The 53796-nt window shown below is 64.9% G+C and carries 59 protein-coding genes (1 of these 59 only partly in view); 31 read left to right on the forward strand and 28 right to left on the reverse strand.

Translation table 11 applies throughout. The features are described 5' to 3' along the window. Together ACSLE4_RS01970 and ACSLE4_RS01975 are read left to right on the forward strand one after the other, a co-directional pair. On the forward strand, positions 1-1422 hold a 1422-nt coding region (locus tag ACSLE4_RS01970), incomplete at its 5' end, for a hypothetical protein (RefSeq protein ID WP_435902813.1). Further along, positions 1419-3200, forward strand: coding sequence for a trypsin-like peptidase domain-containing protein (locus tag ACSLE4_RS01975; RefSeq protein WP_435902814.1), 1782 nt, complete (start codon positions 1419-1421; stop codon positions 3198-3200). The genes ACSLE4_RS01970 and ACSLE4_RS01975, both read left to right, overlap by 4 nt. On the opposite strand, the gene ACSLE4_RS01980 is transcribed toward ACSLE4_RS01975, so the two are convergent. Further along, positions 3172-5037 (reverse strand): serine/threonine-protein kinase, encoded by a 1866-nt coding sequence (locus ACSLE4_RS01980; protein WP_435902815.1) that lies wholly within the window; start codon positions 5035-5037, stop codon positions 3172-3174. The two genes, ACSLE4_RS01975 and ACSLE4_RS01980, sit on opposite strands and share 29 nt — an antisense overlap. Before the next feature lie 185 nt (positions 5038-5222). Between ACSLE4_RS01980 and ACSLE4_RS01985 the strand changes: the two genes are divergently transcribed. The 4 genes from ACSLE4_RS01985 (at position 5223) to ACSLE4_RS02000 (ending at position 8199) form a co-directional block, all read left to right on the forward strand. Further along, positions 5223-6104 carry a S1 family peptidase gene (locus ACSLE4_RS01985; RefSeq protein WP_435902816.1) on the forward strand — a complete coding sequence of 294 codons (882 nt, stop codon included), beginning with the start codon at positions 5223-5225 and terminating at the stop codon, positions 6102-6104. Between the two features lie 14 nt (positions 6105-6118). Next, positions 6119-7042, forward strand: coding sequence for a serine protease (locus ACSLE4_RS01990; protein WP_435902817.1), 924 nt, complete (start codon positions 6119-6121; stop codon positions 7040-7042). Between the two features lie 11 nt (positions 7043-7053). After that, on the forward strand, positions 7054-7953 hold the full coding sequence (locus ACSLE4_RS01995) for a S1 family peptidase (RefSeq protein WP_435902818.1): 900 nt from the start codon (positions 7054-7056) through the stop codon (positions 7951-7953). A gap of 84 nt (positions 7954-8037) precedes the next feature. Next, positions 8038-8199, forward strand: a complete 162-nt coding sequence (locus ACSLE4_RS02000) for a hypothetical protein (RefSeq protein WP_435902819.1) — start codon at positions 8038-8040, stop codon at positions 8197-8199. On the opposite strand, the gene ACSLE4_RS02005 is transcribed toward ACSLE4_RS02000, so the two are convergent. Together ACSLE4_RS02005 and aat are read right to left on the reverse strand one after the other, a co-directional pair. Next, positions 8196-9578: a lipopolysaccharide biosynthesis protein gene (locus tag ACSLE4_RS02005; protein WP_435902820.1), complete on the reverse strand. Its 1383-nt coding sequence runs from the start codon at positions 9576-9578 to the stop codon at positions 8196-8198. The two genes, ACSLE4_RS02000 and ACSLE4_RS02005, sit on opposite strands and share 4 nt — an antisense overlap. Before the next feature lie 10 nt (positions 9579-9588). Continuing rightward, the gene (aat, locus tag ACSLE4_RS02010; protein ID WP_435902821.1) at positions 9589-10524 is read right to left on the reverse strand and encodes a leucyl/phenylalanyl-tRNA--protein transferase; all 936 of its coding nucleotides are present in this window, start codon (positions 10522-10524) and stop codon (positions 9589-9591) included. Between the two features lie 170 nt (positions 10525-10694). On the opposite strand from aat, the gene ACSLE4_RS02015 reads away from it, so the two are divergent. Both ACSLE4_RS02015 and thpR read left to right on the forward strand, forming a co-directional pair. Further along, entirely contained in the window at positions 10695-11738 is a 1044-nt protein-coding gene (locus ACSLE4_RS02015; protein ID WP_435902822.1) for an NADP(H)-dependent aldo-keto reductase, read from the forward strand. Positions 11739-11767: 29 nt separating this feature from the next. Beyond that, positions 11768-12376 carry an RNA 2',3'-cyclic phosphodiesterase gene (gene thpR, locus ACSLE4_RS02020; protein WP_435902823.1) on the forward strand — a complete coding sequence of 203 codons (609 nt, stop codon included), beginning with the start codon at positions 11768-11770 and terminating at the stop codon, positions 12374-12376. Here the strand turns inward: thpR and ACSLE4_RS02025 are convergent. Next, positions 12373-12861 (reverse strand): low molecular weight protein-tyrosine-phosphatase, encoded by a 489-nt coding sequence (locus ACSLE4_RS02025; protein WP_435902824.1) that lies wholly within the window; start codon positions 12859-12861, stop codon positions 12373-12375. The genes thpR and ACSLE4_RS02025 overlap by 4 nt on opposite strands. 125 nt (positions 12862-12986) lie before the next feature. On the opposite strand from ACSLE4_RS02025, the gene ACSLE4_RS02030 reads away from it, so the two are divergent. Further along, on the forward strand, positions 12987-13388 hold the full coding sequence (locus ACSLE4_RS02030; RefSeq protein WP_435902825.1) for a YkvA family protein: 402 nt from the start codon (positions 12987-12989) through the stop codon (positions 13386-13388). Positions 13389-13399: 11 nt separating this feature from the next. On the opposite strand, the gene ACSLE4_RS02035 is transcribed toward ACSLE4_RS02030, so the two are convergent. Continuing rightward, positions 13400-14380 (reverse strand): NADPH:quinone oxidoreductase family protein, encoded by a 981-nt coding sequence (locus ACSLE4_RS02035; protein WP_435902826.1) that lies wholly within the window; start codon positions 14378-14380, stop codon positions 13400-13402. A gap of 184 nt (positions 14381-14564) precedes the next feature. Here ACSLE4_RS02035 and ACSLE4_RS02040 point away from each other — a divergent pair, with 184 nt between their 5' ends. The 4 genes from ACSLE4_RS02040 to ACSLE4_RS02055 all read left to right on the forward strand — a co-directional run bounded on the left by ACSLE4_RS02040 (position 14565) and on the right by ACSLE4_RS02055 (position 17477). Next, positions 14565-15095 (forward strand): RNA methyltransferase, encoded by a 531-nt coding sequence (locus ACSLE4_RS02040; RefSeq protein ID WP_435902827.1) that lies wholly within the window; start codon positions 14565-14567, stop codon positions 15093-15095. Positions 15096-15167: 72 nt separating this feature from the next. Beyond that, entirely contained in the window at positions 15168-15671 is a 504-nt protein-coding gene (locus ACSLE4_RS02045) for an invasion associated locus B family protein (RefSeq protein WP_435902828.1), read from the forward strand. 76 nt (positions 15672-15747) lie between these two features. Next, the gene (gene rlmN / locus ACSLE4_RS02050) at positions 15748-16920 is read left to right on the forward strand and encodes a 23S rRNA (adenine(2503)-C(2))-methyltransferase RlmN (protein WP_435902829.1); all 1173 of its coding nucleotides are present in this window, start codon (positions 15748-15750) and stop codon (positions 16918-16920) included. Continuing rightward, positions 16917-17477 carry a peroxiredoxin gene (locus ACSLE4_RS02055; protein ID WP_435902830.1) on the forward strand — a complete coding sequence of 187 codons (561 nt, stop codon included), beginning with the start codon at positions 16917-16919 and terminating at the stop codon, positions 17475-17477. The genes rlmN and ACSLE4_RS02055 overlap by 4 nt, the downstream gene beginning before the upstream one ends. A 3-nt stretch (positions 17478-17480) precedes the next feature. Here the strand turns inward: ACSLE4_RS02055 and ACSLE4_RS02060 are convergent, their stop codons facing one another. Further along, positions 17481-18074 (reverse strand): 2-hydroxychromene-2-carboxylate isomerase, encoded by a 594-nt coding sequence (locus ACSLE4_RS02060; protein ID WP_435902831.1) that lies wholly within the window; start codon positions 18072-18074, stop codon positions 17481-17483. 81 nt (positions 18075-18155) lie between these two features. On the opposite strand from ACSLE4_RS02060, the gene ACSLE4_RS02065 reads away from it, so the two are divergent. The 4 genes from ACSLE4_RS02065 (at position 18156) to ACSLE4_RS02080 (ending at position 22185) form a co-directional block, all read left to right on the forward strand. Next, entirely contained in the window at positions 18156-18596 is a 441-nt protein-coding gene (locus ACSLE4_RS02065; protein WP_435902832.1) for a hypothetical protein, read from the forward strand. A gap of 567 nt (positions 18597-19163) precedes the next feature. Continuing rightward, on the forward strand, positions 19164-19784 hold the full coding sequence (locus tag ACSLE4_RS02070; protein WP_435902833.1) for a phosphatase PAP2 family protein: 621 nt from the start codon (positions 19164-19166) through the stop codon (positions 19782-19784). Between the two features lie 117 nt (positions 19785-19901). After that, positions 19902-21110, forward strand: a complete 1209-nt coding sequence (locus ACSLE4_RS02075; RefSeq protein WP_435902834.1) for an argininosuccinate synthase — start codon at positions 19902-19904, stop codon at positions 21108-21110. Positions 21111-21114: 4 nt separating this feature from the next. Next, positions 21115-22185 carry an NAD(P)H-dependent flavin oxidoreductase gene (locus tag ACSLE4_RS02080; RefSeq protein ID WP_435902835.1) on the forward strand — a complete coding sequence of 357 codons (1071 nt, stop codon included), beginning with the start codon at positions 21115-21117 and terminating at the stop codon, positions 22183-22185. 1 nt (position 22186) lies between these two features. Here ACSLE4_RS02080 and asnB read toward each other — a convergent pair whose 3' ends face one another. The 4 genes from asnB to ACSLE4_RS02100 all read right to left on the reverse strand — a co-directional run bounded on the left by asnB (position 22187) and on the right by ACSLE4_RS02100 (position 26746). Next, positions 22187-24205 (reverse strand): asparagine synthase (glutamine-hydrolyzing), encoded by a 2019-nt coding sequence (gene asnB, locus ACSLE4_RS02085; protein WP_435902836.1) that lies wholly within the window; start codon positions 24203-24205, stop codon positions 22187-22189. A 215-nt stretch (positions 24206-24420) separates the two neighbouring features. Next, the gene (locus ACSLE4_RS02090) at positions 24421-25494 is read right to left on the reverse strand and encodes a cupin domain-containing protein (RefSeq protein ID WP_435902837.1); all 1074 of its coding nucleotides are present in this window, start codon (positions 25492-25494) and stop codon (positions 24421-24423) included. Between the two features lie 108 nt (positions 25495-25602). Next, positions 25603-26097 carry a pyridoxamine 5'-phosphate oxidase family protein gene (locus ACSLE4_RS02095; RefSeq protein ID WP_435902838.1) on the reverse strand — a complete coding sequence of 165 codons (495 nt, stop codon included), beginning with the start codon at positions 26095-26097 and terminating at the stop codon, positions 25603-25605. A gap of 151 nt (positions 26098-26248) precedes the next feature. Beyond that, complete coding sequence (locus tag ACSLE4_RS02100; protein WP_435902839.1) at positions 26249-26746, reverse strand: pyridoxamine 5'-phosphate oxidase family protein; 498 nt, start codon at positions 26744-26746, stop codon at positions 26249-26251. Positions 26747-26868: 122 nt separating this feature from the next. On the opposite strand from ACSLE4_RS02100, the gene typA reads away from it, so the two are divergent. The 3 genes from typA to ACSLE4_RS02115 all read left to right on the forward strand — a co-directional run bounded on the left by typA (position 26869) and on the right by ACSLE4_RS02115 (position 31461). After that, positions 26869-28695, forward strand: coding sequence for a translational GTPase TypA (typA, locus tag ACSLE4_RS02105; RefSeq protein WP_435902840.1), 1827 nt, complete (start codon positions 26869-26871; stop codon positions 28693-28695). 68 nt (positions 28696-28763) lie between these two features. Continuing rightward, the gene (locus ACSLE4_RS02110) at positions 28764-29270 is read left to right on the forward strand and encodes an N-acetyltransferase family protein (protein ID WP_435902841.1); all 507 of its coding nucleotides are present in this window, start codon (positions 28764-28766) and stop codon (positions 29268-29270) included. 97 nt (positions 29271-29367) lie between these two features. Continuing rightward, positions 29368-31461: a putative bifunctional diguanylate cyclase/phosphodiesterase gene (locus ACSLE4_RS02115; RefSeq protein WP_435902842.1), complete on the forward strand. Its 2094-nt coding sequence runs from the start codon at positions 29368-29370 to the stop codon at positions 31459-31461. Between the two features lie 12 nt (positions 31462-31473). Here ACSLE4_RS02115 and ACSLE4_RS02120 read toward each other — a convergent pair whose 3' ends face one another. Continuing rightward, a complete protein-coding gene (locus tag ACSLE4_RS02120) occupies positions 31474-32028 on the reverse strand; it encodes a hypothetical protein (protein ID WP_435902843.1) in 555 nt (184 codons plus the stop codon). Between the two features lie 142 nt (positions 32029-32170). Here ACSLE4_RS02120 and dapB point away from each other — a divergent pair, with 142 nt between their 5' ends. Together dapB and ACSLE4_RS02130 are read left to right on the forward strand one after the other, a co-directional pair. Further along, complete coding sequence (dapB, locus tag ACSLE4_RS02125; RefSeq protein ID WP_435902872.1) at positions 32171-32968, forward strand: 4-hydroxy-tetrahydrodipicolinate reductase; 798 nt, start codon at positions 32171-32173, stop codon at positions 32966-32968. A 209-nt stretch (positions 32969-33177) separates the two neighbouring features. Further along, positions 33178-33831 carry a 2,3-bisphosphoglycerate-dependent phosphoglycerate mutase gene (locus ACSLE4_RS02130; protein WP_435902844.1) on the forward strand — a complete coding sequence of 218 codons (654 nt, stop codon included), beginning with the start codon at positions 33178-33180 and terminating at the stop codon, positions 33829-33831. On the opposite strand, the gene ACSLE4_RS02135 is transcribed toward ACSLE4_RS02130, so the two are convergent. Next, a complete protein-coding gene (locus tag ACSLE4_RS02135) occupies positions 33828-34337 on the reverse strand; it encodes a DUF2244 domain-containing protein (protein WP_435902845.1) in 510 nt (169 codons plus the stop codon). The genes ACSLE4_RS02130 and ACSLE4_RS02135 overlap by 4 nt on opposite strands. A 77-nt stretch (positions 34338-34414) precedes the next feature. Here ACSLE4_RS02135 and nth point away from each other — a divergent pair, with 77 nt between their 5' ends. Together nth and ACSLE4_RS02145 are read left to right on the forward strand one after the other, a co-directional pair. Continuing rightward, positions 34415-35137 carry an endonuclease III gene (gene nth, locus ACSLE4_RS02140; RefSeq protein ID WP_435902846.1) on the forward strand — a complete coding sequence of 241 codons (723 nt, stop codon included), beginning with the start codon at positions 34415-34417 and terminating at the stop codon, positions 35135-35137. A 106-nt stretch (positions 35138-35243) separates the two neighbouring features. Beyond that, a complete protein-coding gene (locus ACSLE4_RS02145) occupies positions 35244-35447 on the forward strand; it encodes a YMGG-like glycine zipper-containing protein (protein ID WP_435902847.1) in 204 nt (67 codons plus the stop codon). 19 nt (positions 35448-35466) lie between these two features. Here ACSLE4_RS02145 and ACSLE4_RS02150 read toward each other — a convergent pair whose 3' ends face one another. Beyond that, complete coding sequence (locus ACSLE4_RS02150; RefSeq protein ID WP_435902848.1) at positions 35467-36156, reverse strand: sulfate transporter family protein; 690 nt, start codon at positions 36154-36156, stop codon at positions 35467-35469. 107 nt (positions 36157-36263) lie between these two features. Here ACSLE4_RS02150 and ACSLE4_RS02155 point away from each other — a divergent pair, with 107 nt between their 5' ends. Both ACSLE4_RS02155 and ACSLE4_RS02160 read left to right on the forward strand, forming a co-directional pair. Continuing rightward, positions 36264-37262 (forward strand): adenosine kinase, encoded by a 999-nt coding sequence (locus tag ACSLE4_RS02155; protein ID WP_435902849.1) that lies wholly within the window; start codon positions 36264-36266, stop codon positions 37260-37262. Positions 37263-37406: 144 nt separating this feature from the next. Continuing rightward, a complete protein-coding gene (locus ACSLE4_RS02160; RefSeq protein ID WP_435902850.1) occupies positions 37407-38483 on the forward strand; it encodes a hypothetical protein in 1077 nt (358 codons plus the stop codon). A gap of 6 nt (positions 38484-38489) precedes the next feature. Here ACSLE4_RS02160 and coaA read toward each other — a convergent pair whose 3' ends face one another. From coaA to hisB, 7 genes are all read right to left on the reverse strand, one after another. Beyond that, positions 38490-39443, reverse strand: coding sequence for a type I pantothenate kinase (gene coaA / locus ACSLE4_RS02165; RefSeq protein WP_435902851.1), 954 nt, complete (start codon positions 39441-39443; stop codon positions 38490-38492). Positions 39444-39464: 21 nt separating this feature from the next. After that, positions 39465-39782 (reverse strand): phosphoribosyl-ATP diphosphatase, encoded by a 318-nt coding sequence (gene hisE / locus ACSLE4_RS02170; protein ID WP_435902852.1) that lies wholly within the window; start codon positions 39780-39782, stop codon positions 39465-39467. A 54-nt stretch (positions 39783-39836) separates the two neighbouring features. Continuing rightward, entirely contained in the window at positions 39837-40613 is a 777-nt protein-coding gene (hisF, locus tag ACSLE4_RS02175; RefSeq protein WP_435902853.1) for an imidazole glycerol phosphate synthase subunit HisF, read from the reverse strand. Positions 40614-40617: 4 nt separating this feature from the next. Next, complete coding sequence (gene hisA, locus ACSLE4_RS02180; protein ID WP_435902854.1) at positions 40618-41376, reverse strand: 1-(5-phosphoribosyl)-5-[(5-phosphoribosylamino)methylideneamino]imidazole-4-carboxamide isomerase; 759 nt, start codon at positions 41374-41376, stop codon at positions 40618-40620. 7 nt (positions 41377-41383) lie between these two features. Continuing rightward, on the reverse strand, positions 41384-42034 hold the full coding sequence (gene hisH / locus ACSLE4_RS02185) for an imidazole glycerol phosphate synthase subunit HisH (protein WP_435902855.1): 651 nt from the start codon (positions 42032-42034) through the stop codon (positions 41384-41386). 3 nt (positions 42035-42037) lie between these two features. Further along, a complete protein-coding gene (locus ACSLE4_RS02190) occupies positions 42038-42541 on the reverse strand; it encodes a DUF2628 domain-containing protein (protein WP_435902856.1) in 504 nt (167 codons plus the stop codon). Between the two features lie 130 nt (positions 42542-42671). Then, positions 42672-43286 carry an imidazoleglycerol-phosphate dehydratase HisB gene (gene hisB / locus ACSLE4_RS02195; protein WP_435902857.1) on the reverse strand — a complete coding sequence of 205 codons (615 nt, stop codon included), beginning with the start codon at positions 43284-43286 and terminating at the stop codon, positions 42672-42674. Between the two features lie 108 nt (positions 43287-43394). Between hisB and ACSLE4_RS02200 the strand changes: the two genes are divergently transcribed. The 3 genes from ACSLE4_RS02200 to hslU all read left to right on the forward strand — a co-directional run bounded on the left by ACSLE4_RS02200 (position 43395) and on the right by hslU (position 45899). Next, a complete protein-coding gene (locus tag ACSLE4_RS02200; RefSeq protein WP_435902858.1) occupies positions 43395-43928 on the forward strand; it encodes a DUF2939 domain-containing protein in 534 nt (177 codons plus the stop codon). A gap of 87 nt (positions 43929-44015) precedes the next feature. Beyond that, positions 44016-44576: an ATP-dependent protease subunit HslV gene (gene hslV / locus ACSLE4_RS02205; protein ID WP_435902859.1), complete on the forward strand. Its 561-nt coding sequence runs from the start codon at positions 44016-44018 to the stop codon at positions 44574-44576. A gap of 15 nt (positions 44577-44591) precedes the next feature. Further along, positions 44592-45899: an ATP-dependent protease ATPase subunit HslU gene (hslU, locus tag ACSLE4_RS02210; RefSeq protein ID WP_435902860.1), complete on the forward strand. Its 1308-nt coding sequence runs from the start codon at positions 44592-44594 to the stop codon at positions 45897-45899. Positions 45900-45913: 14 nt separating this feature from the next. Here hslU and ACSLE4_RS02215 read toward each other — a convergent pair whose 3' ends face one another. The 3 genes from ACSLE4_RS02215 to ACSLE4_RS02225 all read right to left on the reverse strand — a co-directional run bounded on the left by ACSLE4_RS02215 (position 45914) and on the right by ACSLE4_RS02225 (position 48517). After that, positions 45914-46492, reverse strand: coding sequence for a Smr/MutS family protein (locus ACSLE4_RS02215; RefSeq protein ID WP_435902861.1), 579 nt, complete (start codon positions 46490-46492; stop codon positions 45914-45916). A gap of 38 nt (positions 46493-46530) precedes the next feature. After that, on the reverse strand, positions 46531-47577 hold the full coding sequence (gene mltA, locus ACSLE4_RS02220; RefSeq protein WP_435902862.1) for a murein transglycosylase A: 1047 nt from the start codon (positions 47575-47577) through the stop codon (positions 46531-46533). A gap of 217 nt (positions 47578-47794) precedes the next feature. Beyond that, a complete protein-coding gene (locus ACSLE4_RS02225; RefSeq protein WP_435902863.1) occupies positions 47795-48517 on the reverse strand; it encodes a Tim44/TimA family putative adaptor protein in 723 nt (240 codons plus the stop codon). A gap of 284 nt (positions 48518-48801) precedes the next feature. Here ACSLE4_RS02225 and secB point away from each other — a divergent pair, with 284 nt between their 5' ends. After that, a complete protein-coding gene (gene secB, locus ACSLE4_RS02230) occupies positions 48802-49362 on the forward strand; it encodes a protein-export chaperone SecB (protein WP_435902864.1) in 561 nt (186 codons plus the stop codon). Between the two features lie 3 nt (positions 49363-49365). On the opposite strand, the gene dnaQ is transcribed toward secB, so the two are convergent. From dnaQ to ACSLE4_RS02255, 5 genes are all read right to left on the reverse strand, one after another. Next, positions 49366-50055, reverse strand: coding sequence for a DNA polymerase III subunit epsilon (gene dnaQ / locus ACSLE4_RS02235; RefSeq protein ID WP_435902865.1), 690 nt, complete (start codon positions 50053-50055; stop codon positions 49366-49368). 125 nt (positions 50056-50180) lie between these two features. Then, positions 50181-50807, reverse strand: coding sequence for a dephospho-CoA kinase (gene coaE / locus ACSLE4_RS02240; protein WP_435902873.1), 627 nt, complete (start codon positions 50805-50807; stop codon positions 50181-50183). Then, on the reverse strand, positions 50807-51643 hold the full coding sequence (locus ACSLE4_RS02245; RefSeq protein ID WP_435902866.1) for a shikimate dehydrogenase: 837 nt from the start codon (positions 51641-51643) through the stop codon (positions 50807-50809). The genes coaE and ACSLE4_RS02245 overlap by 1 nt, the downstream gene beginning before the upstream one ends. Positions 51644-51645: 2 nt before the next feature. Beyond that, complete coding sequence (locus ACSLE4_RS02250) at positions 51646-52269, reverse strand: Maf family nucleotide pyrophosphatase (RefSeq protein WP_435902867.1); 624 nt, start codon at positions 52267-52269, stop codon at positions 51646-51648. After that, on the reverse strand, positions 52266-53102 hold the full coding sequence (locus tag ACSLE4_RS02255) for a pyruvate, water dikinase regulatory protein (RefSeq protein WP_435902868.1): 837 nt from the start codon (positions 53100-53102) through the stop codon (positions 52266-52268). The genes ACSLE4_RS02250 and ACSLE4_RS02255 overlap by 4 nt, the downstream gene beginning before the upstream one ends. Before the next feature lie 427 nt (positions 53103-53529). Here ACSLE4_RS02255 and hemE point away from each other — a divergent pair, with 427 nt between their 5' ends. Continuing rightward, positions 53530-53796, forward strand: partial view of a uroporphyrinogen decarboxylase gene (gene hemE, locus ACSLE4_RS02260; protein WP_435902869.1) — the beginning only. It continues 774 nt past the right edge of the window; only the first 267 of its 1041 coding nucleotides appear in the window; it begins with the start codon at positions 53530-53532; its stop codon lies beyond the right edge, outside the window.

Here is a 53796-nt window from a genome sequence, read left to right on the forward strand (position 1 = left end):
GGCATCAACGCCGCCACCATGGCGCTCTGCGCAGGCGACACCAAGACCGCCCGGAAGATCGCGGCACTCCTCACCGCTACCGTGCCGCAAGACGCTGAAGACTACTGGCCCCTCGCCACGCTTGCCGAGGCGCTTCTGATCGTCGGCCGGGGCGGAGAAGCCAAGGACGTGCTCCTCAAAGCGCGTGATGCCCGCGGCGCCGACGCCGGCGCCCAAGCCTCCACCGTGCTTCAGTTCCGCCGCATCGGCACCATGATCGACAGCAATCTCGACGTGCTTATCGACGCGCTCCGCCCCCGCAATGTGGCGGCGATCTCCGGCCACCTGTTCCGCGGCGCGGAGCTCGATGCGCAAGCTCAAGACGCCACCGAAGCCGTCATCCGCGAGCGCGCCGAGGCGCTGTTCGCCGCGCATAATGTGGGCTTCGTCTACGGCGCATTGGCTTGCGGCTCCGACATCATTTTGGCCGAGACCGCGCTCAAGATGGGCGCGGAGTTCGAGGCGGTGCTGCCGTTCAACACCGAGCGCTTCATCGACATGTCGGTCAGGATCGGCGACCCGCCGGACGCGCCCGGCAAATGGGAGAAGCGCTTCCGCGCCATCCTCGACGGCAAGCACGGGCCGTGCACGCTCACCATCATGGACCCGCAAGACCCGGTCGAGCGCGACCTCGACGGCTACTTTTTCTATGGCTTCCGCTACGCAGCCGGCTGCGCGCTCCAGCGCGCCGCCATGCTGCAGACCGCCTGCGGCCTGATCGTCGTCTCCGACGACACCGAGCCGGACAGCGTCGCCGGCGCGAACCGCGTCTTCGCCGACTGGCGCAAAGCCGGCCGGCCCTTCGACCTTATCCCCTATCCGCACCCCCGGCCCAAGCGGCAGAAGAGCGACCGCGGTGAGACCGCCTTCCGTCCCGTGGTGTTTCTGTGGGACGGCGCACCCGAGGCGAAGTCCACCGCCCTCGACAAGCTGTTCAAGCGGATCGGCAAGGGCCTGGAGACGGTCGAGCGCACCCATCGCGACGGACGGCGCGGCTGCTGCCTCGTGGTCGAGACGACCGCGCAGGCGCTTGCGACGGCGCAGGCCGCCGTCAGCGCGGCGCGGAAAGCGAAGCACCCCCTTCGCGTGATCTGCGACTTCGGCCTCGTGCTCGGCCGAGGTCCGAGCCCCGACAAGAAGCTGATCGCGCGCCTCCAAGCGGCCGACGACCTGCCTGGTCTTCCCTTGGAGAGCGTGCTGGCGACGGAGGCCTACGCCGCGCAAGCCAAGTTCGACCAAGGCGACGCGGTTCGGCTCGTGCCCGTGGGTCGCGCCGAAGCCGCCCCGTCCACCGATGAGGCCGAGCACCACGTTCTCCGCAGCCGCCCGTCTCTCCCGATCTTCACCGTCGAGCCCGTCAAGACCGGAGCCCGCAAACGATGACTATCACCATCCTCCACACAAGCGGTCCGCTCAAGGGCCAGAAGGAACTCTTCGACGACAGCGTGCACGCCATTCTGTTCGGCCGCGACCGCGAGGTCGCGCAAGTGGTCTACCCGCCCGAATTCGACGTGGTCGGCCGCCGCCATTTCGAGCTGCGGCGTACGCGCGCCGGCGACTACACCGTGGAGCTGTTCGGCACCCGCTATGTGGCAATGAACGGCAAGCCCGTGGATAACGGCACGCCGGTGACCTCCGGCAGCACCTTCCGGCTTGGGCGCAAGGACGGCCCCGGTTTCGAGGTCGAGATCGGCGCGCCGTCCGTGCAGGGTCTCCCCGTCACCGCCGACCAGCGCAAGATGACCACCTCGACCAGCCGCCTCGGGCGCAATGTCGGGATCGGCGGCGCCCTGCTCGCCCTCGTGATCGCCGGCGTGATCGGCTACATCTGGACGATCCAAAGAGATCTTATTGACGAGATCGCCCTCGCCCGCGCCGAGGCCGCGGAGCGTGCGGAAAAGGAGTTCAGGCAGGCTGATTTGGATAGACTTGCGGCCGCCGTCTATCTCGTGGCGCGCAATGACGGCGGTGCCGTTGAGGCGGAAGGCACGGCTTGGGCGTTTGCGCCCGGCAAGCTCGCCACCAACGCCCACGTCACCGAGGCCATCAAGGATCGCGAAAACGAGTTCTTTCTGATCGGACCCGCCGGCGAGAAGATCGAGATCGAGAACGTGATCTCCCATCCCGGCTATCTGGCCTTCAAGAGCTACAAGGCCACCCAAGGGACCACCCGCTGGGGCGAGTTCACGCCGCTCGATCTCATCAACGAATACGACGTAGGCATCATTGAGATCGATCCGAGCGTGAAGCTCCCCACGACGCTTAGCTTTGCTTCGCCGGAGGAGCTGGAGGCACTCACGCCGGGCACGCCGGTCGCCTCGGTCGGCTTTCCCGTCGAAGGGCTAGCCGGCAGCGATACCGCACCCAAGGCGCCCGGCCAGCTTCGCTTCGGCTATATCAGCGCGCTGACCGACGTATTCATGGTGCGCGCCGAGCCCGAGCACCGCTTACTCATCCAGCACTCGGTGCCGGTCACCGGCGGCGTGAGCGGAAGCCCCCTCATCGCCCCGAGCGGCAAGGTCATCGGCATCGTCAACGGCGGCAACACCACCGTGTTCAAGGACAAGAGCGAGGCGATGAACGCCAAGATCCGCGTGCCGAGCGCCGCGCTGATCAATTTCGCCCAGCGCGTCGACTTGCTTTCGGAGCTCGAGAACGGCGAGGCGGACGAGAAGCTCGCCGAGGACAAGACATACTGGAAGGCGCAAGGCGCCCAGTTCGACGATTACTTCGATGTCGCCGTGCAGGATTTCGTGAAGCTGGCCAAGTCGCGCTACGAAGTTGACGAGCCAAAGGAAACGCTGATCGCCGGCGGCGGCGACGCCAAGCTCGCCGGCGGGGGCGACAGGCTGAAGCTCGTGTCGAACACATACACCTATGAGGTGGAGCCGGGGAAAATTTACGGCTTCATCGCCGATTCGAAGAGCGGAGTGCCCATCGGCATCAATCTCAAAGATCGATCCACGTCGAAGTTCCTGCGCGACGCTAAGGATCCCCGCCAGACGAGCGAGCTGGAGCTGGCGCCGACCGCCTGGATCACCGCCGACAAGCCGAGGACAGTCGAGATCATCGTCTGGAGTCTCGTCGACCAACCCGCGGACTATGAGCTCTACGCCTATGAATGGCCCGAACCTACGCCCTCTGCTGACACTGGCTCCTGAGCGCCTCGGCCACGTAGCTGAGATCGCCGGTCCGGCGGGAAGGCTCCGGCGCCAGCATGTCGCGCACGATGTCGCCGATCGCCCGCGGCATGCCCTCGCCTTGCGCCCGTTTGTGCCACAGCCGGCCGAGTCCGGCACGTTGCGGCCCCGGCACCGCGCCGCCCCAAATCTCGGCGATCATCTGGCCGAGCGCGTAGACGTCGGCCCGCGCATCCACGGCCGCGCCGGCCACCTGCTCGGGTGCCACGTAAGGCGCCGTGCCGAAATGCTTCAGCGCATCCGCACGCCCCGCCACAAGCGCGATGCCGAGATCGATCAACACCGGCCACTCGCGGCCCTGCTCTCCGCGGGTCACGATAACGTTCTCCGGTTTGAGGTCGCGATGCACGATGCCGCGCGCATGAAGCACGGTGAGCGCATCGGCGACACCGGCGAGAAGCTCGAGCAGCCGCTCCGGTTCGGCATCCGAGGTGTAGAGCTCCCGCAGCGTCGGCCCTTCCACGAAGCGCTGCACGATGTACAGCGCCCCGCCCGGCGCCATGCGCAGATCGAGCACGCGGGCGAAGCGAGGATCTTCGAGCTTCGTCGCCGCGGCATATTCCGTCTTGATGGTGTTTATGGCGGTCTGGCGATCGCTCACCGGCAGGCCCCGGAGATCGACCCGCTTGAGCGCGACGTTCTGGCCGTCGGCCATATCGATGGCGCGCCAGACCTCGCCCACGCCGCCTTTGCCGAGATGCCCCAAACGGATAAAGCGCCGCTCCAGCGCCGTGCCGCCGCCGATCACATCGATGGCTTCGGCCAGTTCTTCCAGATGCTCGGCGCCCGCACTCTTCAGCATGTCGGCGCGGATTTCGTCCGCCACTTCCACCAGATTGTATTGCAGCGCATTGCGCAGACCCTGCGCCAGCGCCTCGCGGGCCTGATCTGCATCGCCGAGCTTGAACAACGCGTTCGCCAAGGCGCGGCGCGCCACGGATTCGCGCACCACGAGCCGCTGCTCCGCGTAGTTCTCGATCAGATGTTCGAGGCTTTTCACCGCAGGCGGGCCGCCCTTCGTCTCCTGCAGCTCGGTCAACGCTTCGATGAACTCGGCGCGCTCGAAGGCGCTGTCCTTCTCCGGCAGCAGCTTCTCGGCCTCGTGCAGCGCCGCTTCCGCCTCCTCGTGGCGGCCGAGCCCGGCGCAAGCCCGCGCCATTTCCAGCCGCGTAAGGAAGCGCAAGCGTTTTTCGCTCTCCGGGACGTCAGCGTGCAACGCCGCGACATGCTGCACCGCCTCTTCGTGACGGCCGAGCCGGTTCAGCGCCTGGCAGAGATTGACGCGCACGCGCTGCGCCTCGCGCGGCGGAAGCTCCAAAGGCGATGCATCCGAGACGAGATGACCGAACAGCATGGCGACGTTGTCGAAACGCTGCGCCTCGAGCTCGATGCGTCCGAACTCGGCGATGATCTTGGCGACCTCCGCCGTGTCGTCCGCGAGCGAGGCGAAGGCCAGCGCCGGCAGAAGCTCGGCGGCCGCGCGGCGATCGTCGCCGCGCCAGGCGTAGACCACCGCCGTCTCCCGGCCGATCTTGGCGAGCTCGCGATAGTTGGGCGGGTCGGCGGATTGGGCCAGCGCCTTTGCTTCCCGCAGCTCCCGCAAGGCGTCGCGGTCGAGCTTCAGCCTGTTGTGCACGACGCCCATCAGCCGGTGCACGCGGGGCCGGTGCGGCGAGTTTCGTTGCAAGCCGAGAAGCAGCGTCGCGAGCTCGGGCAACAGCATGTCGGGATCGGCGCGACGGAGCTCGACGATCTGCTCCATGGCGTCGAGCGCCGCGCTTGCGTCCTGCGGTTCCATGGTCACTCACCAGCCCCGATGAAACATCTTAGCGGCAATGCGCCAGACGCATCTCGCCCCTTATTCAATCTCAACAAAGTTTAATGTACAGCGTTGTTGGCCATAGTTAAAATGTCCGCAAATATAAGCCCACCCACGATTAGTCACACGCGCCCAAACAACAAAAACATCCGTGGAGACCTTGAATGACGCGAGTGCAAGTCCTTTCGAACATTCTACTGGCCGCCGGCCTGGTCTGCGCCCTGAACGCGCCGGCGCTCGGCGAGACCGACACCGAGATGATTGTCGGCGGCGCGCCGGCCGAGGCCGGCAAGTATCCCTGGCAGGTCCGCCTCTACGATAGCATGGATGACGAGATCGGGTTTTGCGGCGGCTCGATCATCGACAAGCAATGGGTTCTGACCGCGGCGCACTGCCTGGTCGACACCGACAGCGTCGTCGTGGGCTTCGGCGACGTGGACCGCACCAAGACCACCAAGATCGAGAGCGAGAAGATCTTCGTCCATCCGGACTATGCGGACGGGAAGAAAGCCGACGTCGCGCTCGTCAAGCTCTCCAAGCCGATACCCGATGCGCCCGCGGTTTCGTATGCCGGCGACGGCGCCACGCAAGCCCTGTTGCAGCCCGGCGCCAGAGCCACCGTCACCGGCTGGGGCGCGATCTGGGACTTCCAGGCCTTCAATAACGCCATGGACGTGATGGCGGGACGCCGGACGGTCTCCGAGCGGCGGCTTCTCAACGACGAGGAACTCCAGGCGCCGCGCCTTCTGCATGAGGTGGATATCGAGGTGATCGATCCGCAAGAGTGCAAGGCTGTCTACGACCAGCTCCAGGTTTCCGCCTTCACCATCGGCGACACCGAGATCTGCGCCACCGGCCCGCGCGGCGGCAAGGATTCCTGCTTCGGCGAGTCCGGCGGCCCCCTCGGCGTGCCCAAGGGCGGCGGCGATGAGCAAGTGGGCATCGTGAGCTGGGGCCCGCAATGCGGGAACCCGCTATTCCCTGGCGTCTACACCCGCGTGTCGTCCTTCTCCGATTGGATCAAGGGCACAATGGGCGGGAACTGAGCGGAGGTTTTTCGATGAGGCGTTTGATTTCGCTCATATTGGTCTTGCTTGTCGGGCTGTCCGCGAACCTGGCGTTCGCCAAGGATCAGCCCGACACCGAGATGATCGTGGGCGGCAAGCCCGCGAAGCCCGGCAAATTTCCCTATCAGGTCCGTCTCTACGCGTCGGCCGACGACGAAAAGGGCTTCTGCGGCGGCTCGATCGTCGACCCGCAATGGATCTTGACCGCGGGCCACTGCGTCGTCGAGGGCTCCGAGGCGCAAGGTCCGCAAGAGCCGGTCGAGACGGTGTTTGTGGGCTATGGCAGCACCGACCGCGTCGAGACCACCAAGATCGAAAGCGAGAAGATCATCGTCCATCCACTTTATCTGGAGAAGGCTCTGTCCGGCGGCAGCGACGTCGCTCTCGTCAAGCTGAAGGAGCCCATCCCCGGCGCCAAGATGGTGGAGATCGCCAACCCCGACACGGAGAAAGCCCTCGTCACGCGCGGCGTCAAGGTGACGGTCACCGGCTGGGGCGCGATTTGGGATCCGGAAGACAAAGAGGTCGTCGAGCTCCTCTCCAAGGTCGCCCCTCAAGCGGACGTCACCGAGAAGCTCAGCTTCCCGCGCAAGCTTCACGAGGCCGACATCCACGTCATGGCCAGGGACGAGTGCCGCGCCATCTATGAGCCGCAGCAGCTCGGCATCGCCGACAGCGAGATCTGCGCCCTGAAGCCGCGCTCGGTGACGAATTCCTGCTATGGCGATTCCGGCGGGCCGCTTGTCGTCCTCGCCGAGGAGCCGAGGCGCTACGTGCAGATCGGCGTGGTGAGCTGGGGCGACCGCTGCGGTCGCGCCGGCAATCCCAACGTGTTCGCGCGGGTTGCCTCCTTCTCCGATTGGATCGAGCAGACCATGACCGAGAACGCTCCCGAGCCCGCACCGGCGTCCCCATAACGAGCCTGCCCATGCGCATCGTCTTTGCTGTTGCTTCCGCTCTCGGCGTGTTCGCCGTGCTTGCGCCTGCGCTTGCCGAGGAAGACGTCGAGATGATCGTCGACGGCACGCCCGCGCCCGAAGGCAAGTATCAGTACCAAGTCCGGCTCTACGATTCCTTCGAGGACGAGAAGGGCAGCTGCGGCGGCTCGCTGATCGATGCCCAATGGGTGCTGACGGCGGCACACTGCCTGTATCGGGGTCACAGCGACGCCAAGCGCGCCATTGAACCGAGCGAAGTGGTTATCGGCTACGGCTCTACCGATCGCGAGGCCACCACCAAGGTCGCGGTGGCGGAGATTCACATCCATCCCAAATACGCCGCCTGCGAGGGCGACACCGCGTGCGCCGACGCCGCCAAGGCCGACATTGCACTCCTCAAGCTAGAGAAGCCCGCGGAGGAACCCAAGACCGTGGCGCTCGCCGGCCCCGCGACCGAAGGGACGCTGCTCGCCCCCGGCGCCAAGGTCGTGGTCACCGGCTGGGGCGCCATGTGGGATCCCTACGATGAGGACGTCGCCAAGTTGCTGGGTTCGTTCGGTTCCGATGCGGAGGAGAAAGTGAGCCATCCGCGCAAGCTCCATCAGGTCGAGGTCGACTGGGTCGACAACGACACCTGCGCCGCGGCCTTCGAGGCCGCCGGCAGTGAGATTGCGGAGACCGAGATCTGCGCCATGCGCCGCGGCACGCGCAAAGATTCTTGCCAAGGCGACTCAGGCGGCCCGCTGGTCGTGGCCGACGAGGATGGAACGAGCTTCACCCAGGTCGGCGTGGTGAGCTGGGGCCGGGGCTGCGGCGGCGCCCTCCCGGGCGTCTATTCGCGGGTGGCCGCTTTCTACGGCTGGATCGGCGAGACAATGCAAGAGCACTGAGCGCGCGCCGAAGTCCATTGATCGGCCGGGTGCGTTTGGCTACGGTCGCGGCCCGCGAAGCAAACCGGAAGCGAGCGTCCGCCTATGCCCCTATCCTTCGGCGTCTTCGGCAAGGCCGTCGCGATTCTCATCATCGCGGCCTTCGTGCTGTGGCTGATCTTCACCTATATGTTCGCCACCGAGGAAGCGGCGGAAGAAGCGGAGCCCGTCGGCGCCATCGAGACGCCGGTCCAGCCTCTCGCCTAGTTGGGAGCCTGACGACCCGACGCGAGCCGGACAAGCAGATAGATCGCGTCGGTCCTGAGCCCGCTCAAACGCGCCAGCACGATCGAGCACGCCCCGAGCCAGAAGAGCGTGGCGATGGCGACGGCCAGCGCCGCGCCGAGCACGCCGTAAGCCGGCGCCAGCACCACATTGGCGAGACCGAGCACCACGAGCGCCGCGACGGCAAGCGCCGCGTTCTGGCGCTGCGCGCCGATCACCGTGAGCAACGGCACGTTGGGTCCAAACACCGCGCGGGCAAGCTGGCAGCCAAGCAGAATGAGCAGTGGAATTTTGGCGCCGGTAAACTCCGGGCCGAACAGCGAGAGGATGGTCTCGCCCCAGAGCGCCACGATCACCAGCGCGGCGATGGTCACGGCGAGCGGAAAGCCGAGCGTCTTCAGAATAACGGCGCGAATGGCCCCATGCTCTTTGCGCGCATGAGCGTCCGCCAGGTCCGGCACCACCACCTGATGCGCCACCTGCACCGCGAAGCCGACGAGCAGCGCGAGCTTAAGGCAGAGTCCGACAATGGCGGTGTCGGCGCTCGGCAGAAGCGGCGTGACCAGCAGGATGTCCACATCGGCGAAGAAAAAGGTGAACAGCGCCACCAGGATCAGCGGCGTCGCCTCGCGCCGCCAGATCTTCACCAGCCGGGGCGGCGCGTCTTGCGCGCTGGCGGCCAGAGCCACGCCATGCGGGATGTCCTTGCGCAGCAGAACGTACTGGACGAGCGCCAGACCGATGAACACGACAGTCAGGAGCGCCGTGACATTGGCCGCGGTGAGCGTCACACCGGCGCCGATCAGGAGCACGATGCCGCCCAGCAATACGAACGGCCGAATGCAGGTGTCGGGCAAATAGGCGAGCGCGAAGCGCCGTATGGCGGCGGCGAGCGAGCCGTTCAGCCGCAGTGCGGCGTTGGCCGGAATCGACAGAGCCGCGGCGATGGTGGCAAGCCGCGCTTCGAAACTGAGCGTCGGCCATAGGAGAGCGAAGGCCAGCACGGCAGCGGTGGCGATGGTGACATAGACCGTGGCGTCTTTGCGCGCCCGCGCCACGAACGCGGCGATCAGGCTTTCTTTGCCCTGCTCGCGGTAGCGCGACAGGAAGCGCGGTGCGATGGCCGGATAACCATGCGCCGCGATAAGGCCGACCACGGCGGCAAGGCTCGTGACCGAATAGAACACGCCGAGGGCCGAGGCGTGCAGCGTCCGCGCCAGAACGATCTGGGTGATGAAACCGGCGAGCGCGCCGGCAACACGGGCGAGCGAAAGAAGCGACGACGTGGTGAACAGCCGGGACAGCAGCGGCGCGATCCAAGCAGGCCCATGGACGCCCGGCCGGCTCCAGGATCGTGGCATGGGACCGTCCTCACGCCACCTGGCGCGGCGTCGAGGCGGGCGCGGACGAACTGTCCTTGGGCTCTCTCTGCCAATCGGCAGGGTTGAGCGCCGGGTCGATCTCCCAGCGCCCCGCATGCCTCGGCTCCTCCATGTACCAAGGCAGCAGCGACAGGAACTGGTCGCGCGGCATGGGGTGGTAGCCGAACGTCTCGAGATGCGGCGTCATCCACTTGGCGTCGCACAGGAGATATCCCCAGTCGGCGAGGTGCCGGTGAAGATAGGCGGTGCCAACCTTGGAAGCGTCCCGCACGCGGGAGAACTTCGATTCGCCGAAATAGACCCGGCCGATGGCGAGACCATAAAGTCCGCCCACCAGATTCCCCTTCTCGTCCCATACTTCGACGGAATGGGCATGGCCGGCAATGTAAGCGTTCCAGAAGGCGCGCATGATTTGCGGCGTGATCCAGGTGAGCGGAAACTTGTGCTCGCGCGGCCGCGCGCATGCTTCCATCACACCCGCGAAATCCGTGTCCATGGTGACGGTGAATTTGTGCCGCCGGATCAGGCGGCGCACATTGTTGCCCACGTGCGACTCCGCAGGATCAAGCACCGCGCGCTCCTCCGGACACCACCATTTCATGGGGCCGATATGACAGACGGGAAAGTAGCCCCGCGCGTAATTCGCGTTCAATGCTGGCACGGAGAGGTCGTTGCTGATGCCTATCAGACCGCGGTCGGAATAGAAGCGCGGCAAAGCGGGCAACGCATCGCGCTCGGGCCGCGGCGTCAGATAGTAGGCAAGCGTCATCAACCAAAGCCGCGGAAGAAGCGCAATGCGCGACGGCTTCAAGGCGTAGAGAACGCCGAGCCCCCAGCGCCGCAAGCGCTGCTCCCACGTTTCGTGAAAGCAAGGCCCGATCTCTTGTGGCTTAGGAGCGGCCGCGCCGCCGTCTGGCTTGGTCATCGCGCCCCTGCGAAATCTTGTACCATCCCGTTCAATGCCGATCCGCGCCCCGGTTTCGTGCCTGGCAGCATTGTGACTTCCTTCTTACGCGCCCACTCCTTAACAACAGGGTTAGGGCGGCCCTGGGTAAGACTCTGTTAGCCTTACGGGCATGTTAACACGGAGGAACGATGGAGTACCGCGAGCTTGGCCGCACCGGCGTGAAGGTAAGCGCGCTCACCCTCGGCACCATGACCTTTGGCGAGCAAAACACGGAGGCCGAAGGTCACGGCCAGATGGACTATGCGCTCGACCTCGGCATCAACCTGTTCGACGCGGCAGAGATCTATCCCATTCCGCCAAAGCCCGAGACACAAGGCCGCACCGAAGACGTCATCGGGACCTGGCTTGCCGGCCGGAAGAACCGCGACAAGGTGCTGATCGCCACGAAGGTCGCCGGCCGCAGCACCAAGATCGATTGGCTGCGCGACGAGACCAAGCTCTCACGGCAAAGCGCGGCACAAATCAACGAAGCGCTCGACAAGAGTCGCGCGCGGCTGAAGACCGACTATATCGATCTCTACCAGCTCCATTGGCCCGACCGGCCCATGCGCATCTTCGAAGGTCTCGAATATGAGCGGCTGCCCGGCGACTCCCACACGATCCACGACATCCTCGAAACGCTCGGTGCGCTCGTGCGCGACGGCAAGGTTCGTTTCATCGGCCTCTCCAACGAGACGCCGTGGGGGGTGATGAGCTTCTTGAAGCTCGCCGAGATGCATGGTCTGCCGCGGATCGTCTCGGTGCAGAACGCCTTCAACCTGGTGAACCGCTCCTACGAGATCGGCCTGTCGGAGATCACCTATGAGGAGCAGGTGAGCCTGCTCGCCTACTCGCCGCTCGGCCAAGGCTATCTCACCGGCAAATATGAGCACGGCGCCCTGCCGCCCAAGTCCCGCAAGACTCTGTTCGACCGGTTGGGCCGCTACGAGAAGGGCAACGGACCGCGCGCCATTTCCGCCTACGTGGCGCTCGCCAAGAAGCACGGGCTCGACCCGGCGCAGATGGCGATTTCCTACGCGGTGTCGCGTCCTTTCGTCACCTCGGCGATTATCGGAGCCACCACCATGGAGCAGCTCAAGACGGATATCGACGCCGCGGATTTGAAGCTTTCCGGCCAAGTCCTTGAGGACATCGACCAAATCCACCTTGACTACCCCAACCCCTGCCCTTGATTCTCGGGGTAGGAAGTGAGTCGCCCGACATGCCCCGGCTATTCTCAGCCCTCGAGATACCCCGCAGCATCGCCGAACGTTTCACTATGCTGCGCTCCGGTTTGAGCGGCGCGCGCTGGATCGACCCCGAGAATTATCACCTGACGTTGCGCTTCATCGGCGACGTGGACGGCGCCACCGCGCGCGACTTCACCAATGCCCTGGGTGAGATCGCGGTGCCGCCTTTCGAACTGCAGCTCAATGGGCTCGACAGCTTCGGCGGCAACAAGCCGCGCGCCCTCTTCGCCGGGGTCAAACCGTCCCCTGAGCTCGACAGCTTGCGGCGCGCCAATGACCGGGCCGCGCGCGAGGCGGGGCTTCCGCCCGAGGGCCGCAACTTCAAGCCTCACGTAACCCTGGCGCGCCTGCGCGGCGTGCGCCCGGATGCCGTCGCCACCTATTTGGAACGCCAAGGAAACGTTGCGGTCGAGCGCTTCACCGTGAGCCGCTTCGTGCTCTATTCGTCGCGGAACTCGGTGGGCGGCGGCCCTTACGTCATCGAGGCGGCTTACGAGCTCGACGACGCCTATGACGCGGACGGCACCGGCAATCTCGCCTATGACCGGGATCTCGCCGAGGCGTTCGGAATCAAGGACTAGGCGTCCCTCTCCGTCTCTTTCGTGAGTTCGGCGAGCAAGCCTTGCGCGGCCGCCTCGATCAGATCGAGCGCGTTGTCGAAGCCCTCCGCCCCGCCGTAATAAGGATCGGGCACGTCTTGCGTACCGACATGGGGCGCGTAGTCGAGGAAGCGGCGGATCTTGGCGCGGGCCGCATGAGGCGCGATGTCGTAGAGGTCCTCGATATTCGACCCGTCCATCGCCAGCACCAGATCGAAATCATCGAAGTCCTCGAGCTCGACCTTCCGCGCCGCCTGACCGGAAATATCGACGCCCCGGCTAAGCGCGGCTTTTTGAGCGCGATGGTCCGGCGCCTCGCCCTTGTGCCAGTCGCCCATGCCGGCGGAGTCGATCTCGAATAGATGCAGCATCCCGGCATCCTCGGCGACGCGCCGGAAGACACCCTCGGCCATGGGCGAGCGGCAGATATTGCCGAGACAGACGAACAGGATGCGGTGCTTGGCCATGGCCCGGTCCCATCGCACAGCCGTGGCCGTTCGCGCAAGCCTGGCGCGCCTTGCAGCTTGCGGGTGCCGACCCTATGTCTATCAAGGTTTTGGGGCCTTCCGAACGGTCCATGAGGTGGCATACGATGATCGCTTTCAATGATGCGGGCAATTTGCGCGAGGCGGCGCTCGGGCGGCGGGTTTCCGTGGGCGCGTTTTCCGAGCGGGAGCGCAAGGTGCGCCGGGACTTCTGGGTGAAGCTGAAGCGCTTCGCCTCGCGCGTTCCCTTCGCCCAAGACCTCGTCGCCGCCTATTACTGCGCGCTCGATCCGGCCACGCCGATCCGGGTGCGCGGCATGCTGCTCGCGGCGCTCGCCTACTTCATCCTGCCGACCGACTTCATCCCCGACATTCTGGGCGGCCTCGGCTTCGCCGATGACATAGCGTTGCTAAGCGCCGTGACCGGTCTGGTGTCTTCGCACATCACACCGACGCACCGCGCCGCCGCCGCCCGCGCGCTCGACACGGAGCTGCCCAAGCAAACGTGAGCAGCGTCCGCCTACTCTTGCGGATGGACAATCACCTTGCCGGTGACTTTGCGGCCTTCGATCAGCGCCAAGGCCTTCGGCGTATCTTCGAGCGGGAAGGTCTCGTGGATGTGCGGCACGATCTTGCCGTCCCTGCACCACTGAAGAATCTGCGCCGTATTGGCGCGATGCGTCTCGGGCTCGCGCTCGACGAAGGACGTCCAGAACACGCCGACGATCTCGCAGCCCTTAAGCAGCACGAGGTTGAGCGGGATACGAGGAATCTCGCCCGAGGCAAACCCGAGCACGAGATAGCGCCCCTCCCACGCCATGGCGCGTAAGCTCGGCTCCGCCGCGTCGCCGCCAACGCAGTCGTAGAGCACGTTGACGCCGGTCGGAAGCGTAAGCTCCTTCAGCTTCTTTTTGAGATCGGCCTCCGAATAATTGACGCCTTCGTCGGCGCCATGGGCTTTGGCGAAGGCGAGCTTGTCTTCCGAGGAGGCCACGGCGATGACGCGCCCGCCCATCAGCTTGGCGATCTCGACCGCCGCGACGCCGGCGCCGCCCGCGGCGCCGAGCACGGCCACGCTTTCGCCGGGCTTCAGATCCCCCCGGTCCTTGAACGCGTGCAGCGCCGTGCCGTACGTGATGACGACACCCGCCGCCACGTCGTCGCTCACGCCGTCGGGGATGGGGACAGCATTCTTCGCCTTGGTGACGATCCGCTCGCGGCAGCCATTGCCGCCGATGAACGCCACCACCCGCTCGCCCACCGCAAACTCGGTCACGCCTTCGCCAAGCACCTCGACGGTGCCGGCGACTTCGGCGCCGGGTGAAAACGGCAGCGGCGGGGAGATTTGATATTTGTCGCGCAGCACGAGGGTGTCGAAGAAGTTCAGCCCGACCGCGTTGACCTTGAGGAGGATCTCGCCCGGCCCCGGGCTGGGAGCATCGACGTCCTCCAGGCGCAGGGCCTGAATCCCGCCAAACTCATTGAACTGCACGACGCGCATGGACGGCTCCACGTTTCGACGAAGGTATGAGAGCTGCCCGACATAATCCGCGGCGGCTCTAATTCGACAGATTGAAGAGCTTGGCTTTTTGACGCGGTCTCTAGGTTAGCGCAACCTTTCGAGCCGCCTTTTGCTGGTCCGTGGCTTATGGCAGAGAAAAGTTGTGAAACCGCTACTTCCAAACATGCGCGGGTATTTCGGCATCGGGGCCGAAGGCATCTCCAAGCCGGTGAATCTGGGCAATCTCCTGCGCTCCGCCCATGCTTTCGGCGCGAGCTTCGTCTTCACGCTCGGCGCTGACGAGCGCGCGCTTCAGGTGAGCGCCGATACCTCCCGCGCCGACGGTCACGTCCCGGTCTATCACTGGCGGAGCCTGGATGAGATGCAGTTGCCCAAGGGTTGTAGCCTGGTCGGCATCGAGATCCTCGATTGCGCCGCCGACTTGCCGAGTTTTCCACATCCCTTGCGCGCCGCCTATGTGCTGGGGCCGGAGCGCGGCGTGCTCAGCCCGGAGCTGGTCGCCAGGTGCCAGAATGTGGTCCGCATTCCCACGACGTTCTCGCTCAACGTCGCCACGGCCGGCGCCATCGTCATGTATGACCGCATCCGCACCGTCGGCCGTTTCGCGCCCCGGCCGGTCAGCGAAGGGGCCGAACCGACAGCGCCCGCCCCCCATGTCCAGGGCCCGCCCAAGCGGCGAAGGCCGCAGGCTTGACCTAAGGCCCTGAACCAGTAAAGACTGTGCCGAATTCATGCGTACGTCTGCTCACGACACGGGGACGGGGAGATGCGCCGAGCCGTTGGAGCTGCTTGCGTGATTGTGGCGTTGAGTGCGACGCCAGTTCTCGCGCAAGAAGTCAAACTTCTGCAAAAATACAATGACTGGGCTGCCTACACGTCCGAAGGCAGTCCCAAGGTCTGCTTTGCCGTGTCGCAGCCCCGGGATTCGAGTCCCAAGAACGTGCGCCGGGGGCCGATCTATTTTTACGTGTCGCACTATCCCGGCGATAAGATCGCCGGCGAGATCAGCGTGAAGATGGGCTATCCCTTCGCGCCAGGCGCGAAGGTCACCGTGACCATCGGCAGCGACAAGTTCGAACTCTTCACCAAGGACGAAGGCGGCTTTGTCGAGAAGACCGAGGACGAGGCCAAGCTCGTGGGCGCCTTGAAGGCGGGAAGCTCCATGACGGTCCAAGGGCGCTCCGCCCGCGGCACCAGTACGAGCGACAACTACTCCTTGAGCGGCACCACCGATGCGCTGGATCGCATCGCCAAGGAGTGTAGCGGCTAGGACCCTCCGCCGCCCCCGTTCCCGGCTCCTTCTCCGCCTCTTGGCATTTCCGGCTCGCCTCATGATATGAGGAGCCATGACTGCGACCACGTTCATAGATCCCGCGCCGCCGGGCGCCGAAACCCGCCCGAAAGCGTGCCTTGTCGGGATGACCCGCGCCGCGCTTGCCGAACGCCTGGACGATCTCGGCGTGCCGGAGCGGCAGCGGCGCATGCGCGTGAGCCAGCTGTGGGGCTGGACCTATGTGCGCGGGGCCACCGATTTCGAGCTTATGACGGATATCGCCAAGGAACTGCGCGGGGAGCTTGCCGCGCATTTCACGCTGGCACGCCCGGAGATCGTTACCGAGCAGGTCTCGGTCGACGGAACGCGCAAATGGCTGCTCCGTCTCGCCGACGGCAAGGAAGTCGAGACGGTCTACATCCCCGAAGAGGACCGCGGCACGCTGTGCATCTCGAGCCAGGTAGGTTGTACGCTCAATTGCACCTTCTGCCACACTGGCACTCAGCGGCTCGTGCGCAATCTCAGCACCAGCGAGATCGTCGGCCAGATCATGCTCGCCCGCGATCGCATCGGTGACTGGCCGGGCGCGGTACCACCCGACCCGACAGGCCTCCCCAGCGGCGAGCGCAAGATCACCAACGTGGTGCTCATGGGCATGGGCGAGCCGCTCTACAATTTCGACAACGTCCGGGACGCCTGCGCCATCGTCGCCGACGGCGACGGTCTGTCCATCTCCCGTCGGCGCCTGACCCTGTCCACCTCGGGCATTGTGCCGGAGATTCCCCGCTGGGGCGAAGAGGCCGGCACCATGCTCGCCATCTCGCTGCATGCGGTCCGCGATGAGTTGCGCGACGAACTCGTGCCCATCAACAAGAAGTGGCCCATCGCCGAGCTGTTGGATGCCTGCCGCGCTTATCCCGGCCTCGCGAACGCCAAACGCATCACCTTCGAATATGTCATGCTGAAGGGCGTGAACGACTCCATCGCCGACGCCAAGGCCCTGGTGAAACTGCTCGCCAAGATTCCGGCGAAGATCAATTTGATCCCGTTTAATCCGTGGCCGGGCGCGCCGTACGAGTGCTCCGACTGGGAGCAGATCGAAAAGTTCGCCGAAGTCGTGAATCGCGCCGGCTATGCGAGCCCGGTGCGCTCGCCGCGCGGCCGCGACATCATGGCGGCCTGCGGCCAGCTCAAGAGCACCAGCCTGAAGCAACGTGCCTCCGAGCGCCTCGCGGCCTCGGTTTGAGCGGCCTGCACGATCTTCCGTCTGACTTGCCGGTCCCTGTGGACGACGGCGCTTGCGCTCATCTCGTCGGCACGTCCATGCCCCACCTCGTCCTCCCTTCAACCGCTGGACGCGAGGTCGATGTGGGAGCGCTCGGCAGCGGGCGCACGCTCATCTATTGCTATCCACGGACCGGCGTGCCGGGCGAGGACCTGCCGGGCGGCTGGGACGCCATTCCCGGCGCCCGCGGCTGCACGCCCCAAGCCTGCGCCTTTCGCGATCATCAAGGCGAGTTCGCCAGCCTCGGTGCCTCCGTCTTCGGGCTGAGCACACAAGATACCGCCTATCAGCGCGAGCTGGCAGACCGCCTGCATCTTCCGTTTGAGATTCTAAGCGATGCCCAGTTCCGGCTGACCAATGCACTTCGCCTTCCCACCTTCGAGGTGGATGGGATGCGCCTGATCAGACGGCTCACGCTCGTCGTGCGCGGCGGCACAATCGAGCATGTATTCTATCCCGTGTACCCGCCCGACGCGCACGCAGACGAAGTTCTGCGCTGGCTTGAGCGCCAAGCGTGACGCTTAGCGTCTCGCCCAAACGAGCGCCGCTTCCAGCCGGTCGTTCCCCCAGAACAGCTCATCGCCCACGGTGAAGGACGGCGCGCCGAAGAGACCGCGGGCTTGCGCCTCCGCCGTCTGCGCTTTCAGCGCCTCTTTCACCTCTTCCGACCCGGCTGCGGCCAACGCGGCCTCGGCGTCGACATCGAGCGAGATGAGGATCGCGCGCAACGTCGCCTCGTCGGATATGTCTTTCTGCTCGGCGTAGTTCGCGACGAACACAGCGCGCGTGAAAGCGGGCGTCCAGTCTTGCTCTTCGCCCGCCAGCGCGAGCCGCGCCGCCTTCAAGCCGTTCTGCGGAAACCGGACCGGCGGCAGGGTGAGCGCGAGCCCGTCCGCTTCACAGACCCGTTCGAGGTCGCGCCACATATAGCGCCCTTTGGTCTTGTAGATGTTGAACGGCGAGTCGTTCCACCCGTACGCTTTGAAGATCGGACCTAGAAGGAACGGCCGCCAGCGCACCGTGACGCCTTCGTCCGCGGCAAGCCGCTCGATGCGCATGGCCGTCGGATAGGAATAGGTGCTGGCGAACTCGTACCAGAAGTCGATTTTGGCCATGGGCTCCGGTCCGTTAGAGTCTTCTGTCTGTCATATAGAGGCGGACGCGGCTTGCGTCACCGCGCGAAGAAAGGACGAAGCGTGATCGGGCGATTGATCTTGCGGGGCCTGGTTGTGGTTCTGGCCTTCGGCCTTGCCGTCGGCGTCGCACTCGCGGTGCTGCTCGCGCTCGGCGCCATGTGGGTCGGCGATGAGCTCCGCGCCGCCGCGCCCAACGATCCTTTGTTCCGCCATGGGGGCGCCGCGGCCTTCGGCGTGGTGCTGTTCACCGGCTTCGTGGCGCCGGCGCTGACGGCCCTTCCGGCGTTTGTGGCAGTCGTGGTGGGCGAGGTGCTGCGCCTGCGGTCTTGGCTGTACTACGTGCTGGCGGGTGGCGCGTCGCTCGCCGCCATTCCGCTTCTTGCCGGCCTGAACGCGAACGGCGCGCCAGACATCCCCGCGGGCGAGTATATGACCATCTTCGCCACGGCCGGATTCGCCGGCGGCTTTATCTATTGGCTCCTGGCCGGTGCCCGGGCCTGACCGGCAAGCCGGTCCTATCCCGCTTGAACGCTAGGAGCCACGGCTCCGGCGTGTAGTCCGTCACGGTCTCGCGCCATGCGCCGCGCGCCATGTTGCGCCGGCGCGCGAAGCCGCACCAACGACCGGTCATTGCATCGCGCGTTTCGCGTTCTCGGTTCGTACTGACTTGACCTTGCATTGCCTTCCACCTCTTCGCCGACCCGCAGCCAAAAACGCCAGTGGCAGCCTCAAGGTTCCCCGCAACATGCATGAGACACGAGATCACTTTCCACAGCCTGTGCACTGATCCGCATCAAACCTGTCACGCAAGCTTCGGCAAATCGTCATTGGGTTGCAGCCGAAACTTCATCCCGGCCACACCGAACTGTCGCGGAGCCTGGTTAGCGTCGTCCCAGATTAGCATTTAGGGGGAATTGTCGTGGCGCGCGGCTGGCTGCTCGCATCTGTCGCACTTGGACTTGTCTTCGGTCTTGTGTTCGCTGTCTATCCGCTGATCGACCTCGAAGTCGCGCGGCTCTTTTTTGACGACCACAAATCGAAGTTCCCCATCTGCTGCTGGTCCCCGCGTTGTTCGCACTGCTGCGCAAGATCGCCTTCCCCGGCTCCAAAATGCTGATCTCGCCGTCGGTGGTGGTCTTCCTCGTCGCCTCGTTCATCGTCGGTCCCGGGCTGACCTCCAATCTCCTGTTGAAGGAGAACTGGGGACGGCCGCGTCCCAATCACGTCGAGCAGTTCGCCGGCACCGCCGACTTCCAGCCCTGGTGGCGGCCGGGCGGCGCCTGCGAGAGGAATTGCTCCTTTGTGTCCGGCGAGGCCAGTCAGGCCTTTTGGGTCGTGGCGCCCGCCGCCCTTGCCCCCGCGCCGATCCGACCCATGGTCATGGGCACGGCCGTCGTGTTCGGCACCTCCGTCGGCGCCATGCGCGTCATCTTCGGGCGCCATTTCGTGAGCGACATTGTCTTTGCTGGGATCATCACCATCGCCATCGTCATGGCGCTTTACTTCTTCTTGCTCGATCCGGTCCGGCGGAACGACGCGCGCATGGAGAAGCTCATCGAGCGCTTCGCGGTGTCGCTGCATCGAAACACCGCGGCGCTGCTGTCGGGTACCGGCACGGCGCTGGCGCACGCGGGCAGCACCTTACGCCATACGGGTCAGCATCTGCACAAACGGATCGCCTGCCTCTAGAGGCAGACGACCCCGCCGGCCCTTGCGCAAGCGCATGGCCCGCCTATAGTCGCGGCCGACTGATCACCCGAGTCGCCTAAGGCGCGCCTTAATCCCAATTCTCCGAGGCCGTTTCCCATGTCCGACATCAAGAAGGTAGTGCTGGCCTATTCCGGCGGGCTCGACACCTCCATCATTCTCAAATGGCTCCAGGAGACTTACGCTTGCGAGGTCGTCACCTTTACGGCCGATCTCGGCCAGGGCGAGGAGCTGGAGCCGGCGCGCAAGAAGGCCGAGCTGCTCGGCATCAAGGAGATCTTCGTCGAGGATCTGCGCGAGGAGTTCGTCCGCGACTACGTGTTCCCCATGTTCCGGGCGAACGCGCTCTATGAGGGCGTGTATCTGCTCGGCACGTCCATCGCCCGGCCGCTGATCGCCAAGCGCCAGATCGAGATCGCGAAGCTGACCGGCGCCGACGCCGTGTGTCATGGCGCCACCGGCAAGGGCAACGACCAGGTGCGTTTCGAGCTTACCTATTACGCGCTGAACCCCGACATCAAAGTTGTCGCGCCCTGGCGCGAATGGGACTTCGCCTCGCGGTCCGACCTCATCGAGTTCGCCGAGAAGCATCAGATCCCCGTCGCCAAGGACAAGCGCGGCGAAGCACCGTTCTCGGTGGACGCGAACCTGCTGCACTCCTCCTCGGAAGGAAAGGTGCTGGAGGACCCGAACACCGAGCCGCCGCCCTACGTGTATCAGCGCACGCTGTCGCCTGAGGAGGCGCCCGACAAGGCGACCGTCATCACCATCGGCTTCGAGAAGGGTGATCCTGTTTCCATCAACGGCAAGAAATTGTCGCCTGCCGCGCTGCTCACGGAGCTGAACGCCTACGGCAAGGAAAACGGCATCGGCCGCGTCGACCTGGTCGAGAACCGCTTCGTCGGCATGAAGTCGCGCGGTGTGTACGAGACGCCGGGCGGCACCATCCTCTACGCCGCGCATCGGGCCATCGAGTCGCTGACCCTCGACCGCGAAGCCATGCATCTGAAAGACAGTCTGATGCCGCGCTACGCCGAGCTCGTCTATTACGGGTTCTGGTTCGCGCCGGAGCGGGAGATGCTGCAGGCGCTCGTGGACAAGAGCCAAGAGAACGTCGAAGGCGAGGTAACGCTCAAGCTCTACAAGGGCAATGTCATCGTCATCGGCCGGGCGAGCGGCAAGTCGCTCTACTCCAGCGAGATCGTCACCTTCGAGGACGATGAAGGCGCCTACGACCAGAAGGACGCCGAAGGCTTTATCAAGCTCAACGCCTTGCGTCTGCGCCTCTTGGGCAAGCGCCGAGGTTGATTGCATGACCTGGCCCGATACCCGAATTCTCGATCTGTTCGGCATCGCCTTGCCTATTCTTCAAGCCCCCATGGCCAACTCGACCGGCGTCGAGGTCGCGATCGAAGTGGCGAAGGCCGGCGGACTCGGCGCCCTGCCCTGCGCGGTGCTCGCACCGAAGGAGATCGAGGCGGGGCTCGCCACCTTCCGGACGCACACCAAGGCGCCGCTCAATTGCAATTTCTTCTGCCACCAGGAGACACCCGACGACCAGGAGCGCGACCGGGCTTGGCTGCTGCACCTCGCGCCCTATTTCGCCGAACTGCATGAAGAGCCGCCGTCCCTGCCACTGCCGCGCGGCCATGCACCCTTTGGCGAGGAGGAGTGCGCCGTGGTCGAGGCGCTGCGCCCGGAAGTGGTCAGTTTCCATTTCGGCCTGCCGGCCGCGCGGCTCTTGGCTCGCGTGAAGGAGGCCGGCTGCAAGGTCATCAGCACGGCCACGTCGCTCCGCGAAGCCGTCTTTCTCGCCGAGCACGGTGTGGATGCGATCATCGCCCAAGGTGCCGAGGCCGGCGGCCATCGCGGCATGTTTCTCGAGACTGAAGTCGCCACCCAGACCGGCACCTTCGCGCTCGTCCGCAGCATCCGCGCGCGCCTCGACCTGCCGGTGATCGCCGCGGGCGGCATCGCCGACGGCCGCGCCATCGCCGGGGCCTTCGCGCTCGGCGCCTCCGCCGTCCAGGTGGGCACCGCCTATCTGCTCTGTCCCGAAGCCTGGACCCATCCGGCACATCGGGCAGCCCTTGCCGATCCTGACCGCGAGACGGCCATCACCAACGTACTGACCGGGCGCCCGGCCCGCGGCATCGTCAACCGCTTCATGCGCGAGCAAGGCTTCGTCAACGCCGGCGTATCGGCCTTTCCGCGCGGCCGCCCCGCCATTGCGCCGCTCCGGGCCAAGGCGGAATCTCAAGGCTCGATGGATTTTTCGCCGCTTTGGTCGGGTCAAGGCCCCGCGCCCGTCGCGGACCGAAGCGCCGGGGACCTCACCCGCAAGCTCGCCGACGAAGCGTTGGCCCGGATCGGCTGCCGCTGAACTAGGGCGCCGCCGCGCCGCCGGCGAGAGCCCGCGGCTGGCGTGCAGGCGGCGCAGCCTTGGGTGCGTAGTCGAGATTCGGCAGCTCGCACAAATCTCCGCCGAGATAGAGGTGATGCCAAAGCTGGGTGGCGACCACGCCGCCGAGACCGAGGCTATCGAACACGCCGAGCTTATCGCCCTCGGCCCGGGCCACCAGCGCGCAATCCCGCTCGACCGCCTCCACATCGAAATAGCCGGTCCGCGCCAGACTCTCCGGGCTCAGCAGATCGCGCACGAAAGCGGGCGGATCGATCAGGAAGGTCTCGGCCGTGGGCGCACGGAACATGTTCTTCGGCCGCAAGGCGACGTCGCGAGGCAGGCGGCGCAAGGCGGCTTGCCGCAGCAAATATTTATCCTTGAGCATGGGCCGAAGTTTCCACCGCGGATGGGTGCGCGCGGCGAGCGCGATCACGTTCTCGTCGAGGAACGGGTAGCGCGTCTCCACGCTGTTCGCCATCGCCACGCGGTCGCCCTTCGAGCCCAAAAGGAGGCCCGGAAGATGGACCTTGTAGCCGAGATAGAGCGAGCGATTCAGCGGATGCCACCGCGCCATGCGCTGGGTATCGAAGTCGAGATCCTCATAGGCCACATGGGACCCGAGTTCTTCCTTCATCCCGGCGCTGTAATAGCGGCCGCGCGAGCGCGCCACGAGATTGTAGAGGATGGACTGCGCGTGCGGTCCGCCGATCATGCCGTCGATGCGGGCCAACTCGGCGAAGCTTTGATCGCGCGCGGCCCATTTGCGCGCCGCGCGGCTGATCACCGTGCTTGGGCGGAAGGCGTCGCCGATGTCGAGACGGCGAGCGATTTCCCGGATCTTGTACCAGACATAGCCGGCAAAAGCCTCGTCGGCGCCTTCGCCGGTGAGCACCACCTTGTAGCCTTGCGCCCGCACCTCGCGCGACAGCGCCAGCAGCGCGGCGCAGGACGTGTCGAGCACCGGACATTCCGCCGCCGTGGTGAGCGCCGCGTAATTGTCGGTGATGATGCCGGCGCCGGCGTCGACCACAGTTGACAGACCGCCGATCGCGCCGGAGGCTTCGAGCGCCTGTGTCGTCTCATCGAGACGAGGATCGGGCACCCGCAAGGTGAAGCTCGGCAGCGGCTTGCCGGAGACGTGCGCGGCGGTTGCCAGCACATAAGCAGAGTCCACGCCGCCGCTGAGATAGCCGACCACCGGCACGTCGGCCCGCAGCCTGATCTCGACGGCGCGGGCGAACGCCTCCTCGAAAGCGTCGATGCCCGCCTCTTCATCGGCGGGATCGTCCTCCTCGCCCCAATCGGGAAAGTCGAAGTCCCAATATTTGGTCTCGACTGGTGTGGCCGCCTTGTCGTCTCTGCCCCAGGCGATCTTCAAACAATGACCCGGCGCCAGCGCCTGCACGCCGTCGAACACGGTGCGGCGCCCGCCAAGGGCGAAGAAGGTGAAGAGATGGTCGAGACCGCGCGGGTCCGCCTTGGGCGTGACGGTGCCCGAGGCGAGCAGCGCTTTGATCTCGGAACCGAAATACAGAAAGTCGCCCTGGCGTGACCAGAACAGGGGGCAAATGCCGACCCGGTCGCGCGCCAGCAGCACGCTCCGCCGCTTGAAGTCGACCAAAGCGAAGGCGAACTGGCCCGTAAGGCGCCCGATGAACCCCTCGCCGTATTCCTCGTAGAGATGGACGATGATCTCGACGTCGCTATGGGTCCGGAACACGTGCCCCTTGGCTTCCAGCTCAGCCCGCCACTCGGGGAACTCGAACAGCTCGCCGTTGCACACAACGGCGACGCTCTGATCCTCATTGAAGATCGGCTGTGCCCCGTCGCTCACGCCGACAATGCTCAGACGCCGGTTGGCCAGGCCGATGCCGGACGCAACAAGGAAGCCGTCATCGTCGGGACCCCGATGGGTGAGCGCGGCGGCCATACGCTCCAGCGTGGCCTGATCGGGCTTTCGCCGGCCTTTGAGGTCGACCACACCCGCTACGCCGCACATGGAGCCTCCTTCGTAAGAAAATGCCAGTCGTGAGCTAGCAATGGAGCGCCGCTCATTGTGGCGGCGGAATCATTGGCACCGGGGGGGGCGCCAAAGGTGTCAAACTGAATAGTACCGGCAGTTGCCAGGATGGGTTAAAATTTATCAAGTTCAATGCCTTGTGCTTACCGCAAGGCGCTCTTTCCCTAGGGAAAAGCCATGGCCGAAGCAGGACGCTAATCGGACATGATCACCGCATCGCCCGGCATTTTCTCGAAAACGCTCTGCTTCACACCGAAATTCGTGGCGAGCAGCAGGTCGGGCGTGCCGGCCATCCAGGCGGTGATGGAGACCGACTGATAGGTCCCATTGTTGAGCACGACGAGCAGTTCGAGATCGTCCTTGCCCGTGTTCTCGATGTAGTGGCCATAACCTTGCGGCACATAGCCTACGTCGCTAGCGCCGAATTCGTCGGTGCGCGCCCGGCCGCCTGAGCCGAACACGGTCATCCGCCCGGTCCCCTTCAGCCAGTACTGCCACTCAGCCGCGTTCGGGTGCCAATGGAGTTCGCGCATGCCGCCCGGCGCAATCGTCAGCAGCGCGCCGGTCATCGTCGAGGAGATGGGAAACTCGATCTCCGAGGCGATGCGCATCTCGCCGCCGGGGAACGGCTCGGGCGCCTGCGCCAAAAGCCGGTAGCGATGGGTGAGCGGCGGCGCGTTCAGGGAGCCGGGCATAGGATCCTCCGGCAGAGGCGGTGGCACCGGCCCCTTGGCGATATAGACCTCCTTCTTGGGAAACTTGGCGAAATCCGCAACCGGCAGACCGAAATTCTTGGCCAGCACCTCATGCGGTGTGTGTCCCAGCCAGTCGGTGATCGAGAACGTGCCGAACTCCGAGAAGTAGCCGTTGTCGAACACCAGGATGAAGGTGCAGCCGCCGTCGAGCCCTTGGATCGAATGGCCGTGGCCGCGCGGGAAGTACCATACGTCGCCCGCCCAGAAATCCACGACCTCCGCCTGGTTCTCCGGATCGATGGTGGTGACGCGGGCGCGGCCGTCGATCATGTAAGCCCACTCCGCCGCGTTGGCATGCCAATGGAGCTCGCGCACCGCCCCCGCCTCGAGCGTCATGTAGACGCCGGCGAGCTTGTCCGACACCGGGAACTGGACGACGGTTGCCTCCTTGGCGGTGCCTCCGTCGAACTGCTTGGTTGGCGTCTCGCCAAGCGCGTAGCGGAAGGAGGGAAGCTCTGGACCCGCGAGCGGCGCGGGCGCCGGCCCATAGGGCGGCTGCATGGTTTCGTGCACGGAAGACTCCATCGCCTTTGAAAGGGCGGAGGAACTCTGCGCCAATTGCGATCGCTGCTGCAACGATTTCCGCGGGGGTGCCCCAATCGGGCGCTAGCGTGCAGGACGCTAAAGCTCGACGCTGACCTTCTCGCTCTCGTCGAGATTGGCTTTGATGCCGTAGAGCCGCGCTTTGGCGAACTGGAAGTCGGCGACGGCTGAGTTTGCCGGGCCGTCCCACATCTCGGCCCGCCACAGCTCGACGCGGATGATCATCAGGTTGGGGTCGTCGGGTCCGCTTAGCCAGCCGTCCTGCTGCCGATCCCAAAGCCGCGCGGCGCAATCGGCGTCGTTGATCACGAACGCTTCGCCGGTCAGAGCCAGGTACACGTTCTCATTTGGGTAGACGAAGGTGAGATAGACCTCCGGGGAGACTTCGATCGCGTGCTCTCGCAAACCGCGCCGGTCCGTGATGAAGCAGATCACGTTCTCGTCGCGCTCGGGAAGCGCCTCCATGGGCCGCACGCGCACCCCGTCGCCGAACTGCGTCGCCATCATGCAGACGCGCGCCTTCTCGATGACTTCCCAGATCCGATCGACGCATTCTTTGTCGTTCTTGGCCATTGTGAATGGACCCCCGTTTGGTGACAGGGTTTCACCCTGAAGGATCGCGCGCGCGAAAGTCCCGCGATCTCGTGTCTTGTGGTGAACGTTTGGCTTCGCGCAACAGCCTTGAGTTGTGCTGCATAAAGTCCTTCGCGGAAGCTCCCGGACGCTACTCCATATCGACGGAGACCTTGCGGTTCTCGCCGAGGTCGGGCTTCTCGCCCCTAGTCCGCGCCTTGGCGAACTCGTGAGCGGCGATCGCTGAGTTCGCCGGCCCGTCCCACATCTCCGCGCGCTTGAGGTCGACGCGCAGGACAAGGAGATTGGGATCGTCGGGTCCGTTCCACCAGGCTTCTTGTTTCTTGTTCCATAGGGCATGCGCGCGCTCGGGATCGCGGCACACGGACGCGTCGCCCGTGAGCGACAGATAGACCTTTTCCGGTGCGTGAAAGAAGGTCAGGCACACTTCCGGGCAGGCCTCGATCTCGTCGTCCTTGAGCCCGCGCCGGTCGGTGAGAAACCAGATGGCGTCGGTCTTCCGCTCCGCCCGCGCCTCCATGGGGCGGGCGCGCAGGCCGTCCGGGAAGTGGGTCGTCATCATGCAGATGCCGGCCTTGCCGATGACCTCCCAGATGCGGTCGAGATGGGCTTTTCCACGCTCGGTCATGCAGCGCCAACGCGTTCCGGGGCCGAGACGTTCCCGTTTAGCGCCCTCATTGCGCCTGCGGACAAAATCACTATATTGCGCTGCAACAACTGCCGCTTCGCGGCCGAAAGACACCCCCGAACATGCAGCTTCGCAATATCGCCATCATTGCCCATGTCGATCATGGGAAAACGACCCTGGTCGACCGCCTACTCCAGCAGTCCGGCTCGTTCCGCGACAACCAGCGCGTGGACGAGCGCGCCATGGACTCAAACGACCTGGAGCGCGAGCGCGGCATCACCATCCTCGCCAAGGCCACCTCGGTCGTCTGGAACGGCACCCGGATCAACATCGTCGACACGCCGGGCCATGCGGATTTCGGCGGCGAGGTCGAGCGCATCCTCAACATGGTGGACGGCGCGCTGGTGCTGGTGGACGCCGCCGAGGGTCCGCTGCCGCAGACCAAGTTCGTCGTGTCGAAGGCGCTCAAGATGGGCCTCAAGCCTATCGTCGTCATCAACAAGGTCGACCGCCCCGACGCCCGCCCCGACGAGGTGCTGAACGAGGTCTTCGACCTGTTCGCCGCGCTCGATGCCAGCGAGGAGCAACTCGACTTTCCGATTCTCTATGGTTCAGCCAAGGAAGGCTGGATGGCCGAAGGCCCCGAAGGCCCAAAGGACCAGGGCATGCTGCCGCTCTTCGATCTCGTGCTGCGCCACGTGGCGCCGCCGACCATCGAGGACGGTCCCTTCCGGCTGATCGGGACGATTCTCGAAGCCAATCCCTATCTCGGCCGCATCGTCACCGGGCGCATTACCTCAGGCACGATCAAGCCGAACGAGATGGTGAAAGTGCTCGACCACAAAGGCGACGTTGTCGAGCAGGGCCGCGTGTCCAAGGTGCTCGCCTTTCGCGGTCTCGAGCGCGCCAGCCTCGACCAAGCATCCGCCGGCGACATCGTCTCGCTCGCCGGACTGCCCAGCGCCACCGTCGCCCACACCATTTGCGCGCCTGAGGTCGACACCCCGCTTCCAGCACAACCTATTGATCCACCTACGCTTTCCATGACATTTCGGGTGAACGACTCGCCGCTCGCCGGTACTGAAGGCTCCAAGGTCACCGGGCGCATGATCCGCGACCGGCTGTTGCGCGAGGCCGAAGGCAATGTGGCGCTGAAGGTCTCCGAGTCCGAGGAGCGTGACTCCATGGAGGTCGCCGGCCGTGGCGAGCTCCAGCTCGGCATTTTGATCGAGACCATGCGCCGCGAAGGTTTCGAGCTCTCGGTCTCGCGGCCCAGGGTGCTGCTCACCCGGGACGAGACCGGCCAGCTTCTCGAGCCCATCGAGGAGGTCGTCATCGACCTCGACGAAGAACACTCGGGCGCCGTCGTGCAGAAGCTGTCCGAGCGCAAGGCGGATCTCGTCGAGATGAAGCCGTCCGGCGGCGGACGCCAGCGTCTCGTGTTCCACGCGCCGACCCGCGGCCTCATCGGCTATCAGGGCGAGCTTCTCACCGACACGCGCGGCACCGGCATCATGAACCGTTTGTTCCACAGTTACGCCCCGCACAAGGGTCCGATCCAGGGACGGCGCAACGGCGTGCTGATCTCCACCGACCAGGGCGACGCCGTGGCTTATGCGCTGTTCAACCTGGAAGACCGCGGGCCGATGATGATCGACCCCGGCACCCGCGTCTATCGCGGCATGATCGTAGGCGAGCACAGCCGCGGCAACGATCTCGAGGTGAATGTGCTTAAAGGCAAGAAGCTCACCAATATCCGCACCACCTCGAAGGACGAGGCGGTACGCCTGACCCCGCCTTTGCGCATGGTTCTAGAGAAGGCGCTGGCCTATATCGAGGACGACGAGCTGGTCGAGGTCACGCCAAAATCGATTCGCTTGCGCAAGCGCCATCTCGATCCGAACGAGCGCAAAAAGGCCGAGCGCCAGCGCGCCGAAGCGGTGGCGTAAGCGCGAAGGGCTGGATAACGCCAACGTCCCCTTTGCCCGGCGCATCGATCCTGCGCTAGGCTCCCATTATGTCCGTCGATGTTGCTCACATCAGGCCGGCACGGCCCAAGGACGCACCCGCCCTCGCATCGGCCTACGAGGACGCATGGCGCGGCGCCTATCAGGGCATCATTCCGCATCTGTCTCTTGAGCGCATGCTCGCCCGGCGCAGCTTACGCTGGTGGCAGCAAAGTCTGCACAAGCGCGCGCCGTTGCTGGTGCTCGACTTCCGCGGCGAGGCCGCGGGCTATGTGACCTTCGGCCGCTGCCGGATGTCGCGCACGGCCTATCAAGGCGAGATCTTCGAGCTGTATCTGCACCCCACCTATCAAGGCCTCGGACTCGGCACCAAGCTGTTCGACGGCGCCCGCTTGCGGCTCGGCGAAATGCGCGTCAAAGGCCTTCTGGTGTGGGCCCTCGCGGACAACGAGGCGGCCTGCGGCTTCTATCTCCGCCTAGGGGGCAAGCCCATCGCCGAAGGGGCGGAGAGCTTCGGCGACACCACGCTGCGCAAGATTGCCTTCGCCTGGGCCTGAGGTCTCTTAAGACCTCGTTTACCGCAAGCGTTGGGTGCGCCTTAACGACCTTCCCTTAATTTTGCGACTTCCAAATTGGCAATGGGATTTCGCAAAAATGACAGAGGTTGGCGCACGCGACCGTTGGATCATGGCAGGTCTGGTGACCCTGGGTCTCTTTACCGTTATTGCCGGCGTCCTGACGGGCCGATCGTCCATCAACTACGTTCTCGGCCGGGACGCCCGGGAAGCGGCGCTCGCCTGGAGCGGAAAGATCGATGCGCAGTTGCGTAGTCCGCAAAGCGACGCGGCGGACAGCGCCACGCCCGACATCCAAGCCTTGAACGCCACGGCACTCGATGAGCTGGCCGCCGGTTCTCAGGAGGCGATCACCCTCCCCGCACGCTCAAGCTTTAGCGGAGACGGCTTCGCGCTGATCGACGGGTTCAATCGGCTCACCCGCGGCTGGTTCCTCAGCAATCTCGACGAGAAGAGTGGCGAGTACGTCAGTCAAATGGACGGCTTTGCCGTAATGACGCCGAAGGGCCAGGCATTGGCGGTCGGCGGCGGCCTCTCGCCCGACGCCCTATCCGACATTCTCGAAAGCGGCGCCGGAACGGCGCTCGCCAAGGCGGTCCGTGACGATACCGTCGAACTTGCTGACATTTCTGGCGAAGACAATTTGCGTATGGCCTTCGTGCCCGTCACGCAAGACGGCAAGATTTCGCGCGTCTATGCCTTCGCCGTCGACCAGACGGCCGCCGCCTCTATCACCAGCATGGCGCTCACCGTGGCGACGCTGACCACGAGCCTCCTCATTGTCATGGGCTTCTCCGTGCCGGCGGCCATCGCCTCGCGGCGCATCCGCGAACGCTGGCACGCCGAGGACAGGATCCACTTCCTGGCCTTGCACGATTCCCTCACCGGGCTGCCCAATCGGGTGCAGTTCCGCCAGCATCTCGACCGTGCGGTGGCGCGCGCCAAGCGCCACGGCAATATCGTCGCGGTGTTCTGTCTCGACCTCGACCGCTTCAAGCAAGTGAACGACACGCTCGGCCATGCGACCGGCGATGCGTTGCTGGAGGAAGTCGCCGCGCGCCTGAAGGAGAATATTCGCGAGGTCGATCTCGTCGGCAGGCTTGGTGGTGACGAGTTCGCCGTCGTCGCCGAGGAGATCGAGACGCCCGAGGATGCCATGCGGCTCGCCCGCCGTCTCTGCAATGCGCTCGGCGCCGGTTACCAGGTGAACGGCCACGAGGTCACGACCTCGGCCAGCATCGGGATTGCCCTTGGCCCTCTCGACACCGAGCCAAACGACGCGCTGTTGAAGAACGCCGATCTCGCGCTCTATCGCGCCAAGGAAGACGGCCGCAACACCTTCCGCTTCTTCGAGCCGGCCATGGACGCGGCGCTTCAAAAACGCCGCCGTCTGGAGAACGATCTCCGCAGCGCCTTGCGCAAGAACCAACTCTATCTCGACTACCAGCCGCAATTCGACTTGGAGAGCGGCAAGTTGACCGGCTACGAGGCCCTGGTCCGCTGGTGGCATCCCTCCGAAGGGGAGATTCCGCCCACCACCTTCGTTCCGATCGCCGAAGAGACGGGCCTCATTGTGCCGCTCGGCGAATGGATCCTGAAAACGGCGTGCGCCTACGCCACCACGTGGCCGCTCGATACCAAGCTCGCCGTCAACCTCTCGCCCGCCCAGTTCAAGACCCAGGATGTCTACAGCCTGGTGCGCCGCGTGCTGGCCGAGACAGGACTTGAACCCGACCGTCTCGAGCTCGAGATCACCGAAGGCATCATCCTGCAGAACACCGAATCGGTTATCGACACCCTGACCCGGCTCGATCAGCTCGGCGTCTCCATCGCCATGGACGATTTCGGCACCGGTTATTCGAGCCTCTCTTACCTCACCCGTTTCCCGGTCAAGAAGATCAAGATCGACCGCTCTTTCATCGACACGTTGGGGACCAGCCCGCAGACGAGCGCCATCGTGTCGAGCATTGTCGGCCTCGGCCAATCGCTGCACGTCACAATCACGGCCGAAGGCGTGGAGACCGAAGGTCAAGCCGCCATGCTCAGGAAGTGGGGCTGCGATCAGGTGCAGGGCTACTATTACGGCCGGCCCGAGGCCGAGATCTCGGAGAACGACGAAGACGATACGCCCCTCGACGCGCCTCCGCCGCTGGACCGCCCCCTCGTCGCTTAGTCCGTTCGTGCTCTAGTCGATCTGTTTGCCGTCTGGGCCGTAGGTCCGGAGCCGGTCCCGCTTGCAATCGAAACCCCGCGCCTGAGCGTCGGCGATCTCGCGTGCCAAGCCGTTGGCGTTTGGGTTTCCGGCCGCTTGGATATGGGCCACGTGACAGGCGTCCGTCTCGCCGAGCTTGGTGACGACCAGCGTCGAGCCCTTGGCGCCGTCAGAATCCCAGTGGAAGCGCAGGATCGTCGCGAACGGCTCTCCATCCGCCAGCCGCCATTCGAGCGTCTCGCCGGTTGTGTTGAATGCCGGCACTGTCTGCTGCGCCGCAGTCTGCGCGGCGGCGTCGGGGCCATAGGAGACGAACATGCGTAAGTCCCCCTCCGCCACGCGCACGTCCAGGCCGCCAAGGCCCTTGCAGAGGAACACCCCGCCATACTCGGCGGCCTCCGGCGGCGTGACGTTCTCGCACGCTTTCAGCGCGAGCGGCGTATAGACGCTCTTTATCGTTTTGGCCGAGGCCGCGGACGACAGCAGCACGAGGGCCAAGCCGAAAGCGCAATGGCGCGCGCTTATCATCTGGTTTGATCCATATCAGGCCGACGCTTGCGACTTGTGACCGGCCCCGCGCCGTCCTAGAACCACGCGGAGACTTCAAGCGGCCGTTTTATCACGGCAGGGGCTTCATCGCAGCAAAGGTGGCCGGTTCGCCATGAGTGACATGAGGATCGCGGTTCTGGGCGCGGCCGGGCGCATGGGTCAGGCGCTGACCCGGGCGCTGGCCGAGACGCCGGGCTGCGAGGTCGCCGGCGGACTGGAGACCAAGGGCTCGCCCGCGCTTGGCCAGGATATCGGCGAGGTCGCAGGCCTCGAAGCGCTTGGAGTTCCTATCACCGACGATCCGCTGCCGCTCTTTGCCAGCATTGACGGGGTGCTCGATTTCACGCTGCCCAAGGCCACGGTCGAGTTCGCCGCCCTCGCGGCGCAAGCTCGCATCGTTCATGTGATCGGCACCACGGGCTTTTCCGGCGACGATCTCGCCAAGCTCGACGCGGCCGCCTGGCACGCCACCATCGTCAAGGCCGGCAATATGAGCATGGGCGTGAACCTCATGGCCGCGCTCACCGCGCGCGTGGCAGAGACCCTCGGCCCCGAGTTCGACATCGAGATCCTCGAAATGCATCACCGCCACAAGCGCGATGCCCCTTCGGGCACCTCGCTGATGCTGGGCGACGCCGCCGCCAAGGGCCGCAGCGTCTCGCTCGCGGAAAAGAGCGTCAAAACCAGGGACGGAGACACGGGCCCCCGCCGGGAGGGCGATATCGGCTTCGCCGCGCTCCGTGGGGGCGACGTGGTCGGCGAGCACAGGGTGATCTTTGCCGGGCCCGGCGAGCGGATCGAGCTCGCCCATATCGCCTCGGACCGCGGTATCTTCGCCCGCGGAGCAGTCCGCGCCGCGCTCTGGGCCAGAGGCAAGCCGCCTGGCCTCTATTCCATGGCCGACGTGCTCGGATTGTGACGGGCTCGTTGATATCTGGGGCACCACCATTGGCAAGACCATGCGGAACCGCCTAAAACCTTCCGCACAGTCGGAAAGTGGCCCAAAAGAGGGGCGATGCTGACGCTGGCTTTTAACTTTCATCGCCTATATTGGCGTGCGACCGAGAGGGGCCAGTAAGGCCCGCTTCGGCCGCCGGAAACGCGATGACAGGGCGCCTTCCAAGGGAAATGCTCCAAAAAACAAGCGAAAAGCCGCGGAAGTCCGACAACGTGCTGGTGCTCGTCCGCCACGGACAGAGCGAGTGGAACCGGCTCAACATGTTCACCGGCTGGAAGGACGTGGGGCTGAGCGAGGAGGGCGAGGCCGAGGCTCACAGGGCCGGACAGTTGCTCAAGCAAGAAGGGCTCGTCTTCGACAGCGCCTTCGCCTCGACGCTAAAACGCGCCCACAACACCCTCGACATCATCCTTGGAGAGCTCGGCCAGGGGAAGCTTCCCACCGTCAAGGCCGCGGCCTTGAACGAGCGCGACTACGGCCAGCTTGTCGGCATCAACAAGGAAGAAGCCCGCAAGCGCTTCGGCGCCGACCAGGTGCATGTCTGGCAGCGCTCCTACGACATCGCACCGCCTGGCGGCGAGTCGCTGAAAGACACCGCCGCGCGCGTCTGCCCCTTCTTCGACAGGTGGATCGTGCCCGAGCTGCAAGAGGGCAAAAATGTCATCGTCGTCGCCCACGGCAACTCGCTCCGCTCGCTGATCATGGAGCTCGACAAGCTCACGCCGGAAGAGGTGCAGGACTATTCGATCGCAACGGCCACGCCGGTGATCTACCGCGTCAAGGCCGACGGCACCCTAGTGGAGAAGCGCAACCTCGCGGCTTAGGCCGTGCGCGGCAAGCGCGCCTCGCGCAATGCTTGCTTCAGCGCGCTGGCGAAATCCTCCCGCTCGGGATCGGTCAGGAAGCTTGCGAACACGAGCCGCTCGCCATGACTGGCGATCGACAGCTCGGATGTGCGCCCCACCCGCTCATCGAGATTGAGCCGTACCCAATAAGGATTGAAGCGCCACGACTGCGCGCGGCCGCTCGGCGCCACGCGCGTCACCGTCAGCGCATCCTCCGTAAGGTCCACCGTCTCGTACACGCGCAAGGCGCGGAAGTTGACGCGGAAGGCGGTATAGATCAGCAGCACGTCGAGGCCCATGAAGCCCATCACCGGCCAAGCGCCCATCAAGTAAAACATCAGCCCGGTGCCGAACGAGATCGTGCTGATCGCCGCCATGAACACCAGGAACCCTCTCGGCCCGAGCGAGCGGTTCGGCGTCAGCACGGCGCTGAACTGGGGGTCGCCGTCGGCGGGACCTTGTGGAGCGGGGGATGGCTCTGTCATAGCAGTGAAGCTAATACGTTCCTCGGGGGTGACAAGGGTCTGTGACCGCTCAAGCCAAACACGCAAAGCCGGCGAAAATGCCCGGCAGAGCCAGAAGGGCGCCGGGCTCGAAGCTGACCGAGGCCCAGATCGGCGAGATGTTCGCGCGCTTCGAGGCGCGGGACCCCGACCCCAAGACCGAGCTGGAGTATCGCGACCCGTTCACCTTGCTCGTCGCCGTCGTGTTGTCCGCGCAAGCCACCGATACGTCGGTCAATCGCGCCACGCCTGCGCTGTTCGCCCTGGCCGATTCGCCGGAGAAGATGATCGCGCTCGGCGAGGAGGGCGTCAGCGACAAGATCAAGACCATCGGGCTTTACCGCAACAAGGCCAAGAATGTCGTCGCGCTGTCCAACAAGCTCGTCGAGGAGCATGGCGGTGAGGTGCCCTGCTCGCGCGAGGTGCTGGAGACCCTACCCGGGGTCGGCCGCAAGACGGCCAATGTCGTGCTGAATGTCGCCTTCGGCGAGCCGACCATCGCCATCGACACCCATATCTTCCGGGTGTCGAACCGCACGGGACTCGCGCCCGGCAAGACGCCGCTCAAAGTCGAGGAGACCCTGAACCGCGTGGTGCCGGAGCGCTATAAGCACAACTGCCATCACTGGCTCATCCTGCACGGCCGCTATGTGTGCAAGGCCCGCAAGCCCGAATGCTGGCGCTGCATCATCGCCGATATCTGCGTTTTCAAGCCGAAGACGCCAGCCCCCAAGACGCCGGTCCCCAAGACGCCCGCCTCGGAGACGCCCGCCTCGGCTTGAGCCGACGGCCTGGCGGGGCGCGTTGAGGGGCGCCCTCAACCCCTTCATTAGGGCTTTTCAACTATTCTCCGTTTGGGGACCCGCACGTAGCGGGGAGGGGGATGTAGTGAGACGCGTACCTGCCTTCGTATCGGCCGCTCTGGCCGCGGCCTTGGCCGCGGCATGCCTCACGGGCTGCACCACCACACAGAAAGTCGCGAGCGGCGCTGCTGTCGGCGGCGGCACCGGCCTCCTGCTCGGTGGTCCGATCGGCGGACTCGCCGGCGCCGCTATCGGTGCCGTGGCCGTCCCCGTGGCCACGTCCAACTAACTTCTTCGGAAAAATCGGATCAGGCGACCGCCGGGCGTGCGAGCCTGATGCCGGACTTTGCCGCGATCCGTTTCCACATCCGCACCATGAAGCCCGTCGCGAAAACCGGCGTAACCAAGTTCAAGATGGGCACGGACGCGAGCGCCGCGATCACAAAGCCGCAGATCAACACCGTCAGCCGGTTGGCTTTTCGGATGCGCTTCGCTTCCGCCGCGCTGACATGGCGCATGGCCGCGAGCTCGAAATATTCACGCCCCAGCAGATAGCCGTTGCCCACGTAGAACGCGATCAAGTTCACGCCGGGAATGAGCAGCAGAAACAGCGCGATCAAGTTCACCACCAGAACCACCAGGAAGAACTTGATGGCGAGAAAGATCGAGCGCGCGATCGGCAGCTCGCGTCCTGGCGGATCGTGCGGGAAGTTGGCCTGTTCGACCTTGGCGGCGATGTCGTCGATATAAAGCCCGGCGATCAGCGACGTCACCGGCGGGATCAGAAAGATCGACGCCGCGACCAGTGCCAGCCCGCCGAGCCACTGGATCGCGGTCTCGATCCAGTCCGGCCAGGCGACGAAATGGGTGAACGACCATTGGACCGCGACGATCAGTCCCGCAAGGAGCGCGATGGTGAAGCCCACGCATTTCAGCATCACCGAGCGAAACGGCGGCGAGAAGAGTTCCTCGAAGGCTTGACCTGCGGCGGCGAGCATGAACGTTGTCCCTGAGCTTTCGGCACGGCGAATATAGTGGCCTGCGCCCGTGACGCCAGGGCCGGACGCCTCTCCAGATTTGAACGAGAACGGGAGACCCGCGAAGAATGGCTGAAAAAATTTATGCCGTCGTCGGCATCGGCAACGCCATCGTCGACATCATTGCCCGCTGCGACGACGGCTTTCTGTCGAAGCACGATCTCGACAAGGGCTTCATGCGCCTGATCGATGCGGACGAGGCGGCGAGGCTCTACGAGGCCATGGGACCGGCCACCGAGCGCTCCGGCGGCTCCGTCGCCAACTCCATCGCCGGGCTCGCCTCCTTCGGCGCCAAATGCGGCTTCATCGGCCGCGTCGCAGCCGATCAGTTCGGCGGCATCTTTCGTCACGACATCCGCTCGCTCGGCATCGCCTACACCACCGACCCGGCCGATGACGGCGCGCCCACGGCCCGCTGCCTCGTGCTGGTCACGCCGGACGGCGAGCGCACCATGAACACCTTTCTCGGCGCGAGCGTGGATTTCGCCCCCGGCGACCTCGATTCGGATCTGATCGAAGGCGCCAAAATCGTCTATTTGGAGGGCTATCTCTTCGACAAGGACGCGGCAAAATCCGCCTTCCGCGAGGCGGCCAAGCGCGCCAAGGCGGCTGGCGCCAAGGTGGCGCTGACGCTTTCCGACCCCTTCTGCGTGGAACGCCACCGGGACGATTTCCGGAAATTGGTCAAGGAGGACGCCGATATCGTCTTCGCCAACGAAAAGGAGGTCACCACGCTCTACGAGGTGAATTCCTTCGACGAGGCGGCGGATGCGGCGCTGCAGGACTGCGAACTGGCCGTTCTGACCCGCTCCGAAGACGGCTCGATGATCCTAGGTGCCGGAGAAACAACGGAAATACCGGCCGATCCGGTCTCAAAGGTGATGGACGCCACGGGCGCCGGCGACCTTTATGCGGCGGGCTTCCTCTTCGGGCTCACCCAAGGGCTCCCCGTGGAAGCCTGCGGCCGGCTGGGCAGCCTGGCGGCGGCGGAGGTGATTTCCCATATCGGCGCCCGGCCGGAAACGAGCCTGGCCAAGCTCGCGGCGGCGCGCGGATTGCTGAACTAGCGGGAAAAGGCCCCATCCCAGCCTTGTGGCCGATCTGTCACGCAAGGCCGAAATCTTATTGTGACCGCAAGAGATAGCTCCCTGGGCCGGTGATTCCCCTGCTATCTTATCCACAAATCGAAGATGCGCTTTGGGGGCTTATCGATGTTGAGATCATCCACTGTGGTTGCCGCGACGCTGCTGGGAGCCGCCGTTCTGGCGCAGCCCGCTTCGGCGCAGGACTTCACAACCACGACGTTCAGCGGCACGACGATCTGGGTTGGCGGCGGCGTCCAGTTCTTGTCGCTCCCCGACATCAACTTCACCTACAAGCGCAGCGCCAACGGCTCGCTTCAGCGGCAAACCAACTCCCATAACGACTGGCTCGATTTCGGCGGCGCGACCGGCGGCGGCCTCGAGACCGCGCTTGGCTATTGGGGCGGCTTCCGCGTCTCTGGTTCGGTCAAAGGATTCTGGTCGAACGTCGAGGACGATCACACGACCAAGTGCCAGGGCGCTCCCGGATCCGCGCGCTGCGTGATCATCGACCCGAATGACGCATCCGGTGCCGTGGGGTCCTATCTCCGCACCAGGACCGAGCGCGACGCCGACTATTGGGGCGCCAGCGCCGAACTGAAATTCGCCACCGGCGCGCCGAAAGAGGTCAAGCCCGAGATTTATCGCAACGACTATTTCATCGCCGGCTTCGACGTCCGCGGCATCGACCAGGACAACAGGCTTAACGGCGTTCAGGGTCCGCTCGACGTGTTCACCTATCAGGAGACGCTCGATACGACCTATACCGGCGGCTATATCGGCTTCGGCGGTGAGTACAGCTTCGGCTTCATTCCGGGCATCAAGAATGTCGGCGGCTTCTACGACCGTCTGGGCTTGCGCACCTTCGTGAATGCCACGGCCGGTCTCTACAATGCCGAGACCGATTATACCGGCCGCTTCGACTACAGGTTCTTCCCCACCCCGACATCCAACGTGTCGCGGTCGGACGACGACCTCGCCTTCATCGGCACCGTGTCGCTGGAGACCCGCAAGCAGATCGGCGACCGCACCAGCCTGTCGCTGTGGACCGACTACGAGTACATCTCCTCGGTTCCGAAGATGAAATATGCCGGACCCGATGGCCCGACGCGGATTGACGACGAGGCCGTCTTCGCCACCCGCACCATGCTGCGGCTGAACATCGGGCTTGGTTCGCAGCAGCTCTACAACGGCCAGGGCTACTAGCCTCTATCAGAGCTTCCTGAGCGCCACGCTGTCGACGGCATGGTCTGCCCCTTTGCGCAGGATGAGATCGGCGCGCAGGCGCGTGGGCAGGATATTCTCTTTCAGATTGACGAGATTGATCGTCCGCCAGATCGACAGCCCGGTTTCGCGCGCCTCCTCCTCGGACAACGTGGCGTAGCGGTGGAAGTAGGAGGCGGGATCGCGGAACGCGGTCTGCCGCAGGCGCAAGAAGCGCTCGACATACCATGCCTCCACCAGCTCCTCGCTGGCGTCGATATAGATCGAAAAATCGAAGAAGTCCGAGACGAACGGGATCGCCTCGCCGTCCTTCGGCAGCCTGGCCGGCTGGAGAACGTTGAGGCCCTCGACGATGACGATGTCCGGCTGCTCCACCACCAGCGTCTGGTCGGGAAGCACGTCGTAGACGAGATGCGAATAAAGCGGCGCTTCGACTCGCTCCTTGCCGGACTTCACCTCGGCGAGAAAATTGAGCAGCCGCCCCAGATCGTAGCTTTCGGGGAAGCCCTTGCGGGCCATCAGGTCGCGGGCCTCGAGCACCTCGTTGGGAAACAGGAACCCGTCGGTCGGCACGAGCGCCACGTTGGGATGGCTCGGCCAGCGGGCGAGAAGCGCCTGAAGCACGCGCGCCGTGGTGCTTTTCCCCGCGGCGACGCTGCCGGCGAGCCCGATGACGAACGGCATCTTGCCGTTGCCCTTGCGCAGGAACCGCTCCGTATGCCCGTGCAGGCCTTGCGACGCCTCCACATAGAGATTGAGCAGCCGGCTCAGCGGCAGATAGATATCGACCACTTCATCTGTCGAAACGCGCTCGGTCAGGCCTGAAAGATTTTCGAGGTCTGCCTCGGTCAGCGTGAGGGGGGTATCGTCGCGCAGCCGCGCCCACTCGGCGCGCGAATAGGTGGCGTAAGGTGAGAACGCGACGGTGGGCCGGGGGTTCATGACAGTGAGGCGCGCGTTCGGCTAGACCGACGCGGCCTTTCGGCGTTTCTCCTCGGCCGCGACCATGCGCCGCTCCAACTCGTCACGGACCTCATCGAGCGTGACCTCGCGCGATTCCAGCAACACGAGCAGATGGTAGAGCAGATCCGCGGTCTCGGAGACGAGCGCCGCCTTGTCCTGCGCGACGGCGGCAAGCGCCACCTCGACCCCTTCCTCGCCGACCTTCTTGGCGGGCTTGATGGGCTCGGCCAAGAGTTGCTTGGTGTAGGAGTCTTCGGCGCTCGCGTTGCGGCGCGCCGTGATGATCGCCGCCAGCCTATCCAATGCATCCTTGCTCATGCCCTGGCTCATACACTGTGGCGGGGACGGTGGGAATAGGCCGAACGGCCGGCGTTAAGGATCGAGCCGCATCGGCAGCCCGGCATCAGCCATGAACTGCTTCGCCTCGCCGATCGTGTGCTCGCCGTAATGGAAGATCGAGGCGGCGAGCACGGCCGAGGCATGGCCGTCGCGCACGCCCTCCACCAGATGCTTGAGCGTACCGACGCCGCCTGATGCGATCACCGGCACGGACACCGCATCGGCAATGGCGCGGGTCAGTTCGAGATCGAAACCGGCCCGCGTGCCGTCCCGGTCCATCGAGGTGAGCAGGATCTCGCCGGCGCCGAGTGACACCACCTCCTCGGCGTAAGAGATCGCCTCGATGCCGGTCGGCTCACGGCCCCCATGGGTGAAGATCTCGAAGCGCGGCGCCCTGCCGTTGGCGCCCACGCGCTTCGCGTCGATGGCGACGACGATGCACTGCGCGCCGAATTTCTCCGCCGCCCGGCGCACGAGCTGCCGGTCCGTCACCGCCGCGGTGTTGATCGACACTTTGTCGGCGCCTGCTTCCAGCAACGCGCGCACGTCTTCGGTCGAACGCACGCCGCCGCCGACCGTGAGCGGCATGAAGCAGCGCTCCGCCGTGCGGCGGACAATGTCGAGAATGGTGCCGCGCTTTTCGTGGCTCGCCGTGATGTCGAGAAAGCAAAGCTCGTCCGCGCCCGCCTCGTCATAGGCGGTTGCCGCTTCCACGGGATCGCCGGCGTCCTGCAGATCGACGAAGTTCACGCCCTTGACGACGCGGCCTTCCTTCACGTCGAGGCACGGTATGACGCGGACTTTCAGCATGGCCTCAATATTGTCCCGTCGCGCCGTGGCGGGCGTAGCGCTCGGCGATCAGTGCTAGCGCTTCTTTCGCGTCGAGCCGTCCGTCATAGAGCGCGCGGCCCGTGATCGCGCCGTCGAGCTTCTCGTAGCGCGGTTCGAGTAGCCGTTTGATGTCGTCGAGCGAGGCAAGGCCGCCGCTGGCGATAACCGGGATCGAAACTGTCTCGGCGATCGCAAGCGTCGCATCGAGATTGAGGCCTTCGAGCACGCCGTCGCGGGAAATGTCGGTGTGGATGATCGCCGCCACGCCCGCGTCTTCGAAGTTACGGGCCAAATCGAGCGCGGTCATCTCGGAGGTTTCCGCCCAGCCTTCGATTGCCACCTTGCCGTCGCGCGCGTCGATGCCGACCGCGATGCAGCCGGGAAAGTCGTGCGCCGCCTCGCGCACGAGATCGGGATCGCGCACCGCGGCCGTGCCGAGGATCACCCGGTCGATGCCCTTGTCGAGCCACATGGCGATGGTGTCGAGGTCGCGGATGCCGCCGCCGAGCTGAATGGGCAAATGCACCGCCTTGAAGATGGCCTCGACGGCGGCGCCGTTCACCGGCTTGCCCTCGAAGGCGCCGTTGAGATCGACCACGTGCAGCCACTCGAAGCCTTGGTCCTCGAACTCCTTGGCTTGCGCGGCCGGATCGGCGTTGAACACCGTCGCCTGGTCCATCTCGCCCTGGACCAGCCGCACGCATTGTCCGTCCTTCAGATCGATGGCGGGAAACAGAATCATGCGACCTCTACGGCATCCATTTCAGAAAATTGGCGATCAGGGCCAGCCCGAGCTTCTGGCTCTTTTCGGGGTGGAACTGGCTGCCGGCCATGTTGTCGCGCGCGACGAACGCGGTCACCTCGCCCCCATAGTCGGTGGTGGCGATGCGCGCATCCGCGTCCTCGGGCACAAAATGATAGGAATGCACGAAATAGGCGTGCAGCCCTTCGGCGCCCGTCGGAATCCCGTCGAATAGCGCATGCTCGCGCGAAAGCGTGAGCGTGTTCCAGCCCATATGCGGGATCTTCAGCGATGCATCGTCCGGCTCGATGGCGCGCGCCTCGCCGCCGATCCAATCGAGCCCCGGCGTCACCCCGTGCTCCAGACCGCGCGTGGCCATGAGCTGAAGCCCGACGCAAATGCCGAGAAACGGCGTGCCCCGCTCCTGCACGGACTCTTCCAGCGCCTCGATCATACCCTCGATGCTGGCGAGTCCCGCCTTGCAATCGGCGAACGCACCGACGCCCGGCAGCACGACGCGCTCGGCGGAGAGCACCTCGTCCGGCTCGGCCGTGACCTTGATGGAGAGCTTCGAGTCCTGCTCCCGCGCCGCCCGCTCGAAGGCCTTGGCGGCGGAGTGGAGATTGCCCGAGCCGTAATCGATGATGGCGACGTGCATGGTTTACGCTCGCGGAAACGATCCGATGACTTCGTCGCCGCCGCTCGGACGCGTCGGCGTGAGGGCGCCCTTCGCTGCCCCCGTCGCGGGAAGCGGGACGAGGTGCCGCGCGCTGCGGCCCTGCTCCGGTAGCCATGCGGTGAAGAAGGAACGCTCGGCCTCGATGCGGTTGCGCCCCGAGGCCACGCCCGAGAAGCGATAGCCCCGGCGCTGGAGCGCCCAACCGCGTAGATCGTTGGCCTCGAAGGCGAACAAGAGGGTCAGGCCGATCGTCACCAAGCCGGCGAGCTCCTGCCCCGCCTCGCTGGGGCCGAACAGAAACGGCAGGGCGCCGATCACCACCAGGAAGACGATGAGCTCGAGCCACATGCGCCGGAAGATCAGCCACAGCACCGGCACGAGAAGCGCGGGCCAGTTGAAGCCGTCCTTGACGAAGGCGATTCTGTCGGCGCGCGCCTCCACGTCGGCGCCGTCGCCCTCTGGCTCGTAAACGGAATAGACGGTCACTTCATTCCTCGGAACGCGTTATGCCCGGACTTGATCCGCCCTGCGGCCCAAAGCCTTCGGGCGACGGGCCGGGCATCCACACCGTTAGACCTCAGCATCCGAGAGGCCCGCCCGGCAATGACGGGAATCGTTAGAGCTGGCCCTTGGTGGAGGGCACCCGTCCACTTTGCCGCGGATCGATGGCAATCGCTTGGCGAAGCGCGCGGGCGAGCGCCTTATAGCAGGTCTCGGCGACGTGATGGCTATTCTCGCCATAGAGATTTTCGACATGCAGCGTGATTCCGGCATGCTGCGCGAAGGCCTGGAACCATTCGCGGAACAGCTCGGTATCCATCTCGCCGATCTTCGAGCGGGTGAACTCCACGTCCCAGACGAGATATGGCCGGCCCGACACGTCGAGCGCCACGCGGGTCAGGGTTTCGTCCATGGGCAGATAGCAGGCTCCATAGCGGGTGATGCCCGCCTTGTCGCCAAGCGCCTCCGCGAAGGCCTGGCCCAGCACGATCCCGGAATCTTCCGTGGTGTGGTGCTGGTCGATGTGGAGGTCGCCTTCGGCCTTGAGGGTGATATCGATCAAGGAATGCCGGGCCAGCTGCTCGATCATGTGATCGAGGAAGCCGACGCCCGTGGAGACGTCATAGGCCCCCGTCCCGTCGAGATCGACGGTGGCGCTGATCTTGGTCTCCTTGGTGCGGCGTTTGACCGTCGCGGACCGGGAGTCCGTTGATTTGGTTCGCTTTTGCATGTTTGCCAGCATAGCCCACAGGCTGTTAGCAATTCGCTTCTAGCCCCGGCTTATACGCCGCGTCATGCGGCCGTGCTATGCCCCAACACCCATAAATGAGGGAACTCCATGCGCCGCCTGCTTCTGCTGCTTGCCATCCTGATCGCCGCCTATGCCGGTTATCCCTATCTGACGCTCTATTGGCTGGATCAGGCGCTCCTCAACGACGACCAGGAGGCCCTGGAGCGGCTGGTGGATTTCCCGCAAGTCCGGGCCGATCTGAAGGCGGAAATGAAGGGCCATTTGCTCGAAAAGGCCGCCGAGGTCAAAGAAAAACGGCCGATTCTAGGGACTTTCGGGGAAGCTTTGACCAAGCTGTTCGCGCCGGACCTGGTGGACAGCTCCGTGGACGGCATGGTCACGCCCGAAGCCATCTTGAACAATCCCACCGTGGTCGAGCACCGCAAAAAGGACGAATCCTTCGTCGATTTCATCACCTATGCCTTCTTCACCGCGCCGGCCCGGTTCATCTTCGACCTGAAAGACCCGGAAAAGCCCGATTCGCCCACCGTGACCGCGATCATGAAGCTGGACGGCTTCCGCTGGCGCGTCGTGGGGGTCGAGGTCCCGCCCTTGGAACAGCTTCTCTCCAAGGTCCCTTAGAGCCAAGCTGCGCCCTTAAGCAACGTTGGCCCCAATGCCGCGGATAGCTTGACGAACGGGCCGCCCGCGCCGATATCGCATTGCAGCATGTCATCCCATTCCTCCCCCGACACGTGGCACGGCACCACGATCCTGACCGTCCGCAAGGCCGGCAAGGTGGTCATCGCCGGCGACGGCCAGGTCTCCCTCGGCCAAACCATCATCAAGGGCTCGGCGCGCAAAGTGCGCCGCGTCGGTTCCGGCAATGTGATCGCCGGCTTCGCAGGCTCCACGGCGGACGCCTTCACCCTGTTCGAGCGGCTCGAGACCAAGCTCGAGCGTTTTCCCGATCAGCTGAAGCGGGCTTGCGTCGAGCTCGCCAAGGACTGGCGCACCGACCGCTATCTGCGCCGCCTCGAAGCCATGATGATCGTGGCCGACCCGGACGAGAGCCTGGTGCTCACCGGCACCGGCGATGTGCTGGAGCCGGACGACGCGGTGATGGGCATCGGCTCCGGCGGCTCTTACGCGCTGGCCGCCGCCCGCGCGCTCCTCGATACGGACCTCGACGCGGAGCAAATCGCGCGCAAGGCCATGGCCATTGCCGCCAAGATTTGCGTCTACACCAATGACGAGGTGACCGTCGAAATCCTCGACGCCACGAAATAGCAAGTTAGAGAGTCCATGACGTCATTTTCCCCTCGCGAGATCGTTTCCGAGCTTGACCGACACATCATCGGCCAGCGCGACGCCAAGCGCGCCGTGGCCATCGCGCTGCGCAACCGCTGGCGCCGCCAGCAGCTTGAAGGCGACATGCGCGAGGAGGTGCTGCCCAAGAACATCCTGATGATCGGCCCGACCGGCGTCGGCAAGACCGAGATCTCCCGCCGCCTCGCGAAGCTCGCCGGCGCCCCCTTCATCAAGGTCGAGGCCACCAAGTTCACTGAAGTCGGCTATGTCGGCCGCGACGTCGATCAGATCATCCGCGATCTGCTGGAGGCGGGCATCGGGCTTGTGCGCGACGCCAAACGCAAGCAGGTGGAGGCCAAGGCCCAGCTCAACGCCGAGGAGCGTGTCATCGACGCGCTGGTCGGCGCGAGCGCCAGCGAGTCGACCCGCGAGACCTTTCGCCGGCGACTGCGTTCCGCTGAGCTGGACGATAAGGAAATCGAAATTCAGGTGGCCGAAGCGGCCTCCATGCCATCCTTCGAGATTCCCGGCATGCCTGGCAGCCAGGTCGGCATGATCAATCTCTCCGACATGCTGGGCAAAGCGCTTGGCGGCCAGCGCACCAAGCCGCGCAAGGTCTCGGTGAAGGATAGTTTCGAACTTCTCATGGCCGAGGAGTCCGACAAGCTCATCGACGACGACATGATGATCCAAGAAGCGATCAAGATCGTCGAGAATGACGGCATCGTGTTCTTGGATGAAATCGACAAGATCTGCGCGCGCTCCGAGCGCGCCGGCGCCGATGTCTCACGCGAAGGCGTGCAGCGCGATCTCCTGCCGCTGATCGAAGGCACCACCGTCGGGACCAAATACGGGCCGGTCAAGACCGACCACATTCTGTTTATCGCCTCCGGCGCGTTCCACATCGCCAAGCCGTCGGATCTGCTGCCTGAGCTGCAAGGCCGCCTGCCGATCCGCGTCGAGCTGCGCGCGCTCACTGGCGAGGATTTTCGCCGCATTCTCACCGAGCCGAAGGCCTGTCTCATCAACCAATATGTGGCGCTGATGAAGACGGAGGGGCTGACGCTCGTGTTCACCGAGGACTCTATCGACGCCATCGCCGACATCGCCGTCGAGGTGAACACGTCCGTGGAGAATATCGGCGCGCGGCGTCTCATGACCGTGATGGAGCGCGTCCTCGACGAGATTTCCTTCGAGGCCGGCGACAAGCACGGCGAGACCGTGACCATCGACGGCGCCTACGTGCGCGAGCATATCGGCGACCTCGCCAAGAACGCCGACCTCTCCAAGTTCATTCTTTAGGCGCGGGGACCGTCTTATTTGGGGCGGAACTTCCGCAGCCGCACATAGAGTGCGCCTTCGCCGCCGAGCCGGCGCGGCGCTTCCGAGAAGCTGACGATCAGCGGCGCGAGATCGCCGTGTGACAGCCAATGGGGCACCGCTTGGCGCAGCACTCCGCGCGTCTCGTCTTCGTAGAACGTGGAAGGCGTCGCGCGCGGCGACCCCTTGCCGGTGATGACCAATACGTGACGATAGTCTTTGGCTTGCGCCCATTTTAGGAACTTGCGTAAGGCCACGTGCGCGTCCCGCTGGCGCATGCCATGGAGGTCGAGCCGCGCCTCGACCGCCAGCGACCCTTTGCCGAGCTTCCGCGCCGTCTGCCTGTCGAGTCCTGCGTGAGGCGCGTGGCTCGGCCGCGGCGGCAAGACGGGAGCCTTGATCGTCGCCTTCCCGGCGGCGCTCGCCTTCCCGGCGCTCGCCTTGGGCGGCCGGGCGGGCTTTGGTGGCGCCGCGATCCGGGCGACACGGTTCTTCTTCTTGAGCGGCAGCGCGGTCTGAGCCACACGGGCCCAGAGCTCGGCGTCGTCCTCGATATTCGTGTCGCGCTTGCCCATGGGTGCGGACCATAGCGCAAATCCGATTAAGGCTCGGCTTAAGGCTTCGGGAGCAGGACGTGGAACCGCGCTTCGTGCTTCGTGACCCCGGCAATGGCGCCGGCCTCAGGCCCAGAGCCCCAATAGATATCGCCGCGTTCCTTTCCTCTGATGGCGGAGCCCACGTCCTGCGCAATCATCAGCTGGCGGAACGGCTTGCCGTCCGGCGTAGGCGCCTCCGGCGCGGTGACGAACATCGGCGTACCGAGCTTGTGATAGACGGCATCGACGGCGAGGCTGCGGCCCGGTGTGAGCGCGACGCCCTGCGCTCCAACGGGGCCAGCGTCGGCTTCGTCCTCCGGCAATTTGCGGAAGAACACGTAGGACTTGTTCTGGTGCATGAGCGCCCGGCCTCGCGCGGCATCGGCCCGCAACCAGCTCTTGAGCCCTTCCATCGTGAGGCCTCCGGGAGGTTTCTCTCCCCGCTCGGCCAGCAGCCTGCCGATCGACGTATAGGCGTGGCCGTTCTTGGCCGCATAGCCGAGCCGCACCCACGAGCCGTCCGGGAACCGCACGCGTCCCGACCCTTGAATCTGCATGAAGAAGAGTTCGATGGGATCGTCGAGATAAAGCAGCTCGAGCCCTTTGCCCGAAAGCACGCCTGCGTCGATTTCCGCGCGCGTATAATACGGCACAAGCTCGTCGCCGTTCCGGCGCCCAACGCTAAAGCTGGCGTTGTAGAACGCACGCAGTTCATCCGGGGTCACCTGGACGAGATCGTCCGGGCGCCCATAGACGGGTACTTGAAACTCGCTCTTTCGCTCGCGCGAACCGCTCACTTCGGGCTCGTAGTAGCCGGTGACCAGACCTGGCTCTTCCTCCTCGACGCGGTGCGGGACGAAATGTGTTTCGAAGAAGCGCCGCGCGGTCTCACGGTCGACCTCGTTCCCAAGGTTCAATACTTCCCGGCAAGCGCTATTGCTCGTCGGCCGCTTGCGGCATGATTTGCGCAAGACGTCAAAAGCTGCTGCGTGATCGTCGCGGGCCCAGCCTTCGATCTCGCCGAAGCTGACGGGCGTGAGCTTGATGGCGGCCTGATCGTCCACGAGGTACCTCCAAAGGAGGAGCGCAATCGTGGCAGCAGCTATGCCCAGGATCCACAATGCATGCCAGCGCATTGTTTGGGTTCCCTCAAGCTCGACCCGTCATTGCCAGGCTTGACCGGGCAATCTAGTAACCCCTGCGTGCGCGAACCAACCGAGCGCGGTGGTTACTGGATCACCCGCCTTCGCGGGTGATGACACTCTAAATTGAAGAAAAAGGCTAGTTCGCCGCTTCGGTGGCGACGAGCTTCCAGTTCGGATTGCGCGAGGCGACCTCGCGGGCGAAGGTCCAGATGTCGGTGACCTCGCGGACCTTCTTGGGATCGCCTTCGACCACCTCGCCGTCTGCGTCCCGCGTCACCGAGATCAGCTCGCTCACGAACTTCACCGTGACGAGGGCTTGGCGGTCCTTGATCTCGGCCTCGATGATGTCGGCCTTGTCGATGCCGACCAGCGTGGAGGTCAGCGTCTCGCCGCGCTGCTCGCGCTCGGCGATGGCGCGGGTGAAGCCCTCGAGCACGTCCTCGCCCAGAAGCTGCTCCAGCATCTTCCCGTCGCCTTCGGCAAACGCGCCCACGACCATCTCGTAGGCGGCCTTGGCGCCGTCGAGGAACTGGGCGGGATCGAAACTGGGATCGGCCTTGATCAGCGCGGTCAGCGACTTGCTGAGCGGGCTGTCCTTCTTGGCGAAGCGCTCGAGCCGCTCCTCGATATCCTCCGCCGAGGGCCCCGCAGGCTCGTTCGCAGGCTGGCCCGTGCGGCCGCGCGGCAGCGCCACCACGGTCCCCTCCGGCGCGCTCTGCTTGGCGTCGGCGCGCGTATAGGGATCGTAAGGCGGGCGCTCGCTGCCCGTGCGGCGGCCCAGCACGCTGCGCAGCCGGATGAAGATCACGACCGCGAGCACTAGGAACAACAATGTGTAGATATCGAAAGCTTCACTCATGCCTTGCCGCCACCCGCGCCTGACCTAAACCCGCAATCGCTGCGGAATGCTCTAGGGGTTATATCGTCGCGCACCTAGAGATTTTCTAGCGGGAGCCTCAAGCCACGGCCGGAATTTCACGCCCGAACCGTAGCATTTCAGGCCCAACTTAAGGCATTCCCCTATTTGACGCCAACCCTAAAGGGGCTTGCACTTAATTTAGGCTCAAAGCGGATCGCCGCAGCCGAATTGCAGGGCCTCCCGGCCCATGCTAGCCAGCAACCCGGAAACGCGGAGGGAGTTCCATGGCGAAGAAGAAAGACGACGACGGCGCCAACAAGCCGAATGGCGACGGGCCGAAACCGGAGCCCGCGGCGACCGGTTCGGCGGGGCAATCGACGGCCGGCGCCCGCGCCGGGACACAAGCGCAGCTCAATATCCTCGCTCAATACGTGAAGGATCTGTCGTTCGAGAGCCCCGGCGCGCCGCAAACCCTGCAGGGCCCGGGCGATAACCCGCAGCTCAAGATCGGCGTCAACGTCAATGCCGGCCCGCGCGGCGAGGATGTCTACGAGGTCGCCGTTCACCTCGAGGCTCACGCCAAGAGCGACGCCGGCGTGATCTACAATGTGGAACTCGACTACGCCGGCCTGTTCCGCATCAAGAATGTGCCCGAGCAGCTCCTGCAGCCGGTGATGTTCGTGGACTGCCCGACGCTGCTTTTTCCATTCGTGCGGCGCGTCATCTCGGACGTGGTGCGCGACGGTGGCTTCCCGCCGCTGATGCTGGACCCGATCGATTTCGGCAGGCTCTACGCCCAGAACATGGCCCAGGCGCCCCAGGGCACCCCGACCCAGCCCAATTAGCGCTTACGCGTAGCGCAGCCACAGCGCGTCGTTGCCGAGGCTCGCCACGAAGGCGCGATGCGCCTCACGCTCTTCGAGGCTGATTCGCGCGGCGAGCGGCGCGGGCCGGGGCCGCACCGCGATCTCCTGAGCCTGAAGGATCGCGGCCTGCGCGCCGTTGGCGGCAAATTCCAGCCGGGCCTGGTGGCCGCCCACGAGTTCCACATAGACCGAGGCGAGCAGCCGGCAGTCGAGCAGCGCGCCGTGCAAATCGCGCTCGCCGAGATCGACCCCGTAGCGCCGGCACAGCGCATCGAGGCTGGCGGGCGAGCCCGGATGCCGCCGCCGGGCCAGCGCCAGCGTATCGACAACCCGGTCCCACCTGATGACCGGCCGCGCGATGCGCTCAAGCTCCGCGTTGAGAAAGCCGAAATCGAAGGTCGCGTTGTGCATGACGAGCATCGCGCTTTCGACGAATTCGAGGAACTCATCCGCCTTGTCGGCGAAGCGCGGCTTGTCGCGCAGGAAATCGGCGGAGAGTCCATGCACGGCGTAGGCCTGTTCGGGCACGTCGCGCTCGGGGTTCAAATAGCAATGCCAGGTGCGCCCCGTGGCGATGCTGTTCACCAGCTCCACGCAGCCGATCTCGACGACGCGGTGTCCGTCGAAAGGGTCGAGCCCCGTGGTCTCCGTATCGAGAATGATCTCGCGCACCAGCTCATTCCATTTCTGTCATTGCCCGGCTTGACCGGGCAATCCAGTAACCGAGGCGTTGGAAGACTTCAGACTGCAGTGGCTACTGGATCACCCGCCTTCGCGGGTGATGACGAGTCCGTGGCCTACTCCGGCTGCCAGTGGCGCAACCGCTCCATGACGTCGCCATCGCGAGTTTGCAGCGATTCGATCAATTGATCGAGTTGTGCGTGCAAGTTCTCCAGGCCCGAGCCGCTCTCGACCACATGGTCGGCCCGGGCGCGCCGGTCGGCGTCGGAGAGTTGGCGGGCCCGCAAGGCCTCGAATTTTTCGAGGCTCATGCCCGGCCGGTCCAGCACGCGCTCCCGCTGCACATCTTCCGGGGCGGACAGTGCAACCGTCACGTCGATCCGCTTCTCGGCGCCCGTCTCGAACAGGAGCGGGATCTCCAGCACCGCGAGCCTTGCGCCCGTCATTTCCTGCTCGCGCAGGAAATCGATCTCGGCTGCGACCACCAGCGGATGCACGATGGCCTCGAGCGCCTTGAGGCGCTCCGGCTTGCCGGCCACTTCCTTGCCGAGCAATACCCGGTCCACCCGGCCCTCGCGCACCGTGCCGGGAAAGGCGGCCTCGATGGCCGGCACGGCCGCATTCTCATAGAGCCGATGCACATAGGCGTCGGCGTCGAATACCGGCACGCCGCGGCGGCGCAAATGGGCGGCCGCCGCGCTCTTGCCCATGCCCATGCCGCCGGTGAGCCCGAGGACCAGCATCATGTCTCTCCGAGCGTGGCCACCACATGCGCGCGCAAGGCGGGCGTCACGTGGGGCCGCACCCCGAACCAGCGCTCGAACCCCGGTACGGCCTGATGCAGCAGCATGCCGAGCCCGTCGACCACCGCATTGCCGCGCTTGGCTGCCTCCACCAGAAGCGGCGTCAGCAGCGGCGCATAGACGATGTCGGCGACGACGGCGCTTCTGGGCAACGCGGAAATATCGATATCGAGCGGCGGCTGGCCGGTCATGCCGAGGCTCGTGGTGTTGATCAGGAGACCGCAGGCCGAGAGCGTCGCCGCCCGCCCGTCCCAATCGATCGACTCGATCTGCGGCCCGAAGACGCGCGCGAGCGCCTCCGCCTTCGCCTTCGTGCGGTTGGCAAGCAGGATACGCGGGACTCCGGCCGCGAGCAGACCGTAAAGGATCGCCCGCGCCGCGCCTCCCGCACCCAGCACCATCGCCGCACCGATCCCTTCGTTCCATTGCGGCGCTTCGGCGTCCAGATTGGTCACGAAGCCATAGGCGTCCGTGTTGCTCGCGTGGAGCGACCCCTTCTCGTCGAGCCACAGCGTGTTGGCCGCGCCGATGGCAAGCGCCGCGGCGTCCGCCGCGCCGGCCGCGCGCAAGGCCGCTTCCTTGTGCGGCAGGGTCACGTTCGCGCCCACATAGCCGTGGCCGGAAAGCTCCTGGAGAAAGCGGTCCAGATCCTCGGGCTTGACCGCCTCCTTTTCATAGGCGCCGTCGATCCCGTATTCATCCAGCCAATAGCGGTGGATCACGGGCGAGCGCGAATGCTCTACCGGCCAGCCGATCACGCAAGCGCGGCGGGTCATGCTCAACCCTCGATCACGCCCTCGCGCCGAAGCGTATCGAGGAGCGGCAGGAGCGGTAAGCCAAGGATGGAGAAGAAGTCGCCATCGATTTTCTCGAAGAGCTGGATGCCAAGCGACTCGATCTGATAGGCGCCGACCGAGCCGAGCACCGCCTCGCCCGCGGCGGCAAGATAGTGGCCGATGAATTCCGGCGAGAGCTTCCGCATGGTGAGCGTGGCAACATCCGTGTAGGCCCAGACCGCCGCGCCGTCTTTCGCGACCGCAACCGCCGTGTGCAGCTGGTGCGTCTTGCCGTTGAGGTCGAGCAGCTGCTTTCGCGCCGCCTCCATGGTTCCGGGCTTGGACAGGATCCGGTTTTCGAAGGCGAGGATTTGATCTCCGCCGATCACGACGGCGCCACGTGCCAAATCGCTCACGGCTTCCGCCTTGGCGCGGGCCAGCACTTCGGCGACGTCATGCGGATCGAGCGTCTTCTCGCCGCCGATCGCCTCGCGCATGGTGTCTTCGTCGAGACCGGGCGCTTCGGCGATATAGGAAAGCCCGGCCGAGTCCAGGAGCCGCGCCCGGGTCTTGCTGGTCGAGGCCAGGATGAGAGGCGGGCGTCCTGCTTGCAAGATGCCGGTCATGCTTCGAGCGCCGGCGCTTCGCGGTCGTGATAGAGCCGGATGATGCCGGCGGCCGTCTCCTCGATTGAGCGGCGGGTAACGTCGATGATCGGCCAGCCGTGCCGCGCGCAAAGTTGCCGTGTCTGGGCGATCTCCGCGGCGATCGCATCCCGGTCGACATATTCTTCCAGATGACCGTGGGCCTGTTCGATGACGCGGTTCTGGCGAACTTGGGCGATGCGCTCCGGGCTCGCCACCAGCGCCACGACGAAGGCCTTCGTCTTCCGCTCGAGCTCCGGCGGCAGTGTTATGCCGGGCACCAGCGGCACGTTGGCCGTCTTGAACCCGCGATTGGCCAGATAGATGCTGGTGGGAGTCTTCGAGGTGCGGCTGATGCCGAGCAGGATAATGTCCGCATCGTCCAGACTCTCCGGCAGGTGCCCATCGTCGTGCATCATGGAGAAGTTGAGCGCCTCGATGCGGCGGAAATAGTCGGCGTCGAGCTGATGCTGTCCGCCGACGGTCGGCGTCGAGGCCATGCCGAGATAGGAATCGAAGATCTGCAAGACGTGCTTGAGCGGCGCCACGCAAGGCACTTTGAGCTGCTTGCAGGACTGCTCCAAGGCTTCGGCAAGCGTGCGGTTGAACAGCGTGTAGAGCACGATGCCCGGCGCCGCCTCCACCTCCTTGAGCACCCGGTCAAGCTCTCGGCGGCTTCGCACCAGCGGATGCAAATGCTCGATGGGGCGCACTTCCGCGTATTGCACGCCCACGGCCCGGGCGATCGTGGCGAGCGTCTCGCCGGTCGCATCCGAGATCATATGCAGGTGAAAGGTGCGCTGTTGGATATCCATGTATGGCCTTTGGATAACCGGGGCGGGTTAACGGAGCAACATCGTGGGGTCGGTCACCTCTCCCCGCTGACCCGGAACAGTCCGCCGACTTCTTCACAGATTCGCTTGTGTCGAGAACGTGACGACTTTTTCAAGTCGGCCCACAATACCTTTTTGATCCCCAGCTCTAAAGGACAGATACCCACAAGCGATCAAGCATTCGTCCAGAGCCAGAGCGCATGAAAAAGCTCTTTTGTGGCGGGTCCTTGACGCTCTCTTTAAGGCGACCAAGCCACAGCCCCGCCCATTTATCTTCAAACCGTCAAACAGCCCGCAAGCCACCCTGTCGAGAGACTGGTGATGAATGTGAATGTCCGCTATCCACGCCCTAATAATAAAAATAACAGAAACCCTTTTAGAGACTCTCTTTATTAGTTTTAGAGAGACCATGTCCTCACCACACGCTCCTCTCCTCGCCGCTTTGAAGGGCGATCGTTGCAGCCCCCCGCCGCTCTGGCTCATGCGGCAGGCCGGGCGCTATCTGCCTGAGTACCGGAAGGTGAGAAGCGGGGTCGCGTCGTTTCTCGATCTCTGTTTCACGCCGGCGCTGGCTGCGGAGGTGACGCTTCAGCCCTTGCGGCGGTTCCCGCTCGATGCGGCGATTGTGTTCTCGGATATCCTCGTCGTGCCCCATGCGCTTGGCCAGAAGGTCGCC

This window comes from Methyloceanibacter sp., assembly GCF_051306395.1.
Taxonomy (GTDB): Bacteria; Pseudomonadota; Alphaproteobacteria; order Rhizobiales; family Methyloligellaceae; genus Methyloceanibacter.

Bases quoted from the DNA above. Each gene is read 5' to 3' on its own strand.
- ACSLE4_RS01975 (WP_435902814.1), top strand. From the start codon at position 1,419: ATGACTATCACCATCCTCCACACAAGCGGTCCGCTCAAGGGCCAGAAG.
- ACSLE4_RS01980 (WP_435902815.1), bottom strand. From the start codon at position 5,037: ATGGAACCGCAGGACGCAAGCGCGGCGCTCGACGCCATGGAGCAGATC.
- ACSLE4_RS01985 (WP_435902816.1), top strand. From the start codon at position 5,223: ATGACGCGAGTGCAAGTCCTTTCGAACATTCTACTGGCCGCCGGCCTG.
- ACSLE4_RS01990 (WP_435902817.1), top strand. From the start codon at position 6,119: ATGAGGCGTTTGATTTCGCTCATATTGGTCTTGCTTGTCGGGCTGTCC.
- ACSLE4_RS01995 (WP_435902818.1), top strand. From the start codon at position 7,054: ATGCGCATCGTCTTTGCTGTTGCTTCCGCTCTCGGCGTGTTCGCCGTG.
- ACSLE4_RS02000 (WP_435902819.1), top strand. From the start codon at position 8,038: ATGCCCCTATCCTTCGGCGTCTTCGGCAAGGCCGTCGCGATTCTCATC.
- ACSLE4_RS02005 (WP_435902820.1), bottom strand. From the start codon at position 9,578: ATGCCACGATCCTGGAGCCGGCCGGGCGTCCATGGGCCTGCTTGGATC.
- aat (WP_435902821.1), bottom strand. From the start codon at position 10,524: ATGACCAAGCCAGACGGCGGCGCGGCCGCTCCTAAGCCACAAGAGATC.
- ACSLE4_RS02015 (WP_435902822.1), top strand. From the start codon at position 10,695: ATGGAGTACCGCGAGCTTGGCCGCACCGGCGTGAAGGTAAGCGCGCTC.
- thpR (WP_435902823.1), top strand. From the start codon at position 11,768: ATGCCCCGGCTATTCTCAGCCCTCGAGATACCCCGCAGCATCGCCGAA.
- ACSLE4_RS02025 (WP_435902824.1), bottom strand. From the start codon at position 12,861: ATGGCCAAGCACCGCATCCTGTTCGTCTGTCTCGGCAATATCTGCCGC.
- ACSLE4_RS02030 (WP_435902825.1), top strand. From the start codon at position 12,987: ATGATCGCTTTCAATGATGCGGGCAATTTGCGCGAGGCGGCGCTCGGG.
- ACSLE4_RS02035 (WP_435902826.1), bottom strand. From the start codon at position 14,380: ATGCGCGTCGTGCAGTTCAATGAGTTTGGCGGGATTCAGGCCCTGCGC.
- ACSLE4_RS02040 (WP_435902827.1), top strand. From the start codon at position 14,565: ATGCGCGGGTATTTCGGCATCGGGGCCGAAGGCATCTCCAAGCCGGTG.
- ACSLE4_RS02045 (WP_435902828.1), top strand. From the start codon at position 15,168: ATGCGCCGAGCCGTTGGAGCTGCTTGCGTGATTGTGGCGTTGAGTGCG.
- rlmN (WP_435902829.1), top strand. From the start codon at position 15,748: ATGACTGCGACCACGTTCATAGATCCCGCGCCGCCGGGCGCCGAAACC.
- ACSLE4_RS02060 (WP_435902831.1), bottom strand. From the start codon at position 18,074: ATGGCCAAAATCGACTTCTGGTACGAGTTCGCCAGCACCTATTCCTAT.
- ACSLE4_RS02075 (WP_435902834.1), top strand. From the start codon at position 19,902: ATGTCCGACATCAAGAAGGTAGTGCTGGCCTATTCCGGCGGGCTCGAC.
- ACSLE4_RS02080 (WP_435902835.1), top strand. From the start codon at position 21,115: ATGACCTGGCCCGATACCCGAATTCTCGATCTGTTCGGCATCGCCTTG.
- asnB (WP_435902836.1), bottom strand. From the start codon at position 24,205: ATGTGCGGCGTAGCGGGTGTGGTCGACCTCAAAGGCCGGCGAAAGCCC.
- ACSLE4_RS02095 (WP_435902838.1), bottom strand. From the start codon at position 26,097: ATGGCCAAGAACGACAAAGAATGCGTCGATCGGATCTGGGAAGTCATC.
- ACSLE4_RS02100 (WP_435902839.1), bottom strand. From the start codon at position 26,746: ATGACCGAGCGTGGAAAAGCCCATCTCGACCGCATCTGGGAGGTCATC.
- typA (WP_435902840.1), top strand. From the start codon at position 26,869: ATGCAGCTTCGCAATATCGCCATCATTGCCCATGTCGATCATGGGAAA.
- ACSLE4_RS02110 (WP_435902841.1), top strand. From the start codon at position 28,764: ATGTCCGTCGATGTTGCTCACATCAGGCCGGCACGGCCCAAGGACGCA.
- ACSLE4_RS02115 (WP_435902842.1), top strand. From the start codon at position 29,368: ATGACAGAGGTTGGCGCACGCGACCGTTGGATCATGGCAGGTCTGGTG.
- ACSLE4_RS02120 (WP_435902843.1), bottom strand. From the start codon at position 32,028: ATGATAAGCGCGCGCCATTGCGCTTTCGGCTTGGCCCTCGTGCTGCTG.
- dapB (WP_435902872.1), top strand. From the start codon at position 32,171: ATGAGGATCGCGGTTCTGGGCGCGGCCGGGCGCATGGGTCAGGCGCTG.
- ACSLE4_RS02130 (WP_435902844.1), top strand. From the start codon at position 33,178: ATGCTCCAAAAAACAAGCGAAAAGCCGCGGAAGTCCGACAACGTGCTG.
- ACSLE4_RS02135 (WP_435902845.1), bottom strand. From the start codon at position 34,337: ATGACAGAGCCATCCCCCGCTCCACAAGGTCCCGCCGACGGCGACCCC.
- nth (WP_435902846.1), top strand. From the start codon at position 34,415: ATGCCCGGCAGAGCCAGAAGGGCGCCGGGCTCGAAGCTGACCGAGGCC.
- ACSLE4_RS02150 (WP_435902848.1), bottom strand. From the start codon at position 36,156: ATGCTCGCCGCCGCAGGTCAAGCCTTCGAGGAACTCTTCTCGCCGCCG.
- ACSLE4_RS02155 (WP_435902849.1), top strand. From the start codon at position 36,264: ATGGCTGAAAAAATTTATGCCGTCGTCGGCATCGGCAACGCCATCGTC.
- ACSLE4_RS02160 (WP_435902850.1), top strand. From the start codon at position 37,407: ATGTTGAGATCATCCACTGTGGTTGCCGCGACGCTGCTGGGAGCCGCC.
- coaA (WP_435902851.1), bottom strand. From the start codon at position 39,443: ATGAACCCCCGGCCCACCGTCGCGTTCTCACCTTACGCCACCTATTCG.
- hisE (WP_435902852.1), bottom strand. From the start codon at position 39,782: ATGAGCAAGGATGCATTGGATAGGCTGGCGGCGATCATCACGGCGCGC.
- hisF (WP_435902853.1), bottom strand. From the start codon at position 40,613: ATGCTGAAAGTCCGCGTCATACCGTGCCTCGACGTGAAGGAAGGCCGC.
- hisA (WP_435902854.1), bottom strand. From the start codon at position 41,376: ATGATTCTGTTTCCCGCCATCGATCTGAAGGACGGACAATGCGTGCGG.
- hisH (WP_435902855.1), bottom strand. From the start codon at position 42,034: ATGCACGTCGCCATCATCGATTACGGCTCGGGCAATCTCCACTCCGCC.
- hisB (WP_435902857.1), bottom strand. From the start codon at position 43,286: ATGCAAAAGCGAACCAAATCAACGGACTCCCGGTCCGCGACGGTCAAA.
- ACSLE4_RS02200 (WP_435902858.1), top strand. From the start codon at position 43,395: ATGCGCCGCCTGCTTCTGCTGCTTGCCATCCTGATCGCCGCCTATGCC.
- hslV (WP_435902859.1), top strand. From the start codon at position 44,016: ATGTCATCCCATTCCTCCCCCGACACGTGGCACGGCACCACGATCCTG.
- hslU (WP_435902860.1), top strand. From the start codon at position 44,592: ATGACGTCATTTTCCCCTCGCGAGATCGTTTCCGAGCTTGACCGACAC.
- ACSLE4_RS02215 (WP_435902861.1), bottom strand. From the start codon at position 46,492: ATGGGCAAGCGCGACACGAATATCGAGGACGACGCCGAGCTCTGGGCC.
- ACSLE4_RS02225 (WP_435902863.1), bottom strand. From the start codon at position 48,517: ATGAGTGAAGCTTTCGATATCTACACATTGTTGTTCCTAGTGCTCGCG.
- secB (WP_435902864.1), top strand. From the start codon at position 48,802: ATGGCGAAGAAGAAAGACGACGACGGCGCCAACAAGCCGAATGGCGAC.
- coaE (WP_435902873.1), bottom strand. From the start codon at position 50,807: ATGCTGGTCCTCGGGCTCACCGGCGGCATGGGCATGGGCAAGAGCGCG.
- ACSLE4_RS02245 (WP_435902866.1), bottom strand. From the start codon at position 51,643: ATGACCCGCCGCGCTTGCGTGATCGGCTGGCCGGTAGAGCATTCGCGC.
- ACSLE4_RS02250 (WP_435902867.1), bottom strand. From the start codon at position 52,269: ATGACCGGCATCTTGCAAGCAGGACGCCCGCCTCTCATCCTGGCCTCG.
- ACSLE4_RS02255 (WP_435902868.1), bottom strand. From the start codon at position 53,102: ATGGATATCCAACAGCGCACCTTTCACCTGCATATGATCTCGGATGCG.